The organism is bacterium (assembly GCA_030685015.1).
Taxonomy (GTDB): domain Bacteria; phylum CAIWAD01; class CAIWAD01; order CAIWAD01; family CAIWAD01; genus CAIWAD01.
The window spans coordinates 1-56,992 of the sequence record JAUXWS010000019.1 but is presented as its reverse complement, the minus strand read 5'-3'; the positions used below and the strand labels follow the sequence as shown (position 1 = coordinate 56,992).

General features: G+C 69.7%; 50 protein-coding genes and 1 other RNA gene (1 of these 51 cut by a window edge). 37 read left to right on the top strand and 14 right to left on the bottom strand.

Annotated elements, in window-relative coordinates; all coding sequences use genetic code 11:
- The 4 genes from Q8O14_02050 to Q8O14_02035 all read right to left on the bottom strand — a co-directional run.
- Positions 1-3,016: the 5' portion of a hypothetical protein gene (locus Q8O14_02050; GenBank protein ID MDP2359525.1), read on the bottom strand. It extends 1,076 nt beyond the left edge of the window; the window shows 3,016 of its 4,092 coding nt (coding positions 1-3,016); it begins with the start codon at positions 3,014-3,016; its stop codon lies off the left edge, out of view.
- Positions 3,013-3,513, bottom strand: coding sequence for a hypothetical protein (locus tag Q8O14_02045; protein MDP2359524.1), 501 nt, complete (start codon positions 3,511-3,513; stop codon positions 3,013-3,015). The genes Q8O14_02050 and Q8O14_02045 overlap by 4 nt, the downstream gene beginning before the upstream one ends.
- On the bottom strand, positions 3,510-3,953 hold the full coding sequence (locus Q8O14_02040) for a hypothetical protein (protein MDP2359523.1): 444 nt from the start codon (positions 3,951-3,953) through the stop codon (positions 3,510-3,512). Before Q8O14_02040 ends, Q8O14_02045 begins: the two co-directional genes overlap by 4 nt.
- 252 nt (positions 3,954-4,205) lie before the next feature.
- On the bottom strand, positions 4,206-4,484 hold the full coding sequence (locus tag Q8O14_02035; GenBank protein ID MDP2359522.1) for a hypothetical protein: 279 nt from the start codon (positions 4,482-4,484) through the stop codon (positions 4,206-4,208).
- A gap of 195 nt (positions 4,485-4,679) precedes the next feature.
- Between Q8O14_02035 and Q8O14_02030 the strand changes: the two genes are divergently transcribed.
- Genes Q8O14_02030 through dnaG form a run of 3 tightly spaced genes read left to right on the top strand, consistent with a single transcriptional unit; the run spans position 4,680 to position 9,371 of the window.
- Positions 4,680-5,126 carry a hypothetical protein gene (locus tag Q8O14_02030; protein ID MDP2359521.1) on the top strand — a complete coding sequence of 149 codons (447 nt, stop codon included), beginning with the start codon at positions 4,680-4,682 and terminating at the stop codon, positions 5,124-5,126.
- A complete protein-coding gene (locus Q8O14_02025; protein ID MDP2359520.1) occupies positions 5,123-7,609 on the top strand; it encodes a Smr/MutS family protein in 2,487 nt (828 codons plus the stop codon). Before Q8O14_02030 ends, Q8O14_02025 begins: the two co-directional genes overlap by 4 nt.
- Positions 7,610-7,616: 7 nt before the next feature.
- On the top strand, positions 7,617-9,371 hold the full coding sequence (gene dnaG, locus Q8O14_02020) for a DNA primase (GenBank protein ID MDP2359519.1): 1,755 nt from the start codon (positions 7,617-7,619) through the stop codon (positions 9,369-9,371).
- A gap of 20 nt (positions 9,372-9,391) precedes the next feature.
- Here the strand turns inward: dnaG and Q8O14_02015 are convergent, their stop codons facing one another.
- The 6 genes from Q8O14_02015 to Q8O14_01990 form a co-directional block, all read right to left on the bottom strand.
- Positions 9,392-11,269 (bottom strand): response regulator, encoded by a 1,878-nt coding sequence (locus tag Q8O14_02015; GenBank protein ID MDP2359518.1) that lies wholly within the window; start codon positions 11,267-11,269, stop codon positions 9,392-9,394.
- Positions 11,270-11,285: 16 nt separating this feature from the next.
- On the bottom strand, positions 11,286-12,359 hold the full coding sequence (locus Q8O14_02010; GenBank protein ID MDP2359517.1) for an LptF/LptG family permease: 1,074 nt from the start codon (positions 12,357-12,359) through the stop codon (positions 11,286-11,288).
- On the bottom strand, positions 12,356-13,618 hold the full coding sequence (locus tag Q8O14_02005) for an LptF/LptG family permease (protein MDP2359516.1): 1,263 nt from the start codon (positions 13,616-13,618) through the stop codon (positions 12,356-12,358). Before Q8O14_02005 ends, Q8O14_02010 begins: the two co-directional genes overlap by 4 nt.
- A 67-nt stretch (positions 13,619-13,685) precedes the next feature.
- Positions 13,686-14,366 (bottom strand): Bax inhibitor-1 family protein, encoded by a 681-nt coding sequence (locus Q8O14_02000; GenBank protein MDP2359515.1) that lies wholly within the window; start codon positions 14,364-14,366, stop codon positions 13,686-13,688.
- 30 nt (positions 14,367-14,396) lie between these two features.
- Entirely contained in the window at positions 14,397-15,101 is a 705-nt protein-coding gene (locus tag Q8O14_01995) for an SDR family oxidoreductase (protein ID MDP2359514.1), read from the bottom strand.
- Positions 15,102-15,115: 14 nt separating this feature from the next.
- Positions 15,116-15,529, bottom strand: coding sequence for a 6-carboxytetrahydropterin synthase (locus Q8O14_01990; protein MDP2359513.1), 414 nt, complete (start codon positions 15,527-15,529; stop codon positions 15,116-15,118).
- Between the two features lie 215 nt (positions 15,530-15,744).
- On the opposite strand from Q8O14_01990, the gene Q8O14_01985 reads away from it, so the two are divergent.
- The 19 genes from Q8O14_01985 to nadB all read left to right on the top strand — a co-directional run bounded on the left by Q8O14_01985 (position 15,745) and on the right by nadB (position 35,491).
- Positions 15,745-16,641: an inositol monophosphatase family protein gene (locus Q8O14_01985; GenBank protein MDP2359512.1), complete on the top strand. Its 897-nt coding sequence runs from the start codon at positions 15,745-15,747 to the stop codon at positions 16,639-16,641.
- A gap of 244 nt (positions 16,642-16,885) precedes the next feature.
- A complete protein-coding gene (locus tag Q8O14_01980; protein ID MDP2359511.1) occupies positions 16,886-17,602 on the top strand; it encodes a C4-type zinc ribbon domain-containing protein in 717 nt (238 codons plus the stop codon).
- A 39-nt stretch (positions 17,603-17,641) separates the two neighbouring features.
- Positions 17,642-18,091, top strand: an RNA gene (rnpB, locus tag Q8O14_01975) — RNase P RNA component class A.
- Between the two features lie 90 nt (positions 18,092-18,181).
- The gene (recJ, locus tag Q8O14_01970; GenBank protein ID MDP2359510.1) at positions 18,182-19,936 is read left to right on the top strand and encodes a single-stranded-DNA-specific exonuclease RecJ; all 1,755 of its coding nucleotides are present in this window, start codon (positions 18,182-18,184) and stop codon (positions 19,934-19,936) included.
- Positions 19,937-20,004: 68 nt separating this feature from the next.
- Positions 20,005-21,117: an acyl-CoA dehydrogenase family protein gene (locus Q8O14_01965; protein MDP2359509.1), complete on the top strand. Its 1,113-nt coding sequence runs from the start codon at positions 20,005-20,007 to the stop codon at positions 21,115-21,117.
- A complete protein-coding gene (locus Q8O14_01960; protein MDP2359508.1) occupies positions 21,117-22,163 on the top strand; it encodes a PDDEXK nuclease domain-containing protein in 1,047 nt (348 codons plus the stop codon). The genes Q8O14_01965 and Q8O14_01960 overlap by 1 nt, the downstream gene beginning before the upstream one ends.
- 238 nt (positions 22,164-22,401) lie before the next feature.
- Entirely contained in the window at positions 22,402-23,157 is a 756-nt protein-coding gene (locus Q8O14_01955) for an HNH endonuclease (protein MDP2359507.1), read from the top strand.
- A 117-nt stretch (positions 23,158-23,274) separates the two neighbouring features.
- Complete coding sequence (locus Q8O14_01950) at positions 23,275-24,462, top strand: AAA family ATPase (protein MDP2359506.1); 1,188 nt, start codon at positions 23,275-23,277, stop codon at positions 24,460-24,462.
- Positions 24,463-24,827: 365 nt separating this feature from the next.
- Positions 24,828-25,130 (top strand): RNA-binding protein, encoded by a 303-nt coding sequence (locus tag Q8O14_01945; GenBank protein MDP2359505.1) that lies wholly within the window; start codon positions 24,828-24,830, stop codon positions 25,128-25,130.
- Between the two features lie 443 nt (positions 25,131-25,573).
- Complete coding sequence (locus Q8O14_01940; GenBank protein ID MDP2359504.1) at positions 25,574-25,858, top strand: RNA-binding protein; 285 nt, start codon at positions 25,574-25,576, stop codon at positions 25,856-25,858.
- A 328-nt stretch (positions 25,859-26,186) separates the two neighbouring features.
- Positions 26,187-27,020: an MBL fold metallo-hydrolase gene (locus Q8O14_01935; protein ID MDP2359503.1), complete on the top strand. Its 834-nt coding sequence runs from the start codon at positions 26,187-26,189 to the stop codon at positions 27,018-27,020.
- Positions 27,021-27,040: 20 nt separating this feature from the next.
- The gene (locus tag Q8O14_01930) at positions 27,041-28,234 is read left to right on the top strand and encodes an acetyl-CoA C-acyltransferase (GenBank protein ID MDP2359502.1); all 1,194 of its coding nucleotides are present in this window, start codon (positions 27,041-27,043) and stop codon (positions 28,232-28,234) included.
- Position 28,235: 1 nt separating this feature from the next.
- Positions 28,236-29,084 (top strand): 3-hydroxybutyryl-CoA dehydrogenase, encoded by an 849-nt coding sequence (locus Q8O14_01925; GenBank protein ID MDP2359501.1) that lies wholly within the window; start codon positions 28,236-28,238, stop codon positions 29,082-29,084.
- Between the two features lie 109 nt (positions 29,085-29,193).
- Positions 29,194-30,336 carry an acyl-CoA dehydrogenase family protein gene (locus Q8O14_01920; GenBank protein MDP2359500.1) on the top strand — a complete coding sequence of 381 codons (1,143 nt, stop codon included), beginning with the start codon at positions 29,194-29,196 and terminating at the stop codon, positions 30,334-30,336.
- A 106-nt stretch (positions 30,337-30,442) separates the two neighbouring features.
- Complete coding sequence (gene nusB / locus Q8O14_01915) at positions 30,443-30,931, top strand: transcription antitermination factor NusB (GenBank protein MDP2359499.1); 489 nt, start codon at positions 30,443-30,445, stop codon at positions 30,929-30,931.
- Positions 30,928-32,088 carry a lipid-A-disaccharide synthase gene (gene lpxB, locus Q8O14_01910; GenBank protein MDP2359498.1) on the top strand — a complete coding sequence of 387 codons (1,161 nt, stop codon included), beginning with the start codon at positions 30,928-30,930 and terminating at the stop codon, positions 32,086-32,088. Before nusB ends, lpxB begins: the two co-directional genes overlap by 4 nt.
- Positions 32,082-32,771, top strand: a complete 690-nt coding sequence (locus Q8O14_01905) for a lysophospholipid acyltransferase family protein (protein ID MDP2359497.1) — start codon at positions 32,082-32,084, stop codon at positions 32,769-32,771. Before lpxB ends, Q8O14_01905 begins: the two co-directional genes overlap by 7 nt.
- Positions 32,764-33,819, top strand: coding sequence for a tetraacyldisaccharide 4'-kinase (lpxK, locus tag Q8O14_01900; GenBank protein ID MDP2359496.1), 1,056 nt, complete (start codon positions 32,764-32,766; stop codon positions 33,817-33,819). The genes Q8O14_01905 and lpxK overlap by 8 nt, the downstream gene beginning before the upstream one ends.
- On the top strand, positions 33,812-35,491 hold the full coding sequence (gene nadB / locus Q8O14_01895; GenBank protein ID MDP2359495.1) for an L-aspartate oxidase: 1,680 nt from the start codon (positions 33,812-33,814) through the stop codon (positions 35,489-35,491). The genes lpxK and nadB overlap by 8 nt, the downstream gene beginning before the upstream one ends.
- 55 nt (positions 35,492-35,546) lie before the next feature.
- Here the strand turns inward: nadB and Q8O14_01890 are convergent, their stop codons facing one another.
- From Q8O14_01890 to Q8O14_01880, 3 genes are all read right to left on the bottom strand, one after another.
- On the bottom strand, positions 35,547-36,209 hold the full coding sequence (locus Q8O14_01890; protein ID MDP2359494.1) for an OmpA family protein: 663 nt from the start codon (positions 36,207-36,209) through the stop codon (positions 35,547-35,549).
- A gap of 157 nt (positions 36,210-36,366) precedes the next feature.
- On the bottom strand, positions 36,367-37,470 hold the full coding sequence (locus Q8O14_01885) for a hypothetical protein (GenBank protein MDP2359493.1): 1,104 nt from the start codon (positions 37,468-37,470) through the stop codon (positions 36,367-36,369).
- A complete protein-coding gene (locus Q8O14_01880) occupies positions 37,467-37,775 on the bottom strand; it encodes a metal-sulfur cluster assembly factor (protein MDP2359492.1) in 309 nt (102 codons plus the stop codon). Before Q8O14_01880 ends, Q8O14_01885 begins: the two co-directional genes overlap by 4 nt.
- Before the next feature lie 501 nt (positions 37,776-38,276).
- Here Q8O14_01880 and Q8O14_01875 point away from each other — a divergent pair.
- The 15 genes from Q8O14_01875 (at position 38,277) to Q8O14_01805 (ending at position 56,336) form a co-directional block, all read left to right on the top strand.
- On the top strand, positions 38,277-40,526 hold the full coding sequence (locus tag Q8O14_01875; protein ID MDP2359491.1) for a xanthine dehydrogenase family protein molybdopterin-binding subunit: 2,250 nt from the start codon (positions 38,277-38,279) through the stop codon (positions 40,524-40,526).
- Positions 40,519-41,013 carry a (2Fe-2S)-binding protein gene (locus Q8O14_01870; GenBank protein MDP2359490.1) on the top strand — a complete coding sequence of 165 codons (495 nt, stop codon included), beginning with the start codon at positions 40,519-40,521 and terminating at the stop codon, positions 41,011-41,013. The genes Q8O14_01875 and Q8O14_01870 overlap by 8 nt, the downstream gene beginning before the upstream one ends.
- Complete coding sequence (locus tag Q8O14_01865; GenBank protein MDP2359489.1) at positions 41,010-41,873, top strand: xanthine dehydrogenase family protein subunit M; 864 nt, start codon at positions 41,010-41,012, stop codon at positions 41,871-41,873. Before Q8O14_01870 ends, Q8O14_01865 begins: the two co-directional genes overlap by 4 nt.
- Complete coding sequence (locus Q8O14_01860; protein MDP2359488.1) at positions 41,873-42,682, top strand: XdhC family protein; 810 nt, start codon at positions 41,873-41,875, stop codon at positions 42,680-42,682. Before Q8O14_01865 ends, Q8O14_01860 begins: the two co-directional genes overlap by 1 nt.
- A complete protein-coding gene (locus Q8O14_01855; protein MDP2359487.1) occupies positions 42,679-43,320 on the top strand; it encodes an NTP transferase domain-containing protein in 642 nt (213 codons plus the stop codon). The genes Q8O14_01860 and Q8O14_01855 overlap by 4 nt, the downstream gene beginning before the upstream one ends.
- Positions 43,317-45,929, top strand: coding sequence for a selenium-dependent xanthine dehydrogenase (gene xdh, locus Q8O14_01850; GenBank protein MDP2359486.1), 2,613 nt, complete (start codon positions 43,317-43,319; stop codon positions 45,927-45,929). The genes Q8O14_01855 and xdh overlap by 4 nt, the downstream gene beginning before the upstream one ends.
- Entirely contained in the window at positions 45,926-47,794 is a 1,869-nt protein-coding gene (locus Q8O14_01845) for a glutamate synthase (GenBank protein MDP2359485.1), read from the top strand. The genes xdh and Q8O14_01845 overlap by 4 nt, the downstream gene beginning before the upstream one ends.
- Positions 47,791-49,182 (top strand): allantoinase AllB, encoded by a 1,392-nt coding sequence (gene allB / locus Q8O14_01840; protein MDP2359484.1) that lies wholly within the window; start codon positions 47,791-47,793, stop codon positions 49,180-49,182. The genes Q8O14_01845 and allB overlap by 4 nt, the downstream gene beginning before the upstream one ends.
- A complete protein-coding gene (locus tag Q8O14_01835; GenBank protein MDP2359483.1) occupies positions 49,175-50,536 on the top strand; it encodes an amidohydrolase family protein in 1,362 nt (453 codons plus the stop codon). The genes allB and Q8O14_01835 overlap by 8 nt, the downstream gene beginning before the upstream one ends.
- A gap of 15 nt (positions 50,537-50,551) precedes the next feature.
- The gene (locus tag Q8O14_01830; protein MDP2359482.1) at positions 50,552-52,003 is read left to right on the top strand and encodes a pyridoxal-phosphate dependent enzyme; all 1,452 of its coding nucleotides are present in this window, start codon (positions 50,552-50,554) and stop codon (positions 52,001-52,003) included.
- A gap of 38 nt (positions 52,004-52,041) precedes the next feature.
- Positions 52,042-52,449 (top strand): HI0074 family nucleotidyltransferase substrate-binding subunit, encoded by a 408-nt coding sequence (locus Q8O14_01825; protein ID MDP2359481.1) that lies wholly within the window; start codon positions 52,042-52,044, stop codon positions 52,447-52,449.
- The gene (locus Q8O14_01820; protein MDP2359480.1) at positions 52,446-52,763 is read left to right on the top strand and encodes a nucleotidyltransferase domain-containing protein; all 318 of its coding nucleotides are present in this window, start codon (positions 52,446-52,448) and stop codon (positions 52,761-52,763) included. Before Q8O14_01825 ends, Q8O14_01820 begins: the two co-directional genes overlap by 4 nt.
- Positions 52,764-52,822: 59 nt before the next feature.
- Positions 52,823-54,034, top strand: a complete 1,212-nt coding sequence (locus Q8O14_01815) for a YgeY family selenium metabolism-linked hydrolase (GenBank protein MDP2359479.1) — start codon at positions 52,823-52,825, stop codon at positions 54,032-54,034.
- Between the two features lie 7 nt (positions 54,035-54,041).
- Complete coding sequence (locus Q8O14_01810) at positions 54,042-55,016, top strand: ornithine carbamoyltransferase (protein MDP2359478.1); 975 nt, start codon at positions 54,042-54,044, stop codon at positions 55,014-55,016.
- Positions 55,017-55,118: 102 nt separating this feature from the next.
- Positions 55,119-56,336: a pyridoxal-phosphate dependent enzyme gene (locus tag Q8O14_01805; protein MDP2359477.1), complete on the top strand. Its 1,218-nt coding sequence runs from the start codon at positions 55,119-55,121 to the stop codon at positions 56,334-56,336.
- Between the two features lie 16 nt (positions 56,337-56,352).
- Here the strand turns inward: Q8O14_01805 and Q8O14_01800 are convergent, their stop codons facing one another.
- Positions 56,353-56,517 (bottom strand): hypothetical protein, encoded by a 165-nt coding sequence (locus tag Q8O14_01800; GenBank protein MDP2359476.1) that lies wholly within the window; start codon positions 56,515-56,517, stop codon positions 56,353-56,355.
- Positions 56,518-56,992: the final 475 nt, after the last annotated feature.

Sequence of the window (56,992 nt, the reverse complement as noted above, 5' to 3'; positions counted from 1 at the left end):
TCCAGTAGTCCGGGTTCTGGGGGTTGACGTAGTTGGGCGCCGCCGTCCGGGACTCCTGGACTCCGAAGGTCAGCGGGTGGGGCGCCCAGGCGTACTGCCGATAGTGCCGGTTGTTGGCCTCGCCGTCGGGCAGCTGCTCGGCCACCTCGCTGTTCACGTCCTGGATGGCGCCCAGCTCGTGGCGGCCCCCCTTGACCGCGCCGATGGACCGGTTGGCGACCTCACCCTCGTAGCCGGGGGCCAGGGAGGCGAAGTTTCCGCTGGTGTAGACGGTGACCCCGTCCAGGGTGATGGCCAGGTTGGCCCCGGCTGGCACGCTGCCCAGGCCGATGTTGGCCACGCCGGCGTCGCCCAAGCTTGGACCCTCATTGAGCACGGCGGGCAGCGCGCCCACTGTGCCGCCACTGTTGCGCGCCACCACGGGCGCCGTCCAGCTGGCCCGCGCCACGGTGACGAGGTCGCCGGCGGGGGGGCCCCAGTAGAAGTCGTAAGAGACTTGGTTGGCCAGGTCGCTGCGCAGGTTCTTGCATACGACGATGCCGTGGAAGCCGCTCTCCGCGGGCGTGAAGATGCCCATCTCGCTGGCGCCGGCCCCACCCGCATTCAAGGCCCACAGGGCGCTGTCCCGGCTGAAATAGGTCGTGCCGGGTCCATAGACGAGGACGGCCAGGTCGGCCGCGCCGTCCGTGACCTGGAAGTTCAGCCACACCGGGGAGCCGGCCGTGCAGTTCATCTCGAAGGCGTCGAGGATCTCGCCGGCATCCAGGCTGTAGTTGCCCACCAGAGCCTGGCTTGCCGGGACGGATCCCAGGTAGCTGGAGATGTCGGACTCCACCGTGTAGGAATCGCTGGTGTCGTTGTGATTGACCACCCCGGCATGGATGCCGTCGGAGACCAGGTTGCCGTTGCTGCCCACGAAGTCCGTGGCTGACGAGTGTAACGACGAGCTGACGTGACTGGTCCAGCCCGTGGTGGAGGTGGGCGCCGTGTTGTAAAGGCGCAGGTCGTAATCGCCGGCGGAAGAGGCCGGCATCACGCCGAAGACCCGCCACCACCCCGTGGTGCTCATGCGGTAGCCGTCCAGGGCAAACGAGGAGTATCCCTCGGGATTCTTCTTCGGTCCGCGGGTGAAGGTCTGGGGGCTGTTGATGGCCAGGATGGCGGGATCCCAGCAGTAGGCGAGGACCTCCGTGTTGTTGGTCTCCACGCTCTCGTCGACGGCGCTTAGGGGATCGCAGACCAGTTTCAGGTAATGGAGGCCGCCACGGATGGTCTGGGAAAAATCGTTGGCCGCCGCGCTTGTGAAGGGTCCCAGGTTGGTGGCGGTGGCGGACCCGATGAACACGTCATCCCGATAGAGCCGGGAGAGGGCGGAGGCCACGCTGCCGTAGCGGCTCTGGTTGAGGAAGCAGAGGTCGATGTAGGTGGCGGCCGGAGCCGGGGGCAGGTTGGCGGACACGGTATTTGTGCCCGTCACATTGGAGGGCACGACGCTGGCGCTCCAGTCGACCGGCGTGTAGGGCAGCAGGTCGGGGGCGAGGATGCCCTTCATGTTGGGCTGGACGCTGAGTTCCTTCCAGGTGTCCACCGGTCCCTGGGGCGTGCCGTTGGTTTGCAGGCGGCTGCGCAGGGTCAGGGGCGCGGGGTAGCTGCCGAACTGCGCGTTGTGGATCAGGGCCAGGCTGACGGCCGGCCCTGCCACGATGGGGCTGGCGCTGGAAGTGCCGGCGAAGCCGCTGGCATAGTCCTGCTGGCAGTCGGCCTGGTTGAAGAGGGTGCCGTAGCCGGTGGTGACCACGTTGCTGCCCCAGCCGTAGGCGTCGATGCGGGTGCCGTGGTTGGTCCAGCACTCCGGGTTGTGGACGCTGCCCGAGGTGCCAGCCCCCACGATGATGGCCTGGCTGTCGCGGAAGGAGCGGTTGAAGGCGCCGCTGTAGCCGGCCCAGTCCAGGTCCATGCTGCCGTTGCCCGCCGCCTCCACGCAGTATCGGCCGTTGGCGCTGTTGGCCAGGATGGCGTCGAAGTTGCCCTGCCAGTACTCGATGGCGATGTAGCGGAACTGGGCGCAGTTGCAGACGCAGGTGGTGCCTTGGTCCGGACCCTGGGCATGCAGCTCGATCAGGTAGGTCTCACCCGTCACCAAATCATTGCCGATGGCGATGAGGGCGTCCGCATAGGAGCTGTGGTTGAGGACGGTGCGGGCCGTGAGGCGCACGTCGGGCACCAGGCCGGTGACGCCCTTGCCGTCGTCGCAGGCCCCCACGATCCCCATCACGGCCGTGCCGTGGTTGTAATAGTCGGGGACATCGGAGTCCGGCGGGTTGCGGATGGTGAAGGTGCTGGCGAAATCCTCATGGTCCTCGCACCACCCCACCTCCATGTCCTGGAACCAGTAGCTGCTGATCCCATTGCCGTAGGTGGGGTTGTAGTCCCAGGCGTACTGGATGTCCACGCCCGTGGGCGCCGCGCCGCGGTAGCCCTGGCTGCCCACGTAGTTGGGGGTGGTGGGGGCGGGGTCCGTCCCGCACACAGCAGGCTCGCCCTTCGGCTCGTAGTAGCCGGTCTGCACCAGGTCCAGCTGGAGCAGATCCAGCAGCAGGCCCTTGGCGTCCACACGTCGGTCGTCCACGCGGAAGAGGTACCAGTTGTTGAGATCGGCCACATCGTAGCCGCTCAGTTGTTCACCCCGGGCGATGTAGGCCTCCAGCTCCTCCTCGCCCACGCTGGAGAAGAGGCGCTCGACGGAGAGGTGCGGCCGAGCCTTGAGGAAGGCCTCCAGGGCGTCCGTGCGCCATCCTTCCAGGGAGACAAGGCGGCCGTCGCGCAGACGCACGCGCGTGTCCTCGACGAACTTCACCACCAGCTTGTCCAGGTGGACGTGGTCGGGATCCACCAGGTCCACGTACTGGTCGCGGGGCAGCTCCCCCTGCTGCTTGAGGGAGAGGTCGCGCAGGGCCAGGGCGCTGGTGGCCATCAGACCCAGCGCCAGCAGGGATGTCATCAACAGCTTGTTCATCTCACACCTCCCTCGTCACGGCCGTCCAGGGTGCGGCCCGTGGCCGGATCCCGCGGGACGGCCGGCCCGGCGGGCGGCAGGATCCGCGGTGTCAGCTCCTCCAGCGCCTCGTCCAGGCGTGCGGCCAGGGCCTGGTCCCCACGGGCCAGGGCGTCGGACTTGAGCCACAGCAGCTCCTCGCGCTGCTGGGCCTCCTTCAGCGCCACAAGCTCCCGCTCCATGGCAAGGACCTGCCCGTGGTCGCGCACGGCGTCCGGGCTGGAGATAAGGGCCTCCATCGCGGCGCGGTGCCGCTCGCGCAGCTCGGCCAGCGGACCCGACTCGACCGGGGGCGATCCGCTGGCGGGGGATTCCACCAGTTGGGCGGCGGGCACCAGGGTGGGCTCCGCCGCCTCGCCGAGCGTGTAGATGCCGTCATCCACGCGGCGCTCCTCGGCCATCGCGCCGAGGCCAAGGGTCAGGGCGGCCAGCAGGCCACCCAGGACGATGCGGGTCATGGGGTCACCTCCTGTGGTTGGGCCGCCGGGCGCGGCAGATCCAATTCGGGCTGCGGGCGCCCGGCTTCCTCCAGGGCCACCAGGGCGGCCTCGATCGCGGCGAGGCGATCAAGCTGGCCGCTGGCCGCGTACCAGTCGCGCTTCAGCTCCAGCTCCCGGCGGTGGAAGCCGTCCATGGCGCGGGCATGGAGGCGGGCCGTCTCGACCCGATCACCGCCCCGGTTCCAGTTGAAGGCCTCGACGAAGGCCTGTCGTTCCAGGGCCAGAGCCATCATGGCCTCCTTGTGGGCCAGATCCACGGCGCTGGGCGCCAGGGGCGCGACCACGGCGATCCCGCTGTGGGCGGGGGCGACCGCCCCCGGCGTGTCGGCCGGCTCGGTCGGATCGCTGGATGCGAAGAGCAGGGCCGGCACGAGCGCCAACCAGAGTGCTTTCCTCATGAATCCTCCTGCAGTGGGCACCCCGGCATTGGCCTGCAAAGCTGTCAAGCCCCTGCGCCTGGATGCAGATCTATGGTTGCTGATGGTCATGTCAGGTGTCGCTGGATCGGAGTCAGGCCGATCCTGTGGGATGATAAACAGCTTCATGAATTCATCCAAGGGAATTCTCTGCTTTGCCGAGTACATATTTGGACGATGCGCTGAGACCTTGTGTCACACGAGACACAGGATTTGCCTGCCGATGGCAAGACTTCATGTCGCCCGGTCTTGAGTCAGGTCAGGCCCGGCCTCGTCGTCAGCCGGCGACGTGATGCTCCGCACCGTCGGTGGCGGAGCTTTCTCTTTGTTTTTCAATTCGATTAGCCACGCCAAGTCTTCCCGCTGCTGCTCCAGCCTGGCCATCATGACCTCGAACTCCTGGCGGAGATCGATCCGTCCCGGGTCGGGAGGGAGATCATCCTTTTTCCCCATATCCACCTCCCTGCCCTCCAGGCTGCCGGGTAGCTCCGGCCACGACGTCGTCAGCATCATGCCGCGAGCGGCCCTCTCACCTTTGAACTGAGCTTCAGGATAAGGGTGGATGATTACGATTTGACGGTGCGGCGATTATGAACTCATGCCTTGGTTTGAATTCCGGCTCATTTCCCGCCATTATTGTCACAAAGGGATGTTGTGCGCCGGGCGGTGAGACGGGATGCCTTCGTCGGGCAATGTTATGCTCCTGCCATGAGCCTGATTGATTCCTCCCGAGTGGAGTGGGCCTTTGCCCGATTGGCCGGTTTGGAAGACGGGCGGCGTCCGCGCTGGGGACGGCTGACCGCCCTGGGCATGGTGGAGCACCTGGCCAATTCCCTGGAGATCGCCATGGGCCTGCGCCAGGCCAAACCCCTTGCGCCTCATTTCCTTCAGATCTTGTTGCGGCCAGTGGCACTGCTTCCCTGGCCCATCCCGCCGGGCCTGCCCTCCACCGTGGACTTCCTGGCTGCGCGCGGCGAGCCCTTCCCCGCCGCGCTGGATGGCCTCCGCGGCCTGCTCAGACGCTTTCATCGCGAGGTTCTGGCCGATCCCACCGCCCGCCATGGCCATCCGGTCTTTGGATCCTTGACCCGCCTGCAATGGGCCGCCCTGCAGGATCGCCACCTGCGCCATCACTTCCGGCAGTTCGGGTTGTGAGCCGCGACCCTTCGGCCATGGCCCCGTCCGGCGGGCCCTCCCGACCATCCCACCGACGGGAGGGGCGGCACGGTCGAGGCGGCGAGGACCGGCGCCGACCGCCCTGCGACCTGCTGACAGAAGCCACCCGCCAGGTGCTGGACCTGGATCGCCTGCTGGACTGGGTGGCCGAACGGGCCGTCAGCCGGGCGGCCGCGGCACGCCTGCGCGCGGCCGGACCGATCAAGGACGAGGCGGAGCTGCGCTTGGATCTGGCCCGCCTGGGCGAAATGATGAATGCCCTCGAGCGCGGAGTCGCGCCGGCGCTGGGCGTCCTGGAAACGGGCGAGGCCCCGCTCGATGCCCTCCTGGAAAGCCCCGACTGGCTGGAGGGTCCTGCCCTGCGGGATGTGGCGGCCCTGCTGGAGGTGGGCGGCGGACTGGCCCAAGGCTCGCACGATGCCCAGGCGCCGCGCCTGGGCAAGCTGATGGCGGGACTGGCCTCGTTCGAAGGGGAGACGACGGCCATTCGTCGCGCCATCGGCGAGGATGGCGGTCTGCTCGACTCGGCCTCGCCGGAACTGGGCCGCCTCCGCCGCCTGTACGTCGCGGAGGAGGGCCGTCTGCGCCGCGAACTGGAGAAGGTGGAGACGGAATGGCGCGGGCGCGGCCTGCTGGGCGACACGGGCCTGGGTTGGCGGGAGGGCCGGCCCGTGCTGCCGGTCAATGCCGGGGCCCTGGGTCGCGTCCAGGGGCTGGTGGTGGACCAGAGCCAGAGCGGGCGTACCCTCTTCGTGGAGCCCGCCTCCTGTCTGGAGATCCGCACCCGCCTCAGCCGGGCCGAGGTGGAGATCCGCCGCGAGGAGGCGCGTATCCTGCGCGAGTTGTCCGACCGCTTGCGGGAACGCCTGCCGGAGCTGGCGGAGACGCGCCGCGTGCTGCGCGAACTGGACCATCTCAAGGCCCGCGCCCGCTGGGGCCGCGATCTGGGGGCCTGCGTCCCCGCCCTGGCCGACGGCATGGATCTGGTCATTGTCCAGGGGCGCCACCCCCTGCTGGCCCGCCATCTCGAGGTGGTGCCCCTTGACCTGCGGCTGGGCGGCGGCGGCAACCGCATCCTGCTCATCTCCGGCCCCAACGCCGGCGGCAAGTCCGTGGCGATGAAGACGGTGGGTCTCTTCGCCCTGATGCCGCGGCTGGGCCTCCCCCTGCCCTGTGGCGAGGGCACGCGCATTCCCCTCTTCGACACGGTGCTGACCGACATCGGGGACCAGCAATCCATCGAGAACGACCTCTCCACATATGCCAGCCACCTGGCCCGCATGCGCATCATCCTCGAGCAGGCCCCGCGCCGCGGACTCTTCCTGGTGGACGAACTGGGCAGCGGCACCGACCCCGAGGAGGGCAGCGCCGTGGCCATGGCCTTCCTGGAGCGCATGCTGCTCAGCCCCGGCCTGACCGTGGTCAGCACCCACCTGGGCCAGCTCAAGGCCTTCGCCCATGACCAGCCGGGCCTGCAGAACGCCTCCATGAGCTTCGACGAGCGCAGCATCTCCCCCACTTTCCGCCTGGTGCAGGGCGTGCCCGGCTCCAGCTACGCCCTGGAGATCCTGCAGCGGATGGAGATGCCGCGCGTGCTGCTCGACCGCGCCCGCCACTACCTGGGCAGCGAGCAGAAGAACCTGGCGCGGCTGATCGGCGACCTGCAGGCGCGGGCCGCGGCGGCGGAGCGGGACCGCCAGTCCGCCGAGGCGGCGCGCATCAAGCTGGAGAGCCTGGTCGCCCGCTACGAGGAGAAGCTCAAGGCGGCCCAGAAGGAGGCCCGCCAGCTGAAGCACGAGGCGGTGGCCGAGGCGGCCCGCATCGTCAAGGGCGCGGGTCGCCTGGTGGAGAACACTGTGCGCGAGATCCGCCAGGGCGGCGCCGAGCGGGTGACGGTCCAGGCGGGACGGATGGTGATCGCCGACCACCTCCAGCAGCTTGAGCGGCAGGAGCGGCAACTGGCCCCGCCCGCGCCGCCGGCACGGGTCAGCGGCCCCCTCAAACCGGGGGATCGTGTCCGTCTCAAGGATCTGGAGACACCCGCCCGCGTCGTGCGGGTCGAGAAGGAGGGGGCGCGCCTGCAGGTGGAGGCCGGCATCCTCAAGCTGACGGTTGATCGCGACCGCGTGCTGGAGGTGCTGGCCGAGGAGCGCGGCGGGAAAGCGGGCGGCCGCGACGCCGGGGGGCGGGGCGGCGTCAGCGTGACGACGAGCGATCCCGGCCTGCGCCTCGACCTGCGTGGCCGCAGCGCCGACGAGGCCCTCGCCGACCTGGACGCCTACCTGGACGACTGCCTCGTGAGCGGACTGGGCTTCGCCACCATCCTGCACGGCAAGGGGACGGGCGTCCTGCGCCAGGTGGTGCAGGACCACCTGCGGCGGACGCCCCTCGTGCTCAGCTTCCGCGACGGGCAGCCCGAGGAGGGCGGCGACGGGGTGACGATCATCAAGCTGGATGTGTGACACCGCGATGGGACGTATACCCGAGCAGATCATCCAGCAGGTGCTGGACGCCGTCGACATCGTCGATCTCGTCACCGAGTACCTGACCCTCAAGCGGGCCGGCGCCCACTACAAGGGCCTGTGTCCCTTCCACCAGGAGAAGACGCCCTCCTTCACGGTCAATCCTTCCCTGCGCCTCTACAAGTGTTTCGGTTGCGGCAAGGGCGGCAACGTCATCGGCTTCGTGATGGAGGCGGAGGGGCTGTCCTTCCCGCAGGCGGTGCGGCGGCTGGCCGACCGGGCCGGCATCGCCGTGCCCGACGAGGACAGCCGCGAGCCGGAGACCCGCACGCTGGAGGAGCGTCTGCAAACAGTCAACCAGGCGGCGCTGGACTTCTTCCGGAAAGCGCTGCAGGCCCAGGTCCGCCAACCCGGCCCCCTGGCCGACTATCTGGCCCGTCGCGCCCTGGGCGGCGAGATCCAGGAGCGCTTCCAGCTGGGCTGGTCCGCCGACGACTGGCAGGGGCTGGTCGACTACGCACGCGGCCTGGGCTTGGGCGAGGACCTGCTGGTGCAGGCCGGCGTTTGCCTGCGCAGCGAGAGCGGCCGCGTCTACGACCGCTACCGCGGGCGCCTCATTTTTCCCATCCGCAGCGTGGTGGGGACGGTGATCGGCTTCGGCGGGCGCGTCATCGGCGAGGCGAAGGACCAGCCCAAGTACATCAACAGCCCGGAGACGCCGCTCTATCACAAGGGGCGCAGCCTCTACGGGCTCTTCGAGAACAAGAACGAGATCCGCCGCGAGCGCACGGTCCTGCTCGTCGAGGGCTACATGGATCTCATCGGGTTGTGGGGCGCCGGCATCCGCCACGTGGCGGCCACCCTGGGCACGGCCCTCACGCCGGAGCAGGCGCTCCTGCTCAAGCGCTTCGCCGACCGTGTCATCTTCCTCTATGACGGCGACGCGGCGGGGCAGAAGGCCATGGCGCGCGGCGCCGCCAGCCTGATCGGGGCCGGCCTGGACTTGCGCGTCTGCCGGCTGCCGGAAGGACAGGACCCCGACGACGTGGTGCGGAACAGCGGGGCGGACGAGATGCGGCGCCTGCTCGACGAGTCGGCGGACTATTTCCGCTACCGCATCGCCGAGTTCCGCCAACGTCAGGACCAGGCCACCCCGGCCGAGTTCCGCGACTTCGTGCAGAACCTGGCCGGCGCCGCGGGCCTGGTCGAGGACCTGCTGCACCGCACGCAGCTGGTGCAGCGCATCGCGGCGGCCAGCGGCATCCCGGTCCACGAGGTGGACAAGCTCTCCCGCGAACAACTGCGCCGTGCCGATCATGCCGCGCCCGCCACCGCGCGGGACGATGTCCTGCCCCGGCTGGACCGTCGCGCCCTGGGCCGGGAGGAGCGGCGCGAGCTCTCCCTCTTCGAGATCTTCCTGCGCAACGCCGAGGCGCGCGACGAGATCGCCGAGAGCCTGGACCTGGACGAGCTGGGCCACCCCCTCCTGCGCGAGGCGATGCGGCAGGCAATGGAGGCTCATGGCGGCGAGGATGAAAGCGTGGAGAGCTGGGCCCACTCCTGCACCAACACCCACATCCGCGAGCTGGCCCTGGCCGCCCTGGTCGAGGCGCCCCGACCGGGCGATGCCGAGGAGGCGCGGGACTTGCTGCGTCATCTGGAGCGGGCCCGCGATCTGAAGCGCATGCGCGAGATCCAGGGCAAGGACGAGCATCGGCAGGAGTTCGCGGAGTTGCTCAGGCGGCTGGCGGGAACCGATTGATCAACCCGCCGCGGGGTTGCTCAACCCGCGCCGTGGCCCTGGCGCTCGGCCTGGATGATGGCCAGCGCACTCATGACATGGGTGTGCAGCTCCTCCAGCTCGAAGGGCTTCTTCAACACCCCCAGCACGACTTTGGGATCCACCTGCTGCGAGAGCAGGTCGTCGGCCCAGGCCGTCATGATGAGGGCGCGCAGGCGTGGATCGCGGCGACGCAGCTCGCCCAGCAGCTCCCAGCCGTTCATGTGGGGCATGCGCAGGTCGAGCAGGGCCAGGTCGAGGTGCGGCCGCTGGGCATCGAACCAGGCCAGGGTCTCCACGGCGCTGGAGAAGGAGCTGACCTGCCAACCCAGGGCGCGCAGGATGCTCTGCACCACGCCGCGCACCACCTCGTCGTCGTCCACCACCAGCACATGTCCGCCCGGGTTCTCGCTGTCCGCCGCCGGCGCCGTGTTCTCCCGGTGCAGAGGCAGGAGGATGCGGATCTGCGTGCCGTTGCCCAGCGTGCTGTCGGCGTCGAGGTTGCCCTTGTGGCCGCGGACGATGCTCCAGGCGCTGCTCAGGCCCAGGCCGGCCCCGCCCTCCCGCTTGCGCGTGGTGAAGAAGGGATCGAAGATCCGCTCCAGCGTCTCCTCGCTCATGCCGATGCCCGTGTCGCGGACGCTGACCTGGATGTGCGTGTCGGGCAACCGATCCGACTCGGGGGGGCCGCCCTCCGGCCGCAGGTTGCGCGACTGCAGCACGAGCAGGCCGCCCCGCGGCATGGCTTCGCAGGCGTTGCGGCAGATGTTGTGCAGGGCGTCCTCCAGCCGGCCGGCATCGCCCCAGATGCGGCACTCGGCGGCGTCCAGCCGCAGGCGCATCTGGATGAGCGGGTGTTCCGGCCGCATGCGCTCCGCCACTTGGCGGAGCAGGGCGTGCAGGTCGAGCGGTCCGAACTGGCCGCCCCGCCCGCGGGTGAAGCTGATGAGGCGCCGTGTGTGCTGGCTGACCCCCTCGGCCGCCTTGCGGATCGACTGGGTCCATTGCGCGGCGCCCGCGTCGTCGGCCAGGTGGTCGCGCAGCATGTCGGAGTAGCCCATGATCACCAGCAGCTGGTTGCTGATGTCGTGGGCCAGGTGACTGGCCAGCTCGTTGAGCGAGTCCATTTTCTGGGCCAGCAGGCGGCGGTTCTCCATGCGGCGACGACGGCGCTCCTCGATGAGGCGTGGACCTTTCTCCATGGCCAGGCAGACCGCCCGTCCGTTGCGCGAGCACCAATGGACGTCATAGAGCAAGCCGCCCAGCTCCTGCTCGCGGCGGATGCACTCCATGCTCCCGAAAATGGCGGCGGGCGGGGTCCAGTCGCCGGCGCCGCCCGCTTCGGGCAGCCGTCCGCCCGCCTGCAGTCCACAGCGCCGGGCCGCCTCGTTGCAGGCCAGGACGAGACCCTCGGGCGAGGCGGCCACCAGCAGGCCGGGGGCGATGTCCAGCAGCAGGTCGCGGTGGCGCGTCCGCGCCTCCCGCTCGCGGCGGGCCTGGTCCAACTGGCCCTGGCTGTCGGCCCGGGCCAGCAGCTGCTCCATCTCTTCCACCAGGCCATGCTCCCAAGCGCCAGCGATGGGCAGGTAGTCCAGGGCCCCGCGCCGGATCCAGGCCAGCGCGCCGCGCACGTCGCCGTCCGGTCCGACCACGGCCCAGGGCGGACGACGCTCCAGCCGCTCGATGCGCTGGACCAGCTCCGCCGCGCTCATGTCCTCGGGGTCGGGATGAAGCAGGAGCAGAGTGGCGCTCTCGCGTTGGAGGCGCTCCAGCAGCTCGGCGCCGCTGAGGAGGCACTCCACGCGGCACCCGGCCAGCATCAAGCTCCCCGCCTGCTTGAGGACGGCCGGATCGCGGCTGACGATCATCACGCGACGCATGGCAACCACTCCGCCTTCATCGATCCACCCGCCAGTAGAGCAGCACGGCGGCCGCGGCGAAGGCCGCGTTGGGCAGCCAGGCCGCCAGGGGGGGGCTGAGCAGCGCCTTGTAGCCCAGGTTCTGGCAGACCACCTGCAGGCCGTAATAGGCGAAGGCCGCGAGCAGGCTGAGGCCGAAGCCCAGCATCAGGCCGGCCCGGTGGCGCCGCAGGGCCAGGGGCACGCCGAAAAGCACGATGACAAGGTTGGCCACCGGCGAGGCCATCTTGCCGTGGGCGTTCACCTCCCAGCGCCGGGTGTAGGCCCCCGCCTGCTTCTGCCGATCGATGAAGGCCTCCAGCTCGCGCAGGTTCATCTCCTCGGGCACGGCCTGCAAGGTCTCGATGTCGCCCGGGTCCAGCTTCAACTCGTCCAGCATGCGCAGCGTGAAGCGGCGGCTGGCGTGGCTGGGCCAGAGGCGGCGCTCCTCGCCGGACAACAACAACCAGCCCTGGTCCGTGTGCCGCAGGGTGTCGGCGTCCAGGCGCCACATGACACGGTCGTTCTCGATGTGCAGATAGGTGGCGCGCCGACCCCACCCCGTGTCGATGCTGTAGTTCTCAAGGGTGAGAAAACTGCGCTCGTCGTTCTGGAAGTAGATGCGGCCGCTGTTCTCCGTCAAGGTGGCGGGCATGCGCTTGACCGTCGTGCGATAGATCTCCATGCGCTCGCGGGCCGTGTCCGTCACCAGCGTCTCCCCCACCAGGAAGGAGAGGCCGGAGGCGACCAGCGCCCAGAGGGCCATCAGGCGCATCAAGCGGCCGGGGCTGACGCCGCCCGCCTTCATCGCCGTCACCTCCATCCGCTTGACGAGGCCGCCCAGCGTGAAGACGGTGGTGAGGAGGAGGATGACCGGAAAGATGAGGGTGAGGATCTGCGGCGTATAGAGGATGTAGTAGCGCAGGATGACCGAGCCCGGCGTCTGGGTGTCGATGAATTTGTCCAGGTGCTCCATCAGGTCGACGGTGATGAAGACCAGCAGGCTGGCCAGCGCCGTGAAGAGGGCGATGCCGAGGAAGCGGCGCAGCAGGTAGCGGGTGAGGATGCTCATGGCCGCGGTCCGCCCTGCTCTTCCTGGATCTCGCGGGCCAGCGCGGCCATGCGCTGCTCCTCGCGCTGATCCTGCTCGTCGGCCTCGGTCTTCCGGCGCAGGCGGCGCGCCAGCCAGGCCGGCAACTGCACCGGCGTCCCCTCGCGCACGGCGCCGCGCATCAGCCACACGCCCAGGAGGAGCATGAGGAGGTTGGGCGCCCACATGGCCACCGCGGGAGAGAGGAATCCGCGGTCCGCCAGGTCCTCGCCGCCGATCAGGAAGATCCAGTAAGCCAGGAAGAAGACGACGGAGAGCGAGCCGGAGACGCCGATGCCGCCGCGCCCGGAGCGCACGCCCAGAGGGACGCCCACCAGCACGAAAGTGAGGATGGCGGCGGGCAGGGCGAACTTCTTGTGGATCTCCACCAGGTAGGTGCGGATCTTCCGCGCGTTGCGCTCCGGGTCCAGCTCCCGCCAGCGCTTGACGCGCTCCAGCATCTGGGCCGTGGTCTGCTCGCGGTCGTTGCGGTACTTTGTCTCCTGCCGTTGCAGGAGCATGTTGCGCGCATCGATGCGCAGCTCGCTGTCACGGTAGGCCAGGCGGCTGTAGCGGACGGGGTCCCGCCAGTCGCGGCGGTGGATCTCCCCCCGGTGCAGCTCCAGCAGGAACTCGCCCGCCTCCTCGTCCAGGCGCAGGTCGGCGCTGTCGGCCAGGATGGTGGTGTGGACGCCACGCTCGCTCTCGTCGAAGATGGTCACCTCGTGCATCCGCCGCGTGGCATGGTCGATGCGTCGGCTGTGGACGACCAGGTTGGGGACATCGAAGACGAAGAGCCCGTCCTCCATCTGCAGGGTCGGCGCCTTGCGGAAGATGGTGCGGCGCAGGAGGTTGGACTTGTAGTTGAACTCGGGCAGCACCCAGTTGTTGTAGGCCATGAGCAAGCCGGCCAGGACGAGGCCCACCGCCAGGAGGGGCCTCGTGAGGCGCCACAGGCTGATGCCGCCCGCTTTCATGGCGGTGATCTCCTGGTCGCCGGCCAGGCGTCCGAATGCCATCAGGGTGGCGATGAGAGCGGCCATGGGCACGGCCATGGCCAGGATCCAGGCGATGTTGTAGACGAAGAACTCCAGGATGAGCCGGGTGGGCAAACCCTTGCCCAGGATCTTGCCCAGCATCTGGAAGGCGAAGTTGAGCACGAAGAGGAAGATGATGAGCACCAGGCTGTAGAAGAAAGGCGCCAGGTGCTCGCGCAGGACGTAGCGGGCCAGGCGGCTCATGCCGTCCGCCCCCGGCCGCCCGCCGGCGGTCGGGAAGGAGCCAAGCTCGACTGGCCGCTGGTCATCATCAGTTGCGGTCCAGGATGCGGAGGTAGGCCAGGAAGAGATTGAAGATGTCCAGGAAGAGGGCGAGGGCCGCCGCCGTGGGCGGGATGCGCTCCGCGCTGTGCAGGATGCGGCTCAGGTCGTAGAGGATGAAGCCGTTGAAGAGCAGCACGAGGATGCCGGGAATGACCAGCCCCAGCAAGGGAGAGTGCAGCCAGTAGGCGTTGAGCAGAATCGCCGCGATCATGGTGACGAGGCCCACCATGAGGAAGCCGCCCAGGAAGCTGAAGGAGCGCTTGCTGATCCAGGCGTAGGCGGCCAGGACCAGCGTGTTGACGACGGTGAGCAGGCCGGCCTGGGCGAGGGTCTGCAGCCCGTTCACCTTCATCAAGGTGACGGCCGCCACGGGCGCCATGATGAGGCCCATGCCGAAGGTGAAGACATAGAAGGCCAGCGCGGCGCGGGGGCCGTGGGCGGCGCGCGAGGCCCAGATGACGAGTCCGATCATGGCGGCCAGCCCGATGAAGGGATGGCGGGCGACGATGGCGAGGACAGGCGGCTGCAACCCGACGATGGCGCCGCCGAAGGTGGTCAGCAAGCCGAGCAGCAGGTAGGAGAGCACCTGGCGCAGATAGATGACCTGCGCGGGGTTGTCCGCAATGGTCAGGGGGACGGCCTGGAATTGGAAAGCGGGGCGTGCCATGGGCATGTCCTTTCTTGGGCGGCCTGTCGTCTACAAGTCTCCGCCCGCCGGGCGCAGAATCAGCTCTTCAACCAGGGCGCGGTCGGAGGCGTCGGCGCAGGCCAGCACAGCGGCCGCCACCGCGTCCGCATCCATCATGAGGCGGTAGTCCATCTCCCGCCCGCCCCAGATGGGGGTCTCGGTGGCGCCGGGATAAACGTTGCTGATGCCGACGCCCTTGTGTCTGAGTTCGGCGCGGGCGGTATCCATCAGCGAGGCGAGGGCGGCCTTGGTGGCTCCGTAGAAACCGCAGGCCTGGTAGGCCTTCAGGGCGGTCACGCTGATGATGTTGATCACACGCAGGGGCCGCTCGCCCCGCAGGGCCGGATCGGCGCAGACCTTGAGCAGGCGCCAGGGCCCCAGCACCTGCGTTTCCCACAGCCGGGCGGCCTGCTCCTCCGTCGTCTTGAGCACGGTGGCCGCCGTGAAGAGGCCGGCGTTGTTGACCAGCACGTCCACCGGGCCTTCGTCGGTTCCCAGCCAGCGGCCCAGGGACTCGATCTCGGCGGCGCGGCTGACGTCGCAGACGCGGGCCGCCACCTGGCCGGGATGGGCGGCGGCCAGTTCGCGATGGGCGGCCTCCAGGCGCTCCCGGCCCCTTCCACAGAGCAGCACGCGTCCGCCGCCGGCCAGGAAGCGCCGGGCGCAGGCCAGGCCAATGCCGCTGCTGCCACCAGTGATGAGGACTCGACGCATGACTTCTCCTTCTCCTATTCCCGCCGCAGGGAGACGATGTTGCGCCCCGTCTCCTCCAGGCGCAGCTCCCACAGCTCGCCCACCGGCAGGCGCGACTCCAGGCGTTCCCAGAAGGCGCGGCAGAGGTTCTCCGCGGTGGGAATGACGCCGGCGAGGAAGTCCACGTCGATGTTGAGGTTGAGGTGGTCCACGCGCTCGGTCACCTCTTCACGGATCAGGGCGGCCAGCTGGTTCAGCTCGATGAGCATGCCGGTGCGGGGGTCCACCTCGCCGCGGATGGTGACGACCAGCCGGTAGTTGTGCCCATGTCCGTTGGGATTGTTGCACTTGCCGTAGAGGGCGCGGTTCTCCTCGTCGTCCAGGTGGGGGCTGTGCAGCCGGTGGGAGGCGCAGAAATCCTCCACCCGCGTGAGGTAGGTGATGGGCATGGCGGATCCGGTCCTTTCCCTGAATCGTGAACGGCCAAAGGTAGCGCTCTGGCGCTGTCATCCGGCCGGCCGGCCGGCGTGGCGCCCGTCCCCGCGGATCTCCGCCCCCTGGGGCTGGTCCAGCCGGCGCGAGGCGCCGCCAACGGACCGAATTCACGATGATGGGGCGGGCGTCGGCCTGAGCCTGCCCCCGCAACAGCTTTTTGGAGAATGCCGTGCCCCACTCCGCCCCCCTCAGCGCCGCCCTGCGGGCCGCCCGCGCCGCCGCCGCGATGCTGCGCAAGGCTTTGGCGGACCACGAACCGCTCCGGGTGGACCACAAGGGTCGCCACGACTACGTCACCCAGGTGGATCGTCGCTCGGAGGAGTTGATCGTCTCCCTGCTGCGGGCGGATTGTCCGGAGATCGGCCTGCTGGGGGAGGAGGGGGCCGGCCTGGATCTGGAGGCCGATCGGATCTGGGCAGTGGATCCGCTGGACGGCACCAGCAACTTCATCCACGGCTACCCGGCCTTCGCCGTGTCCATCGGGCTGCTGGAACGCGTGGTGGAGCCGGAGGAGACGCCGGGGACAGCCCAGAGGACCGGGAGCAGCCCGGCACGATTTCCCCAGGTCCGCGGGCGGCAGCCGGTCCTGGGCGTCATCGCCGATGTCTGCCAGCGACGCCTCTACCATGCCTGGCAAGGGGGCGGCGCCTGGGTGGCCGACCTCCCCGACGACCCCGCGCTGCCATTGGGCTTGGCGACGCGCTTGCGCGTGGGCCAGGCCCCCGTGCTGGAGGAGGCTTTCCTGGCCACGGGCTTCCCCATCCGCCACAAGGATCTGGCCCGCCTTTACCTCGGAGTATTCGACGCCCTGATGCCGCCCAGCGCCGGCATTCGCCGGGGCGGCAGCGCCGCCCTTGACCTGGCTTACACGGCGGCGGGGGTCTTTGACGGTTTTGTGGAGCTGCAACTCGCCCCCTGGGACACGGCCGCCGGGCTATGCCTGATCACGGAGGCGGGCGGCTGCTATGCCGGCCTGGGCGGCGACCCCCTGGTCGATGGCCATCTGGCGGCGGGCAACCCCGCGCTGGTGGCGGAGCTCCTGGGCCGATTGACGGGACGTCTTTGACCAAACCGGTGCAGCGCCGGCAAATGACCACGGCATGGCGCGCCCCTTTCCCTCATCCTGGCCCGCGAGTTGCATGACCGGGGTGTCATCCCTAGATTGACGGGTCGTAAATGCAAGGGGGTGACGTGCGACAGCGCCTCACGCGACCCATTCCACCTAAAAGCTGCGACGCAGAACTCTGAGATGTCCGGATGCACCTTTCGAGGTGCATCTTTTGTTTTGACCGGGAGGCCTGATCTTGAAGATGGAACTGATGCTCCTGATTGAGCTTCAAAAGATCGACAACCAGTTCCGCGACGTGGAGATCTCCAAGGGGACGCTGCCACAGGAACTGGAGCGTCTTCAGCAGGAGGAGCGCGACTTGTCCGTCATGCGCGAGCAGTCCCAGGTCCGGCTCAAGGAGCTGGAACTGGATCTGCGCAAAAGGGAGAGGCGCCATGACGAGTTGAAACTGAAGGTGGCGGAGCTGCAGAAGAGGCTCTTCTCCACGCAGACCAACCAGGAGTACGAAGCTGTCACGCGCGAGATCGAGTTCCATCAGGACGCCCTGATGGAGAACGAGCAGGCCATGCAGACGGCCATGGAGCAGCAGGAAGAGCTGGAGTCCAAGCTGGGCGAGAGCGCGGAGCGCGCCATCCGCCTGACCGAGTCGCTGGGGAGGATGCGCGGCCAGTTTGCCGAGCACACCACGGCCTCCGCCACCCGCATCGGGGAATTGGATGCCCACCGCGCGGAGCTGTGCACCAGGATCCCCAAGCCGCTGCTCAGTCATTACGACCGCATCCGCAAGGCCAAGGACGGGCGCGGGGTGGTCTCGGTCTACCGCAGTTCCAGTTGCGGAGGCTGCTTCCAGGCCCTTCCCCCGCAGAAGATCAACAAGGTGCGCCAGATGGACGACCTGGTTCTCTGCGAGATCTGCGGTCGCATCTTGATCAGCGACACCCTGGACGCCAAGCTTTGACATCGATCGCCGCGCACTGGCACGGCGCGGCGCAGGGCCGGAGCAGGCCCGATGGTCGCCGTCCGGGTCCCGCAAGGGAGGACGGGCGGAGGAAAGTCCGGACTTCACAGGGCAGGATGCCCTACGGGGGCACCGCGAGGTGACGGAAAGTGCCACAGAAAACATACCGCCCCGCGCCTAATTTTTTCTGATTGCGTGCAGTTTTGGCAATCAGTCCCTGGGCCTTCAGAAAAAATTAGGTGCGGGGTAAGGGTGAAATGGTGCGGCCTGGGATCAACCGGGCTTAATGTAAGAGCGCACCGCGCGGCGGGCGACCGTCGCGGCAGGGCAAACCCCATCCGAAGCAAGGCCAAGCAGGTTCCAGGGGTGGCCCGCCCGTTGTCCGGGATTCCGGTCCCGGGCCACAGGAACCGGGTAGGCCGCGCAGATCAATGACCATCCCCCGCACTTGGTGCGGGGACAGAATCCGGCTTAAGACCTGCTCCGGCCCCGCGCCGCGCCACCGGGCGCGGCCGGGGGTCATGCGCCAGTGGCGCCACAAATCGAGTACGAGACGATGAAATATGTGATGGAGCTGACATGGATCTTCTGTGGGAACACCCGGGAGATCTGCAGCAGGACCAAAGGGTTGCCCATGTCGCCAAGACGCTGAGCCTGCCCCCCGCCATTGCCGCCGTGCTGGTCGGCAACGGCGTGGGATCGCCCGATGCGGCGGAAGCCTTCTTCAACCCCGGCCGGGACCAGCTGATTGATCCAAACCGGTTCAGGGACATGGAGAAAGCGCTGGATTGCTTGACGGACGCCCTCATGCGCCGGCGCCGCATCGCCGTTTACGGCGACTACGATGTGGACGGGGTGACCTCGGTCGCGCTGCTTTATCTCTTTCTCAAGGATGTGGGCGGTGACGTTTTCACCCACATCCCGGTCCGCAACAGCGAGGGCTACGGCCTTTCCATCGAGGGGGTGGAAAGCATCCGGGCCAGGGGCGCCTCTGTCCTGGTCACGGTGGACACGGGCATCACGGCCCTGGAGGAGATCGCCCACGCCCGCGATGCCGGACTGGAGGTGGTGATCTGCGACCACCATCAGCCGGCCGCCATGTTGCCCGCCGCCACCGCCATCCTCAACCCCAAGCTGCCCGACGAGCCCTACCCCTTCAAGGAACTGGCCGCCGTGGGCGTGACCTACAAGCTCTGCCAGGCCCTGGTGGAGCGGCTGGGGATCGACGAGAGCGTGCTGGAAGCCTACACGGACCTGGTGGCCATCGGCTCGGCGGCGGACATTGTGCCGCTGGTGGGCGAGAACCGCGTGTTGGTCAGCCGCGGCCTGGCCAAGATCAACCGGGAGCCGATGGTGGGCGTGGCGGCCCTGCTGCAGGTGGCCGGCCTCATGCGGCGCGAGGTGGATGTGGCCAGCATCGTGTTCGGGCTGGCGCCGCGCATCAACGCGGTGGGCCGCCTGGGCAGCGCCGACCGCGCCGTGCGCCTGCTCTGCACCAGGAACCGGGAAACGGCCGCCACCATCGCCCAGGTGCTGGAAAGCGAGAACTGCCAGCGCAAGACGATCGACCACGACACCCTGGACGAGGCCATGGCCGAGGTGCCCCGCGTCTGCGACCTGGAGCGCGACCGCATCATCGTGCTGGCCCGCGAGGGCTGGCACAGCGGCGTGATCGGCATCGTGGCCAGCCGCATCATCGAGCGCTACCACCGCCCCACCGTCATGATCACCATCGACGAGGACGGCATGGGCAAGGGCAGCGCGCGCAGCATCCACGGCTTCGACATCTACGAGGCCCTTCACCACGCCAGCGATCTGCTCATCCAATTCGGCGGGCACAAGTACGCCGCCGGCCTCACCATCCGCGGCGAGAAGGTGCCGGAGCTGCGCGAGCGGCTGCGCCTGTGGACCTCCACCAGACTGGGCCAGGAGGACCTTAAACCGCGGCTGCGCATCGACGCCGAGATTCCCTTGCGCGCCGTCAACCGCGGGTTTCTGGAACACGTCCAGCGTTTCGCCCCCTTCGGTCCCAGGAATCAGATGCCGCATTTCCTGTCACGGGACCTGCGCGTGCTGGGCAGCCCCCGCGTGGTGGGCAACGGCCACCTCATGCTGCGCGTGGAACAGGACGGCATCGAGTATGACGCCATCGGCTACGGCCTGGGCCACCTGGCCGACTCCCTCTCCGAGCCGGATCGCGGGGTGGACATGGTCTACTCGGTGATGGAGAACAACTGGCGCGGCAGCTGTTGCATCCAGCTCCAGATCAAGGACACGTGCCTCGCCGGACGTCGGCGCATCGTGCCCAGGGAGCGGGGCCGGGAGGACGATTGAGGGGCCGGCCATGTCTGTTCAATGTCCCGGCTCCTGATTAGTTTGGATCCACACGGACAGGAGACACCATGGACCTCAGCACCACCCAGCAGGCCTTCCACGAGCAGGTGCGCGACTTCGCCCAGCGCGAGGTGAAGCCCCGCGCCGCCGCCATCGACGCCGAGGAGAGTTTCCCCCTGGACCTGGTGGCCCGCATGGCGGAGCTGGGACTGATGGGCATCCCCTACCCGCAGGAGGTGGGCGGCGCCGGCCTGGACACCGTCTGCTACGCCCTGGCGGTGGAGGAGATCAGCCGCGCCTGCGGCAGCACGGGCCTGACCCTGGCCGCCCACACCAGCCTTGGCACCAATCCCATCCATTTCTTCGGCAGCCCGGAGCAGAAGGCGCGCTGGCTGCCCGAGTTGTGCCGTGGCCGTACCCTGGGCGCCTTCGGTCTAACCGAGCCGAGCGCCGGCAGCGACGCCGGCGGCACCCGCACCTTCGCCGCCCACGACGCGGAGGGCTGGCTGGTCAATGGCGCCAAGATGTGGATCACCAACGCCGCCTATGCCGACGTGCTCATCATCACCGCCCTCACCGACCGCGAACGGCGGGAGATCAGCTGTTTCCTGGTGGAGAAGGGGACACCTGGCTACGTCATCGGCCCCGCCGAGAAGAAGCTGGGCCTGCGCGGCAGTGACACCCACGCCCTCACCTTCGAGCAGCTGCGCCTACCGGAGGAGGCCCTCCTCGGCCAACCCGGCAAGGGTTTCCAACAGATGTTGCAGACCTTGGACGGCGGCCGCATCTCCATTGGAGCCATGGCCTTGGGCCTGGCCCAGGGCGCCCTGGACGAGATCCTGGAGATCTTCCGCGGCGTCAATCTGCGCCAGAGCCACGCCTTCTTCGTGGCCGACATGGCGACCCGGATCCAGGCGGCCCGCCACCTGGTCTACGACGCCGCCCGCTCCAAGGACGCCGGCCGCGACTACGCCGTGGCCGCCAGCATGGCCAAGCTCTTCGCCAGCGAGGCCGCCAGCTGGTGCGCCGACCGCGCCATCCAGATCATGGGGGCCGAGGGCTACACGCGCGCCCGCGCCAGCGAGCGCATCTGGCGCGACGCCAAGCTCTGCGAGATCGGCGAGGGCACCAGCGAGATCCAGCGCCTGGTGATCAGCCGGAGGCTGCTGGAGGTGAGGTGATGCTGTCCGGAAGGGACATCATGGACCATCAGCCATCCGCTGGCTATGCGGAATTCCTAAAAGAACTGAAGGCGCAGATCCGCCGGCGCCAGTTGCAGGCCTTGCGGGTGGTCAACCGCGAGCTGGTTGGCTTGTACTGGGACTTGGGCGAGGCCATCCATCTCAAGCAGTTGGAAGCGGGTTGGGGCAAGGCGGTGGTGGAGACCCTGGCCCGCGACCTGCAAGCCGAGTTCCCCGGCCGCAATGGGTTCTCCTCGCAGAATCTCTGGCTGATGCGGCAATTCTACTGCGAATACTCCCAGCTGCCAAAACTCCAACCGCTGGTTAGAGAAGTCAGCTGGGCCAAGAACCTCGTCATCCTGGGGCGCTGCAAGGATCCCTTGGAGCGGGAGTTCTATCTGCGCGCCACCGCCCGCTTCGGCTGGACCAAAAACGTGCTGCGGCTCCAGGTGGATGGCAAGAGCTACGAGAGCTACCTCTTGAATCAGACCAGCTTCGACGACACACTGTCCCCCGAGCTGCGCGACCAGGCCGCCCTGGCCGTGAAGGACCATTACACTTTCGATTTCCTCGGTCTGGAGGTAGAGCACAGCGAGCACGAGTTGGAACAGGCGCTGGTGCGGCATGTGCGCAGCTTTCTGGCGGAACTGGGCGGAGCCTTCACCTTCATCGGGAACCAGCACCGCCTGGAAGTGGGCGGACAGGAGTACTTCATCGATCTGCTGCTCTTCCACCGCCGGCTGCGTTGCCTGGTGGCCGTGGAGTTGAAGATCGGCGACTTCCAGCCGGAGCACAAAGGGAAGATGGAGTTCTACCTGGAAGTCCTTGACGCGCAGGAGCGGGTGGAGGGGGAGAACCCGCCCGTCGGCATCATCATCTGCCGCGACAAGAATCGCACGGTTGTCGAGTACGCTCTGCGCAGCGCCGCTCGGCCACTGGGGGTGGCGACCTATGATGTGGTGCGGCAGTTGCCGGCCTCGCTGCAGGGCGAACTCCCCAGTCCGGAGCAGATCGCAGCCCGGCTGGAGAGCTGGGAGAGCGAGTGAGCGGCCGCGGCGAGGGCACCAGCGAGATCCAGCGCTTGGTGATCAGCCGGAGGCTGCTGGAAAGCAGATAGGGGCGCAGATGGATGATGTCCGCGTCCGCTTGGCGGCATTCCAATGGTTGCAGGATCAGATCCGCCTTCATGGCGATGAGATGAGGGCGGAAACCCTGCGCATAGGCTTCCAGCTTGACGGTGAGCGGGTGCCGCTCATGGGGCCGTCGGGCATTTGGAAGCCGAAAGTGATTGAGGCACTTCCGCTTTCCATTACCACCACCTGGGACAACCCCTACCAGGATCGAGTGGGCGTCGACGATGTCTTCATCTACAGCTTCCGCAGGGGCGAGCATGCCCAGAACGATTACCTGATCCGGGCCGCCCGTCAACACACCCCCCTGATCTACTTCCATGCCGTTGGCAAGGCCCTATACAACGCGTTGTTTCCCGTCTTCATCGTTCACGTGGATGTCCATGCACGGGAGATCCGCGTGCAGGTGGGGGATGCCCTCCAACCCTATGCTTACGGGCGCACGGCGGGTCTGGCCGCTTCCACCGGCATGGCGGACAGGGGACCGGATCCAGTCCGATCCTACTTGACCGTGCAGGCGAAAGTGCGCCTGCATCAACGAGTTTTTCGCGAACGCGTCTTGGCAGCCTACTCACGTCGCTGCACCTGCTGCGGCTTCCGCCACGAGGAGATGCTGGATGCCGCCCACATCATTCCGGATGCCCATCAGCAGGGAAGACCGATCGTTCCCAATGGGCTTTCCCTCTGCACGCTCCACCACCGGGCCTACGATCACGCCTTGATCGGCATCACGCCCGACTACAAGATCCGCGTGCGGCCCAGTCTGTTGGAGGAAGAGGATGGTCCCACCCTCAGCGGGATCCAGGGGCTCAATGATCAATCCTTGCGAGTTCCTCGAAGAGCAGGAGATCGCCCCGACCGCGATGCGCTTGACTACCGCTACCAGCAGCTCCTCACTGCCTGCGGCTGACCTGTGTCTCCGCTGCTCGCTTGGCGGTGTTCGCGGGCATGCCACCATTTTCCAGGGCGATTGCCTTTTCGCGGGGCGTTGCGTAAAATTACGCAGTCAATTGAGTAAATGGATATGATGATTGATCGTCAAGGGCTTCAGGTTCTCGCTCGGCGTCTGCAGGAAGCCCGTCGCTTCATCCAAGTGGTGGCGGGTCCGCGTCAAGTGGGCAAGACCACTCTGGCGCTGCAGGCGGCCAAGGCCTGCGGCATGCCCTGGCGCTACGCCAGCGCCGACGAACCCACCCTGCGCGGGCCGGAATGGATCGCCCAGCAGTGGGAGGCGTCTCGTCAGGAATGCGGCCGGGGCGATGCGGTGCTGGTGCTGGACGAGGTGCAGAAGGCGCCCGCCTGGTCGGAGGCGGTCAAGCGCCTCTGGGACGAGGATACGCGCGAGGGGCGTGGCTTGCGTGTGGTCCTGTTGGGTTCGGCCCCACTGTTGGTGCAGCGCGGGCTGACGGAAAGTCTGGCCGGCCGCTTCGAGCTGCTGCGCCTTGCCCACTGGTCGGCGGCGGAGATGCGGCAGGCCTTCGGCTGGAGCGTTGAGCAGTGTGTCTGCTTCGGCGGGTACCCAGGTTCCGCGCCGTTGGTGGGTGACGTCGAGCGCTGGTCGCGCTATGTGCTGGACTCCCTGGTGGAGACCACCATTTCCCGCGATGTGCTTTTGCTTTCCCGAGTGGACAAGCCGGCCCTGCTGCGCCGCCTCCTCGAGCTGGGCTGCCAGTTCTCGGGACAGGTGCTGGCCTTCAACAAGATGTTGGGCCACCTTCAGGACGCGGGAAACACATCCACCTTGGCCCATTACCTAGAGTTGCTGGATGGCGCCGGACTCCTCACCGGACTGCCCAAGTTCGCCGGTGCGGCCCACCGTCGCCGGGCGTCCAGCCCAAAGCTCCAAGTGTTCAACACCGCGTTGCTGACCGCCCCCTTCGGCCGCGGGGTAGAGGAATGGAAGGCGGATCGCGTCGCATGGGGCCGGCTGGTGGAGTCCGCCGTGGGCGCGCATCTGGCCAATGCCGCCGCGGGCGGCATGTGCGAGCTGTCCTACTGGCGGGAGCGCAACCGTGAGGTGGACTTCGTCGTCAAGGCCCGCGGCTGCGTGACGGCCATCGAAGTGAAGGGCGCCCGCGTGAGGGATCACCTGCCGGGCATGGCGGCCTTCGCTGCCGCCTTCAATCCCGATCGCCTGCTGCTGGTGGGCGACGACGGGATACCGTTGGACGACTTCCTCCTTTCGCCCGTGGAGCGATGGGTGATGCCTGAGTAGCCGGCTGCCCGCTCGGTTGGGCGCTTGCGCGTCAGTGCCCGAAGCAAGCCGGAGGCTAATGGAAATCACGCTGGACCGCGGTTGACGACATCCATGTAAAAAATCCACGCACATGCTGCAGATTTGGATTTGATGTTGTACACTTGCCGCCGGACTGCCTGAGGACCCAGCGACGCGCGCCTGCCGATTCGGCCTGATGCCTGCCCTGGAGCGCCCCGACGGCGCTTCCCGATTTTCCGGGATCGTCACTCGTGTAGGAGTCCGTCGCGGTCATTGACGCGGCTTGACTTGCGTTCTGCGGATGAGGCATGGGGGCCAGCGTAGGTCCCCGGGTCGTCCGTTTTGTGTTTGGATTGGAGTGAGAAATGAAGATCTACGTGGGCAACATGGCCTTCTCGACGACGGAGCAGCAGCTTCGCGCGGCGTTCGAGGCCTTTGGCACCGTTGACGAAGTGGCTGTCATCAACGATCGCGACACGGGTCGCCCCAAGGGCTTCGCCTTTGTCACCATGCCCAATGCCCAGGAAGCCAACGCGGCCATCAACGCCCTCAACGAGCAGGACATGGGCGGCCGCAATCTGCGCGTCAACGAGGCCCGCCCCAAGGCCGAGGGTGGTGGCGGCGGCGGTGGTTACGGCGGTGGCGGCGGTGGCCGCAACCGTTGGTAGCATGAAGATCGACCGCCACACCACGTAATTGGTGGGCGGTGCAGGAATGAAGGGCCGTCGCGGGCAACCGCGGCGGCCTTTTCCGTGGGGCGCTTGCGGCCGGACGCAACCGGGTGGACGGCTCTTACAATGAACTGAAGCTACACAAAGGAGAATTTTTGGAAAATAAGCCGAATGCTTGTGCATAACAGGAATTATTGTCCCATACTCGTCCCGCGACTGCTTGACATGCCTGTGCAATGCCGCCGTTGACTCGTCGACGGCCCGCCCTGGAGCGCCCCTGGCGCCTCCATCTGCTCCCGGCACCGTCATCCTTCGTCAATCCCGCCAGCGGGCGGGATCCGGCGCCTTCCTGGCGCACTTGTTCTGTGTCTTCCGGGCGTCTGTCGGGAACCAATCGGGGTCCCGAGCCGCCCATCACTGTTATTGGATTGGAGTACGCAATGAAGTTGTATGTGGGCAACATGGCCTTCTCGGTGACGGATTCGCAGCTGCGCGCCGCCTTTGAGGCCTACGGCACGGTCGAAGACGTGGCGGTCATCAACGATCGCGACACGGGGCGCCCGAAGGGTTTCGCCTTCGTCACCATGCCCAACGCCCAGGAGGCCAACGCGGCCATCAACGGCTTGAACGAAAAGGACATGGACGGCCGCAACCTGAAGGTCAATGAGGCCAAGCCCAAGACCGAAGGCGGCGGCGGGGGCGGAGGCGGCAGCCGCCGCTGGTAGCCCGCGACCATCCGGCCAGGTTCTCCACGGAGTGCCGGCCGGACCAGTGAACCAAGCCGCCGCGTCTCCGGATGCGGCGGCTTTCTTTTTGGCGCCCGCGTCCAACGGGTTCCCTCGCCAGCGGCTCATTGCCATCTTGAGGGCGACAGCCGTCCGCCGCTGCTGCGGACGCGAGGGTTCCCGGTCTCATATGGGCAGGGCATGAGAGGCGCACAGCCATCGCCAGCATCCGCGGAGTCGCCGGGGGAGGGCGCTTGAGCCGGGCGCAGGCCCTGCCAGGGATGAGGTCTCGTCGCACCGGGCGGCGCCGATCGTGGTGATGGTCGCCATGCCAATGTCCTTTCCGCTCTTTGCGGCCCACGAGATCGACTTTGGCCGCCTGCTCATCCAGCGCGCGGCGGGGGGACGCCTGCTCCTGCCCGTGGCTCCCTGCCTGCTGCGCATGACGGAGCGCGTGGTGCTGGTGGACGCCGGCTTCGATCCGGGCTTGGCCCAGCGCCTCGCTGGTGTGGATTGGCAGCCACCGTCCTTCGCGCTGGACCGTCAGCTGGAGGTCCTGGGCCTGACCCGGGACGACGTCTCCGACGTCATTCTGACACACCTGCACGACGACCACGCCGGCGGTGTCTTTGATCGCGAACGGGGAGCCCCCGTCTTCCCCAACGCCCGCCTCCACCTCCAGGAACTGGCCCTGTGGCGTGGACTGGACCGCGTGGCGCGGGGCGGCGAGCGTTTCATTTCCGCCGAGCTGCTGGAGTGGCTGGGTGACTGGCCGCTGGCGGTGCGCCACCACGGGGATTGGGAACTGGGCGGGGAGATCCAGGTCCGCCACACGGGCGGCCACACACCCGGGCACCAGGTGGTCCTGGCGGGCGAGGGGCGCCTGCGGCGTGGCGGGGAGGGCGACCTGGCCTGGGAGCGGACCGGCGACGGGGGCGGGGACCTGCTGCTGGGCGGCGACCTGCTCTCGCTCAAGGCCGCCTTCAACCCCGCCTTCCGCACCAGCAGCGATCTGGAGCCGGAGGTGGCGCGGACCCGGCGCCGCGAACTGGCGACGGCGGCGGACAGCGGCCTCGCCTGCTATTTGTACCACGGCGTGGTGGGCAAGCGCTTTCGGCGGCCCGACCCGAACGAGGGACGGGGCCGCAGCTCAGCGGATTGAATGAAAACATGCACCAAGGGATGGGAGGGATCGTGAAGCAAGTCGTCATCGTGGCCGCGGCCCGCACACCAATCGGCTCCTTCAACGGAGCCCTCGCCTCGGTCGCGGCCCCGCGGCTGGGAGCTGTCGTCGTGGCCGAGGTGTTGCGCCGCGCCGGCGTCCAGCCGGAACTGGTGGACGAGGTGATCATGGGCAACGTGCTGCCCGCCGGCACCGGACAGGCGCCCGCCCGCCAGGCAGCCCTGTTCGCCGGGCTGCCCGAGCAGGTGGCCTGCACCACCGTCAACAAGGTCTGCGGCAGCGGCCTCAAGGCGGTGATGTTGGCGGCCCAGGCCATCGCCTGCGGGGACGCCGAGGTGGTGGTGGCGGGCGGCATGGAGAACATGAGCCAAGTGCCCCACTATCTGCCCGAGGCGCGCAACGGCCTGCGCCTGGGCCACGGACGGGTGGTGGACGGCATGATCCACGACGGCCTGTGGGACGTCTACAACAACTTCCACATGGGCAACGCGGCGGAGATCTGCGCCAGGGACATGGCGATCAGCCGCGCCGACCAGGACGCCTTCGCCGCCGAGAGCTACCGCCGCAGCACGGCGGCCATCGCGGCGGGCGCCTTCCAGCGGGAGATCGTGCCCGTGCCGGTGCCGCAGCGCAAGGGCGACCCCGTGCTGGTGGACACCGACGAGGAACCGGGCAAGGGGCGGCCCGACAAGCTGGCCTCGCTGAATCCGGCCTTCGACAAGGCGGGCACGGTGACGGCGGGCAACGCCAGCAGCATCAACGACGGGGCCGCGGCCCTTCTTCTCATGAGCGCCGACAAGGCCCGGGAGCTGGGCCTGAAACCCATGGCGCGCGTCGTCGCCGCCGCCGGCGTCGCCCAGAAGCCGGAGTGGTTCACCACCGCCCCGGCGGCCAGCATCAACAAGGCTCTGGCCAAGGCGGGCCTCAGGTTGGATGAGATCGACCTCTTCGAGATCAACGAGGCCTTCAGCGTGGTCAGCCTGGCCAACGAGCGCCTGCTCAAGGTCGACCCGGCCAAGGTCAACCCGCGCGGCGGGGCGGTCAGCTTGGGGCATCCCATCGGCGCCAGCGGGGCGCGCGTGCTGGTGACCCTGCTGCACGAGCTGGAGGATCTGGGCAAGCGGCGCGGACTGGCCAGCCTCTGCATCGGCGGCGGCGAGGCGGTGGCCCTCATCGTGGAACGGGAGGTTTGAGATGAAGCAGGATTGCATCGCGGTGATCGGCGCGGGCACCATGGGCAACGGCATCGCCCACGTCTGCGCCAAGAGCGGCTATCAAGTGCGCCTGGTGGATTTGGGCGAGGAGCTGGTGAAGAAGGCCCTGGCCACCATTGGCGGCAACCTGGGCCGCGAGGTGAAGAAGGAGAAGATCAGCCAGGCCGAGGCCGATGCCGCCCTGGCCCGCATCCAGCCCGGCACCGACCTGAACGCCGCCGCCGAGGCCTTCCTCGTGGTGGAGGCGGCCACAGAGAACAAGGCCGTCAAGCTGGAGCTTTTCCGCAAACTGGCGGCGATCTGCGCGCCGGAGGCGGTGCTGGCCAGCAACACGAGCAGCATCTCCATCACCGCCATCGCCTCCGCCACCGGTCGCCCCCAGCAGGTGATCGGCATGCACTTCATGAATCCCGTGCCCGTCATGCAGCTGGTGGAGGTGATCCGCGGCCACGACACGAGCGCGGCCACCCTGGACCTGGTGCTGGGTGTCTGCGGCAAGCTGGGCAAGACGCCCCTGGCCAGCGAGGACTACCCTGGCTTCGTCGCCAACCGCATTCTCATGCCCATGATCAACGAGGCGGTCCAGGCCCTGATGGAGGGCGTCGCCACGCGGGAGGCGATCGACGGCATCATGAAGCTGGGAATGGCCCACCCCATGGGTCCGCTCACCCTGGCCGACTTCATCGGCCTGGACGTCTGCCTGGCCATCCTCGAGGTGCTGCACGAGGGCCTGGGCGATCCCAAGTACCGGCCCTGCCCGCTCCTGCGCAAAATGGTGGCGGCCGGCCATCTGGGGCGCAAGACGGGGCGCGGCTTCTACGAATACTGATCCGTGCTGGCCGGTCCGCAGCGGCATGGGGCGACGATGAACGCGCCGCGAGGTGGTGACTCGATGACAGCGGTGATCGTGGGTGGGATCGGGAAGCAACGAGGTTGACATGGATTTCCTCTTGAGTGACGATCAGCAGGCCGTGCGCGAGATGGCGCGGCGCTATGCCAATGAACGACTGCTGCCGGGCATCCGTGAGCGCGAGGAGACGATCGCCGCGGGAGGACCCTGGCCCGACCTCGGCCGCGAGCGGGCCGGCCTTTTCGAGCTGGGCTTCGCCGGCATGCTGCTGCCCGAGGACGAGGGCGGGATGGGTCTGGACCACCTCAGCTTCCACCTGGCGGTGGAGGAGTTGTCCCGGGTGGATCCCTCCATGGGCCAGCTCATCTCCAACCACAACGCCCTGGGCGTGGGCTGGATGCGCCACGCCGAACCGCGCCTGCGGCAGGCCTGGCTGCCCCGCCTGGCCGCCGGCCAGGCCCTCGCCGCCTGGACGCGCATGGACGACATCCGCCAGCCGCTCAAGGCGGAGGAGACGCCCCGCGGCCTGCGCCTGAACGGCGCCAAACGCATGGTGACGGCGGGCGCCATCGGCGACCTGCTGCTGGTGAGCGCCACGCTGGCGGGGCGCCGCATCGTTCTGGGCATGCCCGCCCACATGCCGGGCGTGACCCAGGAGCGGGAGCCGCTCAGCCTGGGCCTGCGCGGCGCCGGCATCGGCCGTGTCAGCTTCACCGATGTGGAGGTGGACGAGGACCATCGCCTGGACACGCGCATCAGCGGCAAGGGGCTCATGCTCGTGCGCGCCACGGCCAGCCTGGGCTGGGCCAGCGTGGCCCTGGGCATCATGGAGGGCGCGGCGGACCTGGCGCAGCAGTACGCCGCCCAGCGCGAGCAGTTCGGGCGCCGCATCGACTCCTTTGAGGCCATCCGCTTCAAACTGGCCGACATGCAGTGGAAGATGGAGGCTACCCGCGGCCTGGCCCTGCGCGCCGCCATCGCGGCCGACGCCGGACAGCCCACCGAGTTTGCCCGCTTGGCCGACCTGGCGCGCCTGGCGGGGGCGGAGGGCGCTTCCTTCTGCGGTCGCGAGGTGGTGCAGATCCATGGCGGCTATGGCTATTCCCGCGAGTACCACGCCGAGCGCTTCATGCGGGACGCCCGCGGCATGGAGATGGTGGGCGGCGGGGTGGAGGGCCTGCGCGAGCAGATCGCGGAGCGATGGATCGGCGAATCGGCGGCGACTGCCTGAGCAGGCCACCGCTGTTGAACACCCTTTGCCATGGATGACAGCGCCTGCCGCGCGGATGTGATAAGTTCAGGCCCATCATTGGACAGCTGATCCGCGGAGGTGCTCTGTGATATCCCGGCGCGCGGCTCGAGAGACGGCGGTGCTCATCCTGTACGCCCAACAGTCCAGTGGCCTGCCGCTGAGCGAAGTGCTGGACCGCGTGCGCATCCTGCAACGCAAGCTCGAGCTGGACCTGGAGGTGGGGGACGCCCTGCCCGCCAACGAGCTGGACCGGGATTCCATCTACGCCGTCTTCCTGCACGATCTGGTGCTGAAGACGATCCGCGACACGGAAGTGATCGACGCCATCATCACGGCGCGGGCCCACAAATGGGACCTGGACCGCATCGCCCGCCTGGACCGCATCATCCTGCGCATCGGCATCGCCGAGATGCTGCACTTCCCCGACATCCCCGAGAAGGTCTCCATCAACGAGGCGATCGAGATCGCCAAGAAGTACTCCACGGAGAACAGTGGCAAGTTCGTCAACGGCATCCTCGACTCCGTCAAGGGAGACATCGCCGAGCTGCGCCTCCAGTACGCCGACGAGTCATGAAGGAGATCGACCCCACGCCGCCCCGCCTGATGGTGGTGGCCGGGGAGTCAAGCGGCGACCAGATCGCCGCCCTGGCCCTGGCGCGATTGCGCGAGAGCCTGCCCCGCCTCGAATGCTTCGGCGTGGGCGGGCCGGCCCTGGCGGCGGCGGGCATGCGGATCGTGGCGCCCCTTGAGCGGCTGGCCGTGATGGGCCTGCTGGACGTGGTCCGCCGCCTGCCCGCCATCTGGCTGACCTGGCGCCGTGTCCTGCGGGAGCTGCGCGCCCGGCGGCCCCATGTCCTGCTGCTGGTGGACGCCCCTGGCTTCAACCTTCCCCTCGCCCGCGCCGCCCGCCGCCACGTGCCGCGGCAGGTCTATTACATCAGTCCCAAGTACTGGGCCTGGAAAGCGGGGAGATTGTCCCGGGTGGCTCGCCTGACCGACCGCCAGGCCCTCATTTTTCCCTTCGAGGAGGAGGACTACCGCCGGGTGGGGGGCCAGCCTGTCTTCGTCGGGCATCCCGTGCTGGACCTCGTCGCCGGCGCCTCCGGCCGCATCGCGGCACGGGCGGCCCTGGGCCTGGATCCCGACGAGCTGGTCCTCGCCCTCCTGCCCGGCAGCCGCGGCGGGGAGCTGCGCCACCATCTGCCGCTGCTGCGCGACGCGGTGGCGATGCTGGCCGACCAGCCCCTCCTGCCGCTGCTGCAGGTGCCCGATCGCGCCGAGGCGCGGGAGCTGGCGCGGGCGGCCGGACTGCCAGGCCGCGTCAAAGTGGTGGCGGGACGCTTCCACGAGGTGCTGCGCGCCGCCGACCTGGGCCTGGTGGCCAGCGGCACGGCCAGTCTGGAGGCCGCCGCCCTGGGACTGCCCCATCTCGTCTACTACAAGCTGGACGGGCCGGCCGCCTGGCTGGCCCGCCGGCTGGTCAAGGCGCGCTGGGCCTCGCCGGTCAACCTGGCCGCCGGCCGGGAGCTGGTGCCCGAGCTGCTCAACGAGGAAGCGCGCGGCGTCCTCATGGCGGACTGGGTGCTGCAGCGCCTGCGCGGTGGCGCCCTGCGCGAGGAGGGCGCCGCGCTGGCGGCCTCCGTCGAACGGACCTTGGGTGGTCCCGGCGCCTCGCAGCGGGTGGCGGATCTGCTCCGGGAGGAACTGCGGGCGGGAGGAGCCGCGTGCTGAGCTGGCGCAGCCTGAAGCGCCGGGCCGTGGCCTGGCTGGTGGTGGAGCTGGGCTGGTTGCTGCTCAAGCTCCTCCATGCCCTGGTGCGCGTGGAGCCGGTGGGGCGCGAGGGCCTCGAGACGGCCCGCGCGGCGGGGCGCAGCGTGCTCATCGCCCTCTGGCACGGACGCATCCTGCTCCCCATCATGGAGCACTGCGGCGAGGGGATTGTGCCCATGGTCTCCCTCTCCCGCGACGGGGAGATGATCGCCCGCACCGTCGAGAAACTGGGTTATCGCACCGTGCGCGGCTCCAGCAGCCGCGGCGGCCGCGAGGCGCTGCGCGAGCTGGTGGCCGTGCTCTCGGTGCCCGGCACGGTGGGCGCCATCATGCCGGACGGCCCCAAGGGACCGCGCCACCGCCTCAAGGCGGGCGTGGTGCAGATCGCCCGCGAGAGCCGCGCCCTGGTCCTGCCCATGAGCTGGGGCGCCCGCCGGCCCATCCGCTTCCGATCCTGGGATCGCTTCCAGCTGTGGCGGCCCTTCAGCCGGGCCGTGGTCCTCTATGGCGAGCCCGTTGAATGCCCGCCCGAGGGGGATCTGCGCGCCCAGTGCGAAAGCCTGGAACGGGCCCTGGTGGAGTTGGAGCGGCGCGCCGATGCCTGGTACGACGCACCCGGCCAGAAGTGGGGCGGCGATGCCTAAGCCGGTGACACGCCTGCTCTCCGCGCCCTGGGGCGGTCTCATGGCCCTGCGGCGGCGCCTTTACCATCAGGGCCTGTTGCCCGCCGCCGAGGCGGGCCTGCCCGTGGTGTCGGTGGGAAACATCAGCCTGGGGGGCACGGGCAAGAGTCCGCTCATCCGCCACCTGGCCCGGTCCATTCTGCAGGGCGCCCCCCACGAGCTGGCGGCGCACCTGCCGGAGCTGCCGCCGCCCGTCGCCATCCTCTCCCGCGGCTACGGACGGCGCAGCCGCGGTTGGCGGCTGGTCAGCCAGGGGGAAGGTCCGCTGCCGGGGATGGATGTGGACGAGGCGGGAGACGAGCCCCTCATGCTGGCCCGCCAGGTGCCGACCGCCTGGGTGGCCGTCTGCGAGGATCGCCGGGCCGGGGCGCGCCGCCTGCGGGAGCTGGGCGCGGGCTGCCTTCTGCTCGACGACGGATTCCAGCACCTGGCCTTGCGGCGGGATCGCGACCTGTTGCTCTGGGACTGCGCGGTGGATCCCGCCCGCGAGGCCGTGCTGCCCTTCGGCCGCCTGCGCGAATCCCCCGCCGCCGCTCTGGACGCCCATCTGCTGCTGCTCGGACGACCCTCCCGGCCGCTGGTCGAGGAGCGCCTCGCCTGGTTCGCGGAACTCTTCCGCCGCGCCGGCCGGCCCCTGCCCCCGCTCTTCGTGATGGAATCCTCCCCGGGCCGCCTCAGCCATCCTGAGAGCGGCGTCGTGGTGCCGGCGGGCGGCGTGGGACGCCATGGCATTTTCTGCGGCATCGCGGCCCCGGAACGCTTCCTGGCCCAGACGGTGCGCCTGCTGGGGCCGCCGGCCTGGAGCCGCTGCCTGGGCGACCACCACCGCTGGTCGGAAGGGGACCTCGCCGGGCTGCGGCGCGCCGTGGCCGATCATCACCTGCGCCATCTGGTCACCACCTGGAAGGACGCCGTGCGCCTGCCCGCCGGGCATGGCCTGCCCGTCCTTGCCGCCGACCTGGACCTGCGCATTCGTGCCGGGCACGACTATCTTGCCCGCCATGACTGAACTGGACGCCACCACTCCGCCCCCGGCGACGGATTTCCTGGTCGTGGGCAGCGGCATCGCCGGGCTCAGCTTCGCCCTCTGCGCGGCGGAGCATGGCGCCGTGCTGCTTCTCACCAAATCCGACCTGCTCGACACCTCCACCAACCGCGCCCAGGGTGGCATCGCCAGTGCGTTGGGCGGGGAGGATTCCTTCGCCCAGCACGAGCAGGACACCCTGGCCGCCGGCGACGGCCTCTGCCACGAGGCCGCCGTGCGGCAGATCGTGCGCGAGGGTCCGGCCAGCATCCGCTGGCTGGTGGAGCAGGGCACGCGCTTCACCCAGGATGATCAGGGCCGGCTGCATCTGGGCCGCGAGGGCGGCCACGCCCACCACCGCATCGTCCACGCCCGCGACCTGACGGGCGCCGAGATCGAGCGCGCGCTGCTCGAGGCGGCGCGCCGCCATCCGCGCATCACCCTCCTGCCGCACTGGATGGTGGTGGATCTCATCACGCGCCACCACTTCCAGGACGAAGGTCGCGCCGACGGCGGACCCTGCCACGGCGCCTATGTCATGCCCGTCACCGATCCCGGCGAGACCTTCCCCATCCACCGGGTGCTGGCCCGCGCCACGGTGCTGGCCTCGGGCGGCAGCGGCCAGATCTACCGCCACACGACCAATCCGGAAGTGGCCACCGGGGACGGCACGGCGCTGGCCTGGCGGGCCGGCGCGCGGTTGGCCAACCTGGAGTTCTTCCAGTTCCATCCCACCAGCCTGGCCCTGCCCGAGGCCCGCAACTGGCTCATCTCCGAGGCCCTGCGCGGCCATGGAGCGGTGCTGGTGGACGCCCGCGGCCGCCGCATCCTCGAGGGGGTCCATCCCATGCGGGAGCTGGCGCCGCGGGATGTCGTGGCGCGCGGCATCGATCAGCACATGAAGGCGGAGGGGGTGGACCACGTCCTGCTTGACGCCACGCATCTGCCCGCCGCCGAGCTGCGCGAGCAGTTCCCCACCATCCACCGCCACTGTCTGGAACTGGGGCTGGACATCACGCGGGAGCCCATCCCCGTGGTGCCCGCCGCCCACTACCAGTGCGGCGGCGTGTGGACGGACCTGGACGGCCGCACCAGTCTGCCCGGCCTCTACGCGGTGGGCGAGGCGGCCTGCACGGGTGTCCACGGCGCCAACCGCCTCGCCTCCAACAGCCTGCTCGAGGCTGTCGTCTACGCCCGCCGGGCCGCCGCCGCCGTGGCGCTCGATCCGCTGCCGGAGCCGCCTGCGGCGCGCATCGCGCCCTGGGACAAGTCCGGCACCTACGACCCCGAGGAGTGGGTGGTGGTGGAGCACGATCGCGAGGAGATCCGCGGCCTGATGTGGGATTACGTGGGAATCGTCCGCTCGCGGTCACGCCTGGAGCGCGCCCGCAGCCGGCTGGCGCTGATCGGCGGGCAGATCGAGGATTACTACCGCCGCACCAGCCTGCGCCCCGGACTGGTCGAATTGCGCAACATGGCCGCCGCCGCCCGCCTCTCCGTCGAATGTGCCCTCTTCCGGGAGGAGTCGCGCGGCCTCCACGCCCGCCTGGACCACCCCCGCCGCGACGACGCCCGCTGGCGGCACGACACCTGGCTGGAGCGCGATGGCGAGCGGCAGGCGCGTCTGTGGCTGCCGGATGCGGATGGACAGCCATGAAAAGGAAACGGGTCCTGGTGGGGACCCGTTCCGTCATGGTCTGTGCCGTGGCCACTTAGTTGGATTGCGACTCGGCGCTCTTCTTCAGCTCCTCATTGGCCATGATCGCCACTTCCACGCGGCGGTTGGCCTGCTTCCCCGCCACCGTCGAGTTGTCGGCCACGGGCTGGCTCTCGCCATAGCCCACCGTGCCGATGCGCGTGGCGGCCACCGCGTTCCGGACCAGGTAGTGGTAGACAGCCTGGGCGCGGCGCTCGGAGAGCTGCTGGTTGTGGCTCTCGGAACCGTCTGAATCCGTGTGTCCGGCGATGAGGATGTTTGTGTCGGGGTACCTGTTCAGCACCTCGGCGAAGCTGCGGAGGCTCTCCTGCGCGGCCGGCCGCAGATCCGACTTGTTCACGTCGAAGAGGATGCCCGAGGCGAGGGTGACCTGGATGCCTTCGCCCACGCGCTCGACGTCAGCCCCCTCCATTTCCGCCGCCAGCTCTTCCGCCTGCTTGTCCATGTAGTTGCCGATGACGGCTCCCGCCGCCCCGCCCACCGCCGCGCCGATGATGGCGCCGGTGGCCGTGTTGCCCGTCTGCTTGCCGATCATGCCGCCCACCGCCGCCCCGCCTGCGCCACCGAAAATGGCGCCCTTCTGGGCGCGGGTCATGGTGCAGGACATGCTGCCGGCCACCATCATCACGGCCAAAGCCATGAGCATGAACCGTTTCATGGTTGATTCCTCCATTTGGTTATTCTGATCATGATGTGTTTGGCTCCTGCACCAAAATGGCAATTCCGTTGCTGTCAGACTCGTTTTCTTTGATCCACAGCGCGCCTGGCACCGCCATGCTGCTCCGAGCGAGGATACCGGGCAGCTCGTCGTCAACTCATGCCGCCGATGTGCCGGATCTGCGCAGGGAGGCGAACAGCACCACCAAGAAGAGGAGAATGGCCGCCACCCCCGTCTCGCCGCCGTGGACGCGCAGGCCGCTCCAGCCACCCAGGTCGCCCACTATCCGAGCCGTCAGACCGGCGTGAAGCAGGAGCAGCGCGACGTGGAAGCCACGGTTCAGCTTCACGGCCAGGCCGGTCAGGGCGGGCACGATGATGGGCGCGTGGCCGAAGATCATGGCGAAGACAAAACCCAGGAAGAGGGCGTGGAGGGAGGCGTCGCGCCAGGGACCGGCCACTTGGCAGGGGCCGACCAGGGCGAGGAGGCCCGCCGCGGCCAGCCAGCAGTAGCCCGAGAGCAGGCAAAAAGCGGCGTAGCGTGGCGGACCGGGCAGGCGGATGGTGCGCCGGGCGATATCGTTGACGCCAAGCCAGATGGCCAGCAGCAGGTGTCCGGCGCCCTGCAGGCGGAGGCCCAGCTCCAGGGACCAGCCTGTGGCGGCCAGGGCGGCCAGTTGAAGCAGCAGGATCGCTTTGAAGGCCGTCTCCGCCCGTGGCGAGGGCTTCATCAAGCGGTTCAGTTCCAAGCGCTCGCCGGCGATGGTCAGCACGAGAAAGGCCGCCCACCAGGGCGTGGCGGCCACGGCGGAACCGCGCAGCCAGAGCTGCATATGGGCCGCCAGCAGGGCCAGGGCGCCCAGGGCCATCACTGTGTTGAAGAAAGTGCGCTGGCGCCGCAGGATGGGCACGAAGAGCAGGACGAGGCCGGCCGCTCCCGCCGTCATGAGCAGGGCAGCCGTCCGCACCGCCGTCATCGGACCCGGCAGGGCCGGACCGGCGATCATGGCCAGTCCGCCCATACCGTGCAGGAGCGCGGGCAGCCAAAGCAGGGGGCGGCCCCCCAAGGCGGCGGCCCGCTCGGCGCAGATCACCGTGCCCAGGAAGGCGCCGGCCATGAGCGGGCCATGCAGGGCGGCGAGCAGGCCATGGAGGGCGGGGAGGGGGGTGGGCAGGCGGAGCAGCCCAGCCCAGAGACCGGCCAGCAGGGAGAGCGCGCCCAGCAGCAGGAAGGGCGGCGCCGGCAGCGGGCGGGGCGTCACGAGTCCCAACCCAGGATGGCGCGGGCTTCGGGAGCCATCATGGCCGGCGTCCAGACCGGTTCCCAGACCAGCTCCACCTCCACCTCCCTGAGGGTGGGCACGTTGACCCGCACCACGGAGGCGGCCTGCTGGGTGATCATGCTGTGCATGGGGCAGCCCGCCGAGGTCATGGTCAGGCGGATGCGGGCCCGGTCGCCCTCTTGCTCAATCCCATAAACGAGACCCAGATCGACGATGTTGATCCCCACCTCCGGGTCCATGACCAGGCGCAGGGCATGGCGGATCTCAGCTTCCAGTTCCAACATGGCTTGCTCCCTGTCCATAGCGGGGTCCGGCTTTGCCTGGCATTTCCAGGCCACCGGCGTTGTCCACACATCCGAAGGGCGGCGACTCCGCCTCACAAGCAGGCAGTTCGCATCGCGATTTGATTGGCCGGCCAAGCGGCATCACGCGTCTGACATGATTGTGGTCGGAATTGATCAGGCTGTCATGAAAATGCCACTGATGGGTGGAATTTCAACCCGGCACCGGCCTGGCACCGGCCTGGCACCGACCTGGCACCGACCTGGCACTGACCTGGCACCGACCTGGCACCTTATCCACACCCCCACCGCCTTTGTCCTTTCGCATGGACAGATTTGACCACTAGGCCGGAAAGCACGTCTTGCCCGGTGGACACTGACAGCCCGGGAGTCATAAAGTGGCTGATCAAGCGTTCAGCGATGGTTGCGCAATTAACGGGAATGCGACTGATTGATCCTCCCGCCGCGTCTGCCGTGGCGGACTCCGTGGAGGACAGGACGAGCATGCCGCTGCGCATCGGAGACTCCAGCCCCCGGCCCGACGCCCCTGCCAAACTGACCGGCGAGGCCCGCTATGTGGACGATCTGCGCCCTGACGGCCTGCTGCACGGCATCACCATCCGCAGCCACCTGCCCCGTGCCCGCCTGAAGTCCATTCGGCTTGACCCCGCCTACGACTGGTCCGGCTTCACGGTGGCCGGTCCCGCCGACATCCCCGGCCGCAACTGCATTCCCGTGCTGGACGAGGACCAGCCGGCCCTGGCCGAGGACGCGGTCAACCATGCCGAGGAGCCCCTCCTCCTTCTCGCCCATGAGGATCCGGCCCGCCTGGAGCGTGCCCGCCGCGCCGTCACGGTCGAGCTGGAGCCCCTGCCCGCGCTGCTGGATCTGCGGGCGGCCCTGGCCGCGGCCGCGGACGGTCCACGCATCCATGTCCGCGGACCAGTCCTCAAGGAGATCCGCATCGCCAAAGGGGATCCCGCCGGGATCTGGGAACAGGCCGACCTGCTGCTCGAGGACGAGGCGGAAACCGGCGCCCAGGAGCAGCTCTACATCGAGCCCCAGGGCATGATCGCCTGGGCGGATGGCGGGTCGGTGACGGTCGTCGGCTCCCTGCAGTGCCCCTACTACGTGCAGCACGGGTTGTGCGCCGTCTTCGGGCTGCCGCCGGAGCAGGTGCGCGTCATCCAGGCCGTCACCGGCGGCGGATTCGGCGGCAAGGAGGAGTACCCCACCCTCCTGGCCGCCCATGCCGCCCTGCTGGCCCGCAAGGCGGGGCGCCCCGTCAAGATGGTCTACGACCGCGCCGAGGACATGGCGGCCACCACCAAGCGCCACCCCTCCCTCACGCGCAGCCGCGCCGCCTTCTCCTCCGCCGGCCGCCTGCTGGCCCTTGCCATCGACTTCAACCTGGATGCCGGCGCCTACACGACCCTCAGCCCCGTGGTGCTCTCGCGCGGGGCCCTGCATGCCGCCGGTCCCTACCGCTGCGACCATGTGCGCATCCTGGCCCGCGCCTGGGCCACCAACACGCCGCCGCACGGGGCATTCCGCGGTTTCGGCGCGCCCCAGAGCTGCTTCGCCATCGAACGGCTGATGGATCTGGCCGCCGCCCGCCTGGGGCTCGACCCCGCCGAGTTGCGCCGTCGCAACCTGTTGCGGAAGGGCGACACCACGGCCACGGGCCAGGTGATGCGGGAGGAGATCGGGCTGGAGGGCCTGCTCGACCTGGCCCTGGGCGAATCCGACTACCATCGGCGCCGGACCGCCTGCGCGGCGGCCAACCGCCGGGCTGGGCCGGAGGATCCGCGGCGGGGCGTGGGCCTCTCGCTCTTCATGCATGGGGCGGGATTCACGGGCAGCGGGGAAAAGCGCCTGGCCTCCCGGGCCGCCTTCGAACTGGGCCGCGATGGCGTGGTGCGCGTGCTGGCGGCCTCCACGGAGATCGGACAGGGGGCGATCACCGTCTTCCGCCAGATTGTGGGCGAAAGCCTGGGCGCGGACGAGGCCTCGATCGAGGTGGAGGCGCCCGACACGGCCCGCGTGCCCGACAGCGGTCCCACCGTGGCCAGCCGCACGACGATGGTGGTGGGTCATCTGCTCCAGGGCGCCGCGCGCGCCCTGCGCGCCGCCCTGGAGGCGGACGGCCTGGCGGCGGAGGCCGGGACCGACGCCGTGGCGGAGGCTTTGCGGAAGCGGGGCGCCCGCCTGGGCCCGGAGCGCTGGACGGAGAGCTACTCCCATCCGGACTGGGTGGTCTGGGACGAGGAGCGCTATGTGGGCGACGCCTATCCGACCTTCGCCTGGGCGGCCTACGTGGCCCAGGTGGCGGTGGATCCGCTGACGGGAGAGGCCCAGGTGGAGGACTTCACCGCGGTGCAGGACATCGGCCGCGTGGTCAACCCGGCCCTGGCCGAGGGACAGGTGGAGGGCGGCGTGGCCCAGGGCATCGGCTACGCCCTGTTCGAGGAGGTGGTCTGGCGCGAGGGGCGCATGGCCAACAACCGCCTCAGCACCTACATCATCCCCACCGCCCTGGATCTGCCCGCCATCCGCGTCCGCTTCCGCGAGACGCCGGGCGGCTACGGACCGCAGGGCGCCAAGGGCCTGGGCGAGCTGCCCCTGGACGGCACGGCGCCCGCCGTGCTGGCCGCCCTCGACCAGGCGACGGGCGGCCGCTTCACCCGCCTGCCTGTCCTGCCCGAAGAGATTCTGCCCAGCCTCGAGGCCGGGGGGGAGACGCCCCGTGCCTGAGCCCATTCGTCTCGCCTTCACCCTCAATGGAGATCCCTGCAAGGTTGACTGCCTGCCAGGGACGCGCCTGCTCGATCTCCTGCGCGGGCTGGGCCGCACCGGCGTCAAGGAGGGGTGCGGCGAAGGGGAGTGCGGGGCCTGCGCCGTGCTGATGAACGGACGGCTTGTCAACAGCTGCCTTGTGCCGGCCGCCCAGGCGGAGGGCGCCGTGCTCCTCACCATCGAGGGCGCCGCCGCCGACCGCGAGCTGGCCGCCCTGCAACGCGGCTTCCTGGAGCAGGCGGGCGCCCAGTGCGGCATCTGCACGCCGGGCATGGTGCTGGCCGCCGGCGCCTTGCTGAAACGGCGGGCCGACCCTTCGCTGGAAGAGATCCGCGAGGCCCTCGCGGGCAACCTCTGCCGCTGCACGGGCTACGTCAAGATCGTGGCCGGCGTGCGGGCGGCGGCGGCTTTGCTGCGCGGGGAGGACGGGGGAGGCCCGGCATGAGGGGCGCGGCCGTCGATCTGGAGATCCGCCGACCGTTCTCGCTGGCCCAGGCGCTGGATCTGCTGGCGGACGAGGCGGCGGGGTGGACGCTCCTCTGTGGCGGCACCGACGTGATGGTGCTGCATGAGGCCGGGCTATTGGGGCCACGCCGCTTGCTGGATCTGTGGGGCCTGCCCGGACTGTGCGGCATCGCGGTGGAGCCGGAGTCCGTTGTCATCGGCGCCGCCACGCCCTTCGCCGAGATCCGCGACCACGGGCGGATCCGCGCCGAGTTCCCCCTGCTGGCGGAAGCGGCGCGGAACATCGGGGCGCGGGCCATCCAGGAGCGGGGCAGCCTGGGCGGCAACCTGGGCAACGCCTCGCCGGCGGCGGACAGCGTGCCGGCCCTCATCGCCCACGGGGCGGAGCTGGAGCTGGCCTCGCGCCGGGGACGCCGCCGCCTGGCGGTGGAGGACTTCTTCCTTGATTACCGGCGCACGGCCCTGGCGCCGGGAGAGGTGATCCATTCCATCCACCTGCCGCGGCCGGGGGCGCCGGTGGCCTGGTTCCGCAAGGTGGGCGCGCGCCGCGCCCAGGCCATCTCCAAGGTGGTGCTGGCGGCGGCCGGCGCCTGGCGGGAGGGTCGTCTCCACTGCCGCATCGGGCTGGGCAGCGTGGCGCCCATCCCCCTGCGCTGCCGCGAGACGGAGAACTACCTGGCCTTCCACGCCGGCGAGACGGGCTGGCAGGATGAGGCGGTGGCCCGCCTGCAGGACGAGATCCGCCCCATCGACGACATCCGCTCCACGGCGGCCTATCGCCGCCGGGTGGCGGGCAATCTGCTGCTCGCTTTCCTGCGGCGGGCCGGGGAGACGGGCTGATGTGGAACTGGACGGAAGCGCTGGCCGAGCTGGCCCGGGCCGGGACTCCCTGCGTGCTGGCGACCCTGACGGGCGGTGGCGGCTCCACCCCGGCCCCGGTGGGCGCCAAGCTGATCCTCGCCGCCGATGGCCGCCAGTGGGGCACGGTGGGGGGCGGCGCCCTGGAGGCCGCCGTGCTGGAGCGGGCGCAGGCCGTGATGGGCGGGACGCTGGAATCCCTGCGCTTGCCCCTGGCCGCCCAGGGCCAATGCTGCGGCGGCATGGTCGAGCTGCTGCTGGAACCCCTCTTCGCCGGGCCGCGCCTCCACGTGCTGGGCGCCGGCCACGTGGCCCGCGAACTGGCGTTTGTCCTGGCGGGTACGCGCCTGCGCCTCGAGTTGGTCGATGCCCGGCCGGAGTGGATCCAGCGCGAGGGCCTGCCCGCCACCGTCCACCGCCACGAGCAGGATCCCCTGGCCTATGTGCGCCAACTGCAGCCCGACCCGCGACGTGATCTTGTGCTCATCCTCACCCACTCGCACGAGCTGGATCTGGCCCTGCTGCGGGACTTGCTCACGATGCCCATCGCCTGGTTGGGCTTGATCGGCAGCCGCCACAAGTGGAGTTCCTTCCGCGCCACCCTGCTGCGGGAAGGCCTGCCGGCCGATGCGCTGGAACGGGTCTGCTGCCCCGTGGGCGACTCCCGGGCCGGCAAAGCGCCGCGGGAGGTGGCCATCGCCATGGCCCAGCACCTGCTGGTGGCGGAGGCCTTGCTCGCACGCACCGGGACCTGGCCCTCCACCGACGCGGCCGCCGGGGAGGCGTCGTGAGCACGGCCGACATTCCGCTCCTGCTGGGGGCGGGCGGCCGCTCGCGCCGGATGGGGCGGCCCAAGCACCTGTTGCCCTACCGCGGCGCGCCCTGGATTCTCTGGCAGTTGCGGCGCTTCGCCGCCAGCGGCGGTTGGCGCGTGCTGGTCGTGCTGCCCGAGGCGCTGGACGAGTCACGCGACCTGGAGTGGCTGGGCGAGGCGGGCGCCCTGGGCCTGCGACTCAAGACGCTGGTGCAGCCCGACACGGCGGCGCCCATGTCCAGCAGCCTGCGCCTGGCGGCGCAGTGGGCCGTGCTGGAGGGGGCGGGCGGCGCCTTCTGGCTGCCGGTGGACGTGCCGGCGCCCGGGCCGGAGCTGTGGCGGGATCTGGCCGCGGCGGCCACGACGCGGGGCTGCGAGGCGGCGGTGCCGGAGGGGGGCGGCCACCCGGTCTGGCTGGGGCGCTACGTGCTGCAGCGCCTGGCCGACGCGCCGGGGGAGGGGCAGCGGCTGGACCTGCTGCTGCGCGAGCTGGACTTTGACGGCAGCTTGGCGCGGGGAGCGGCGGAGGACCCCTGCTGCCGCATCAACCTCAACACGCCGGAGGAGTGGGTCGCCTGGACACGCGCCAATGCGGCCGAGGAGGGCAGTGCATGAGTGGCCCCATTTCCTTCACCTTGAACGGGCGGCCGGTGGAGGCGGTGCCCGAGGAAGGGCAGACGCTGCTCGACCTGCTGCGCGAGGGCCTGGGCCTGCGCTCCCTCAAGGACGGTTGCGCGCCGCAAGGTGTCTGCGGCTGCTGCATGATCCTGCTCGACGACCGCCCCGTCCTGGCCTGCCTCAAGTCTCCGGAGCAAGTGGCGGGGCGCCACGCGCGCACCCTGGAGGGCCTGCCCGTGCGTGAGAGGCGGCTGCTGGCGCGGGCCTTCACCGAGGAGCACGCCGTCCAGTGCGGCTTCTGCACGCCGGGCATCGCCCTTCGCCTCCACGCGCTGCTCGAGCGCAATCCGGACCCGTCCTTGCCCGAGGTGCGGCGCGCCCTGGCCGGCCACCTGTGCCGCTGCACGGGCTACAAGAGCATCGAACGGGCGGCCTCCCGCCTGGCCGGGTTGCGGCGGGAGGGGGAGGCTTCCTGCTGCGGGGATCCCGCCCAGGGCATCGGCGGCGACCAGCCACGCTATCAGGGCGCGGCCCTGACGCTGGGCGAGCGTCCCTTCGTGGCGGACCTGGAACGGCCGGGCCTGCTCCACGCCGCCCTCGCCTTCGCCGCCCATCCCCGCGCCCTCCTGCGCCGGCTGGACTGCGCGGCGGCGGCCGCCGCCCCCGGCGTGCGGCGCGTCCTCACCTGGCGGGACATCCCGGGAAGCCGTCACACCGGCCTCATCGTGGCCGACTGGCCGCTGCTGGTGGCCCAGGGTGAGTGCAGCCGCTGCGTTGGGGACGTGGTGGCGGTCGTGGTGGCGGAGAGCCGCCAGGCGGCGCGCCGGGCGGCGGGCCTGGTGCAGTGCGAGTGGGAGGAACTGACCCCGCTGACGGATCCGGAGGAGGCCCTGGCGCCGGAGGCGCCGGCCCTTCATCCCGGCGGCAACCTGCTTGAGACCTGCGCTTTCGCCCGCGGCGACGTGGCGGGGGGGCTGGCCGGATCGGCCGTCGTGGTGCGCCTGGACTTCGAGACCCAGCGCATCGAGCACGCCTTCCTCGAGCCGGAGGGCTGCCTGGCCGAGCCGGAGGGCGAGGGCCTGCGCGTCTTCAGCCCCGGCCAGGGCGTCCACGACGACCAGCGCCAGATCGCCGCCCTGCTCGGCCTTCCCCTCGCCCAGGTGATGGTCGAGCTGGTGCCCAACGGCGGCGCGTTCGGCGGCAAGGAGGATCTCTCCGTCCAGGGCCATGCCGCCCTGGCCGCCTGGCTGCTGCGGAGACCAGTCAAGCTGGTGCTGAGCCGCGAAGAGTCGCTGCGCCTCCATCCCAAGCGTCACCCGCTACGTCTTCGCTACGAGGTGGGCGCCGACCGCGACGGGCGCTTGCGGGCGGCGCGCGTCCGCATCGTGGGCGACACGGGCGCCTACGCCTCGGTGGGGGGCAAGGTGCTGGAGCGGGCCGCCGGCCACAGCTGCGGCCCCTACCGCGTGCCCGCCGTGGACGTGGAGGCCCGGGCCGTCTACACCAACAACCCGCCCTGCGGCGCCATGCGGGGCTTTGGCGCCAACCAGGCGGCCTTCGCCATCGAGGGCGTGCTGGACGAGCTGGCGGCGCGGCTGGGGATCGACCGCTGGGAGATGCGCCGCCGCAACATCCTCCACCCCGGCGACCGCTTCGCCACGGGCCAGCTCATGACCGGCAGCGTGAAGGGGCTGGCCCGCTGCCTGGAGGCGGTGCGCCCCGTCTTCCAGGGCGCCGCCTGCGCCGGACTGGCCCTGGGCATCAAGAACACGGGCATCGGCAACGGCCTGGTGGACACGGGCCGCGTGCGCCTGCGCGTCCTGCCCGGCGGCCGCCTGCAGCTGCACACCGGCTTCACCGAGATGGGCCAGGGTTTGTTCACCATCCTGCGCCAGATCGTTCACGAGGAGACCGGGATTCCCGTTGAGCGCATGGAGGTGGCGACGCTGAGCGAGCTGGCCCTGCTCTGCGGCATGACCACCGCCTCCCGCGCCACCGCGCTGGCCGGCGCGGCGGCGGGGCGGGCGGGCCGGGAGCTGGCCCTCGCCTTGCGCGAGAGGCCGCTGGAGGAGTTGGCCGGCCGCGAGTTCCTGGGCGAATTCCTCTGCGACATCACCACGGCGCCGGGGGCGGACGTGCCCGAGCCGGTCACCCACATGACCTTCTCCTACGCCGCCCAGGTGGTCGAGCTGGAGCCGGACGGGCGCATCCGCCGGATCACGGCCGCCCACGACGTGGGGCGGGCGATCAACCCGGCCAGCTGCCGCGGCCAGATCGAGGGCAGCCTGCACATGGGGTTGGGCTACGCCCTGAGCGAGGACTTCCCCTGCACGGGCGGCCGCCCCCACAGCCTGCGCCTCAAGGATTGCGGCGTGCTGCGCGCCGCGGAGACGCCCGAGCTGGATGTGATCCTGATCGAGGAGCCCGACGAGATCGGCGGCTATGGCGTGAAGGGCGTGGGCGAGGTCGGGCTTGTGCCCACCGCCGCCGCCGTCGCCTCGGCGCTGCGTGCCTGGGACGGCCGCCCCCGCACCCGCCTGCCCATGCGGGAGGACAAGGCCCGCTGCCTGCGTCCTGATCCCGTCGGTGGACGGAGCCGCTCGTGAACGGTCTGCGCCCCTTTCCCTTCGCGGCGCTGCTGCACCGCCTGCGTCATGAGCTGGAGTCCGGCGTCGCCGTCTTCGAACTGCCGCGCCGGGACTGGCACCGCCCGCGGCCCGGCCTCGACCTCTCCTTCCACCATGCCGGCCGGCGGGCGGCCAATCCCTGCGGGCCGGCGGCGGGCCCCCACACCCAGCTTGCCCAGAACATGGTCCAGGGCTGGCTGGCCGGCGCCCGCGTCTTCGAGCTGAAGACGATCCAGGTGCTGGACCGCCTGAACATTCCCCGGCCCTGCATCCACGTTCCCCATTACGGCCTCAACGTGGAATGGAGCCAGGAACTGTCGTTGCCCGTGAGTGTCCGCGAGTACCAGAAGGCGGCCTGGCTGCTGGAGATCCTCCGGCGCGGACGGGCGGGCGGCGCGCTGCCGGAGGGGTCCGACCTGGACACCGTGCTCGACCTCAGCGTGGGCTATTCGCTGGATGGTGTCCGCAGCCCTGCGCTGAGCGCTGCGCTGGAGGCGCTGCGCCGCCCCGCGGAGGGGTGGCGGGATCTGGAGCGGGGGCTGCCCGCCGAGCTGCGCGCCTGGGCCGGGGATCCACCGGCCGGCCCCATCGCCGATTGTGTCACGCTCTCCACCTTCCATGGCTGTCCGCCGGGGGAGATCGAGGCCATCGCCGGCCACTTGCTGGAACAGGGCTGGTCGGTGATCGTCAAGCTCAATCCCACCCTGCTCGGCCTGGCGGAGCTGCGGCACCTCCTTCATGAGCGGCTGGGCTACCATCACCTGGAACTGGACCCTTCCGCCATCGCCGAGGACCTGGATCTGGACGGCGCCGTGCGCCTGCTCGGGCGCTTGCGCCGGCGGGCCGGGGAGCTGGGCCGCCACCTGGGCGCCAAGTTCACCAACACCCTCGTCGTGGCGCGGGACGCCCGGATTTTCCCCCCGGAGGCGGGACCCCGCATGTACCTCTCGGGCACGCCCCTCCACCCCCTTGCCCTGGCGGCGGCGGCGCGGGTGGCGGCCGCCCTCGACCATCCCCTGCCCCTTTCCTTCTCGGCGGGCGTGGACCGCTTGAACGCGGCGGACACGCTGGCCTGCGGCTTCGCGCCGCTCACCCTCTGCACGGATCTGCTGCGCCGGGGCGGGCAGGGACGGCTGGCCCGCGTGCTGGCGGCGGTCGAGGAGCGGCTGGTCGCGGCCGGCTGCTCCAGTCTCGCCGCCTGGCAGGGCGAGAGCGGTGACGAGGCGGCCGTCTGGCGGGAGCGCGTCCGCCGCATGCGGGACGCGGCGGCGCGAGCCGCCGAGCATCCCCGCCACCAGGCCTCCCAGGTGATGAAGCCGCCGTGCAAGGTGGGGAGCGCGCTGGAGCGGCTGGACTGCCTCAGCTGCGACCTCTGCCTGCCGGCCTGCCCCAATCTGGCCCTCTTCTCCTGGGAGACGCCGCCGGGCGGCGGCCTGCGCGAGCGGAGACAGATCGGCGTGCTGGCCGATGCCTGCAACGCCTGCTCAAACTGCGAGACCTGGTGTCCGGAGGAAGGGGCCCCCTGGCGTGTGAAGGAGCGCTGGCATCAGGACCGCGCCAGCCTGGAGGCCGCCTCCCCGGAGCTGGAGGGCTGGTGCTGGGAGGCCGGCGCCCTGGTGGGGCGGGTGGACGGCGGGTGGGTGCGTCTGGCCGCAACTGATGACGGGATCCAGTGGCGGCTGGAGGCGGGCGGCGGGAGCCATCCCGCGTCGGAGGGCGGCGGGGCTTTGCCGGCGGCCCTGCGGCCTCTGCTGGCGAGGGCCCTCCTCGTCTGGCGGGGACTGGCGCGGGACGGATCGAATCCCGCGGGCTTGCTGCGCGAGGCGGGGGAGGGCCGGCCATGACCCAGCTTTTCATCAATGCCCGCATCCCGGCGGGGGTCAACCAGACCAGGCCCACGGACTTCCTGGTGGAGGACGGACGCTTCGCCTGGTTCAGCGCCGCCGGTCGGCGACGGGATGCGCGGCCGGCCCTCGACCTGGGCGGCGCCCTCGTCCTGCCGGGCGTGATCGATGGCCACGTGCATTTCGACGATCCCGGTTACACCTGGCGCGAGGACTTCGCCACCGGCACGAGGGCGGCGGCGGCGGGAGGCGTCACCTGTGTGGCGGACATGCCCTGCACCTCCATCCCGCCGGTCATCAACGGCGCGGCTCTGGAGGCGAAACTGGCCGTGGTGGCGCCCAAGGCCCACGTGGACTTCCTCTTCTGGGGCGGCATCTGCGCCGACCTGATGGCCCATGACAACGCGTGGAAGCGCTACCTGCGCGAGTTGGCCGGCGCCGGGGCGGCCGCCATCAAGTGCTACCTGCATTCCGGCATGGCCGCTTTTCCCGCTCTCACGCCCGCCCAGATGGAGACGGCGGCGGAGGCCTGCCGGGAGCTGGGCCTGCCCCTGGGTGTGCATGCCGAGGACCACGGAATCATCGCGGAGCGTGAGGCGAAGCTGCGACGGGACGGCGCCGATGATTGGCGGGCCTACCTGCTGTCCCGTCCCGCGGAGGCGGAGATCCGCGCTGTGGAGCAGGTCATCGCGGCGGCGCGGCGCACCGGCGCCCACCTCCATGTCGTCCACCTGGGTTCGGGCGACGCCCTGGACCGCCTGGGGGAGGCCGCGCGCGAAGGGGTGCCGGTGACGGCCGAGACCTGTCCGCACTACCTCGCCTTCGCCACCCACCATTTCCCCATCATGGGCAGCGTGCTCAAGACGGCGCCCCCGGTGAAGAAGGAGGAGGACCGGCGACGGCTGTGGTGGGGGCTGGAGACGGGGGAGATCTCCTTCGTGACCACCGACCACGCCGCCGGCCTGTGGCCGCAGGAGAAACAGACGGGCTCCTTCCGGACCGATTACGGCGGCATTCCCGGCACCGAGCTGATGCTGCCCTGGCTCTACAGCGTGGGGGTGCAACAAGGGCGCATCACCCTCGAGCGGCTGGTGGAGTTGCTGAGCGGTGGCCCCGCGCGCTTTTTCGGCGTGGCCGACCGCAAGGGGGCGCTGGCGCCTCGGCATGACGCGGACTTCGTGGTGCTGGACGACGACTGGCCCTGGCAGGTTGAATCCGTCCGGCTGCACAATCGCAACCGCTACACGCCCTTCGAGGGGTGGCCCCTGACCGCCCGCGTGCGGCAGACCTGGGTGCGCGGCCGCCTGGTCTACGACCACGCCACGGACAGTTTCCCGGCCCCCCCTGGCTGGGGTCGCCTCATCCGGCGGGGAGGGCGCGATGGCTGAGACCCATCTGCTGCGTGGCGGCGCGCTGCTGGCCGACTGGTCGGCCGCCTTGACACTGCCCGACGGCGCCGTGGCCTGGCGCGGCGGTCGGATCGTGGCGGCCGGTCCGCGGGAAGAGGTGGAGGCGGCCCACCCCGACGCCGTGTCACACGAGGCCCACGGCGGCTGGATCGCGCCGGGGCTGATCAACGCCCATCACCACCTCTACTCCGCCCTGGCGACGGGCCTGGATCCCGGCTTGCCCATCGACGGATTCGGGCAGCGGCTGGACCGCCTCTGGTGGCGGCTGGATCGCGCCCACGACGAGGCCAGCGTGCGCCACAGCGTGCGGCTGGGCGCCCTGCGCTGCGCGCTGGCCGGTTGCACGACGGTGGTCGACCACCATGCCTCGCCCTCCCTCATCACGGGCGTGCTGGACATGGTGGCCGATGAGCTGGAGCGGGCCGGCCTCTCCGCCGTCCTCTGCTACGAGGCGAGCGACCGCAACGGCGCGGCCGGGGCGGCGGCGGGCCTTGAGGAGAGCCGACGCTTCCGCGAGGAGACGCGCCATCATCCGCGCTTCCGCGGCCTGCTGGGACTCCATGCCGCCTTCACCCTCTCCGATCGCACGCTGGCCCGGGCCGCGGACCTGTGTGAGAGCGGCGACGTGCACGTCCATGTGGCGGAGGACCGCCTGGATGGGGAGGAGTGCCGCCAGCGCCACGGGGAGGAGCCGCTCTCGCGCCTGGAGCGTCATGGCCTGCTGGGACCCGCCTCCTGGATCGTCCACGGCGTCCACCTGGGGGAGACCGACTTCGCACGGCTGGGCGCGCGCGGCGCTCTGCTCGTCCACAACCCGGAGTCCAACGCCAACAACCAGGTGGGACGCCTGGACCTGGCGGCGGCGCGCCGGGCCGGCGCCAGACTGGGCCTGGGCACGGACGGGATGAGTCCCTGCCTGCTCCAGGCGCTGCGCTGCGCATTCCTCTTGCACCGCCAGGGCTCGGGCGACCCGGGGGCCGGCTGGCGGGAGACGGCCGGCCTGCTGGACGGCGCGCGCGCACACCTGGCCTCCCTCTTCGGTCAGCCCGGTTATGGCAGGCTGGAGGCAGGCGCGCCGGCCGACCTGATCGTGGTGGATGACGCGACGGGGGCGACGCCAAAGGCGGAGAACCTGACGGCGCACATCGTCTTCGGCCTGACCCCCTTCCGTGTGCGCCACACGGTGGCGCAGGGATCCTTCCTCGTGCGGGACTTCATCGCGGTCCGCCAGGACGCGGAGCGGACGGCGCGGGAAGCGGAGCCGGTGCGTCGCGCGCTCTGGCGGCGCTTCGCCGGGCTGGCCGCGGGCACACCTTATCTTGGCGGCGACTGAAGAACGGGAGGCCTTGTGAACAAGGACCATCGTGCCATGGTGAGGGAGCGGGCGCTGGCGCGCTGCCGGGAGCGGGGCATCGTCATTCCGACCCTGGCCCAGCAACAGCGGCCGGAGCTGATTCCAGCGGAGGTCCGCGCCGCCCTGGCCAAGGTGGACATGCAGGCGGTGGACCCCCTCAACCTCTTCCGCATCACCTGGAAGAACGATCCGAACGGCGGTTTCGGGTCCGTCAACGCCCTGGAGATCCCGCCCGAGATCAGCGGCGTCAAGGCGCGCATCGTCGGGCTGGCCGGGCACTTCTTTCCCACCGGGGCGCACAAGGTGGGGGCGGCCTTCGGTTGCCTGGTGCCCCGTCTCGTGCGCGGCGATTTCGACCCCACCACCCAGCTCGCCGTCTGGCCCAGCACGGGCAACTACTGCCGTGGCGGCGCCTTCGACAGCGTCCTGCTCGGTTGCCGGCCCCTGGCCATCCTGCCCGAGGAGATGAGCCGCGAGCGCTTCCGCTGGCTGGAGGAGATCGGCGCCGAGATCATGGCCACGCCCGGCTGCGAGAGCAACGTCAAGGAGATTTTCGACGCCTGCTGGCGGATCCGCGCCGAGCGGGGCGACGCCGTCATCTTCAACCAGTTCGAGGAGTTCGGCAACTACCTGTGGCACTACGCGGTGACGGGATCGGCCGCGCTGGAGATCGCCCGCCGGCACGGCTTGGAGGAGGGCCAGGCGCACTGGGTGGGCGCCACCGGTTCGGGCGGCACGCTGGCCGCGGGGGACCGCCTCAAGGACGAGCTGCCCGGCGGGCGCATCGTCGCGGCGGAGGCCCTGCAGTGCCCCACCCTTCTGCAGAACGGCTTCGGCGGACACCGCATCGAGGGGATCGGCGACAAGCACATCCCCTGGATCCACAACGCCCGCACCACGGACGCCGTCTGCGCCATCGACGACGAGGACACGATGCGCCTGCTGCGCCTCTTCAACGAGCCAGCCGGCGGCGAACATCTCAGCTCCATGGGCGTGCGCGACGTGGTGCTGGCCCGCCTGCCCTGGCTGGGCATCTCCAGCATCTGCAACCTGCTTGCCTGCATCAAGACGGCCCGCTGGTTCGAACTGGACGAGTCGCACACCCTCTTCACCTCCTTCACCGACTCGGTGGAACTCTACCGCACCCGCTTGGCGGAGCTGGAGACGGCGCACGGACCCTACCGCGCCGCCGACGCCCGCGCCGACCACGAGCGGCGCCTGCTTGGCCAGCGCGCCGACGCCTTCCGCGAGCTGACCTATCCCGAGCGCAAGGCCCTGCACAACCTCAAGTACTTCACCTGGGTGGAGCAGCAGGGGCGCTCGGTGGAGGAGCTCAATCTGCTGTGGGATCCCGGCTTCTGGGCGGCCCTAAAGGAGGAGCTGCCCGCCTGGGACGAGGAGATCCTCCGCTTCAATCTGGACAGCGGGGCGTCGATCCGGCAGTAGGACGATTGCTTCCGGGGCTGATGATGGAGGGACTTGGCATGAAGGTTGATCTAAGTGCTCTCGAGCGGGCAGTTGAGAAGCTGAGGGCAGGAATCGACCGCGTCGCCGCCTCTCCCGACGATGACCAGATCCGGGATGGCCTTGTGCAGCGCTTCGAGTTCACCTATGAGCTGTCACACAATAGACTGCGACGCTTCCTTGCCTCCCGCTCGGCCAGCGCGGAGGACGTGCGGACCGCGGATTTCGCCACCCTGATCCGCATGGCCGACGAACAAGATCTGCTGCTGGGTGGTTGGGCTTCCTGGAAGCGCTGGAGAGAGTTGCGGAGCAAATCGAGCCACACCTATGATGAGGACGTGGCCATGGAGGTGGTGCAGGAGATTCCCGCGTTCCATGAAGAGGCGCTCCACCTGCTCAGGTCCATGCAGGCTGGATCCGGTCGATGAGTCCCTCGCTTCAGTTGACCGAATCGCAGCTGGGCATTGTGCTGGCCGTGCTTCGGCAGCATGCGCCAGATCGCGAGGTGCGTGTCTTCGGCTCCCGCGCCCGGGGAGATGCGCGTCGCATGTCCGATCTGGATCTGGCCTTGATGGGTGACCATCCCCTGCCACTCGCCGTGCTCGCCGATCTGCGCGAGGCTTTTGCTGAATCGGACTTGTCCTTCCGCGTCGACTTGTTGGATTGGGCCAGGACCAGCGATCATTTCCGCGGCTTGATCAAGGAAGAGGGCATTGTGATTCACGAAGGAAGGCTGCCGTGAGCGCATCCTGCACCTGTGACAGCCGGGCGTCGATCCGCGGTTGAAAGGAGCATGCGGCGATGAGCATGATGGGACCGGAACTGGAGCGGCTGGTTGGAATACGTCACGAGGCGATGGTCCGCTTCCTGCGGGAGATGATCGCCATTCCCGCCGAGAGCTGCCGCGAGGAGGAACGCTGCCGGCGCGTCAAGGCCGAGTACGAGGCGCTGGGCTTCGACGAGGTCCGGTTCGACGGTCTGGGCAGCGTGGTGGCGCGCATGGGGAGCGGGCCGCTCACCCTGCTTTTCGACGGCCACGTCGACTGCGTGGGGGTGGGCGATCCCGCCAGCTGGGAGCACGACCCCTTCCTGGGCAAGCGCGAGGGCGGCAGGGTGTGGGGACGGGGGGCGGTGGACGAGCTGCCCGCCATCGCCTGCATGGCCTACGGCATGGCCGCGCTCAAGGAGTCAGGCTGGCCGCCCGGCCTGACAGCATACCTGGTGGCCAGCGTGATGGAGGAGGACTGCGACGGCCTGCCGCTGCAGCACCTCATCGAGCGGGAGGGCCTGCGGCCCCATGCCGTCATCCTGGGCGAGCCGACCGACCTGGCCATCCATCGCGGACATCGTGGCCGGATGGAGATCAGCGTCACGACGCGGGGCGTCTCGGCCCATGGCGCCCACTGTGAACGCGGCGTCAACGCCATCTACAAAATGGCGCCCATCCTCCAGGACATCGAGGCGCTGAACGCGACCCTGGCGACGGACCCCTTCCTGGGCAAGGGCACGGTGACGGTGTCGCACATCGACTGCAAGACGCCCAGCCTCTGCGCCGTGCCCGACCAAGCGCGCATCTGGATCGACCGTCGCCTGACGGCGGGAGAGACGGTGGAGGGGGCCCTCGAGCAGATCCGCCGCCTGCCCCGCCTGGGGGACGCCGTGGTGGAGCTGCCGGTCTACGAGGCCGTCAGCTGGCGGGGCCTCGCCGTGCGGCAGCCCAAGAGCTTCCCCACCTGGGTGCTGGCCGAGGACCATCCCCTCGTGCGGCTCAGCGCCCGCGCGGCGGAGCAAGTGCTGGGGGCGCCGCCCCTGGTTTCACGCTGGACTTTTTCAACCAACGGCGTGGCGACGATGGGACGGCTGGGCATCCCCACCGTGGGTTTCGCCCCGGGGCGGGAGGAATTGTCCCACTCCACCGGGGAGTGGGTGGCGGAGGAGGACCTGGCGCGGGCCGCCGCCGTCTACGCCCGCATGGCCGTCCTGCTGGCCGGGCACAGTCAAGAATTGATGTGAGGGAGAGATGGAAAGCAAGTACCATGGCCGCGACTTCGTCACGACGCAGGACTGGAGCACGACGGAGATCGAGGAGCTGATCGAGCTGGCGCGTCAGCTCAAGCTGGGGCGCAAGATGGGCGTGGGCAACCGCGTTCTGGACGGCAAGACCCTTTACATGATCTTCTTCGACAACAGCACGAGGACGCGCAACTCCTTCGAGACGGGCATGACGCAGCTGGGCGGGCACGCCGTCTTCCTCTCGCCGGACAAGATGCAGATCAGCCACGGCGAGAACGCCAAGGACACGGCCAACGTGTTGTCGCGCTACGGCGAGGCGATCGCCATCCGCCACTGCGCCTTCCGCGAGGGGAACCCCTACCTGCGCGAGGTGGCGGCGCATGCCACCGTGCCGGTGATCAACATGCAGTGCGACGTCTACCACCCCTGCCAGATCCTGGCGGATTACATGACCATCCGCGAGCACAAGGGCTACGGACGCAAGCTCAAGCTGGGCGTGGCCTGGACCAGCGCGCCCAACTACGTGCGGCCGCTCTCCGTGCCGCAGAGCCTCATCCTCATGATGCCACGCTTCGGCATCGACGTGACCCTGGCCTACCCGGAGGAGTTCCGCCTGATGCCGGAGATCGAGGAGCAGGCCCGCCGCAATGCGGCGGAAGGGGGGGCGCGTTTCGAGATCAGCCACCGCTTCGAGGATGCCTTCGAGGGGGCGGACATCGTCATCCCCAAGTCGTGGGGGCCGCTCATGCACACGCAGGACAAGGCCAAGGGCCTGGAAGCGATCGCCCGGCATCCGACCTGGTGCTGCGACGCGGAGCGGATGAAGCTGGGGCAGTCGGACCTGATCTACATGCATCCGCTGCCCGCCGATCGCGGGCGCGAGGTGACCGACGAGGTGATCGACGGGGCGCAGTCGGTGGTCTACGACGAGGCGGAGAACCGTCTGCACGTGCAGAAGGCGCTGATGGCCCTCGTGATGTAGACTCCTTCCCCCTGCAAGGGGGAAGGCCGGGATGGGGGTTCGAGGACGACGCATTGACCCATTATGCCCCGGTCCAGTCCGCTGACCCGGGGACGAGGGAGCATGAGCTATCGCCTGTGTTGTGTCGAGTGCGGCGGGGTCCACGAGGAGGACCCCGCCCTGCTCGTCTGCCCCGCCTGCGCCGGGCGCCAGCTTCCCGGCGGACACATCCGCGGCGTGCTGCTGGTGGAGCCGGAGTCGCTTCCGGGCCGATGGCCCGAAAGCCCGCTCGATCTCCCCGCCTGGCTCCCTCTGCCCACCGGCCTGGCGCTGCCCCACCATCCTGTCGGGGCCACGCCCCTGCTGCCCGTGCCCGCCCTGCGCCGCCACCTGGGCATGCCGCGTCTCTGGGTCAAGGACGACACGCGCAACCCCAGCGGCTCCACCAAGGATCGCGCCTCGTGGCTGGTCTGCGCCAAAGCGCTCCAGTACGGGCTCAAGACAGTGGCCACCGCCTCCACGGGCAACGCCGCCACGGCGCTGGCCTCCTGCGCGGCGGCCATGGGCCTGCGCGCCGCGGTCTTCGTGCCGGCCTCGGCCCCGGCCGCCAAGCTGCTCCACATCCGCGCCTGCGGGGCCATGCTGCTGGCGGTGGAGGGCAGCTACGACGACGCCTTCGAGCTGTCCACCGCGGCCTGCCGGAGCAGGGGCTGGTACAACCGCAACACGGCGCTCAACCCCTACACCATCGAGGGCAAGAAGACGGCGGCGCTGGAACTGATGACCCAGGCGCCGGACCACGCCCTTGACGTCGTGCTCACCGGCGCGGGCGACGGCGTCATCCTGGGCGGGCTGGGCAAGGGACTGGCCGACCTGGCACGGGCCGGGCTCCTCATGAGTCCCCCGCGCCTGCTGGCCGTCCAGGCCGGCGGCTCCGACGCCTTGGCGCGCGGCTGGGAGGCGGGCAGGGCCGAGGCGGCCCGCGTGCCGAGCGCGAACAGCGTGGCGGACAGCCTGAATGTGGAGGCACCGCGCAACGCCATCCACGCCCTGCAGACGCTGCGTGGGACGAAGGGCGGCTGCGTCCGCGTCAGCGACGACGAGGTGCGCGCCGCGGTGGCGCTGCTGGGGGCCGCCACCGGCATCTTCGCCGAACCCGCCGGCGCCGCCGCGCTGGCCGGCCTGATCCGCGCCCTGGAGCTGGGTCTGGTGGATCGCGGGGAGCGCGTCGCCCTCCTCGTCACGGGCCAGGGCCTCAAGGATCCCGCCGCCGCCGCCGCGTACTTTCCCACGGCCCGCCACATCGGACCGCGCGGGGAGGACCTGCCGGAAGAGCTGTGAGCAGGGAGTAACTGAATCACTCGCCGGACGTGATCGCCATCCATGTGATCAGATGAATCTCGTCTTCGGTGATGGGAGGCAAAGGATCCGGTGGCTGGAAGGGCTCCACACCGATGTGCTCCACTACTTCGACCAAGCATTGCGCTTTCTCATCATTGGACGAAGAGGTGCTCTCGAACACGAGACGTAGTTTGGGCTTCCTCTCTTCGCGACCAGGGCGACTCTACTTCTGGCGCGCGTCCTCCTCTTCCATTGCCTCGGTCTCAGCCTTGCGCGCAACGGACTCCAGCTCAGCGACCAGTGCCGCCAGCTTGGGATCGCGGACGGCGATCACCCTCTCGGTCTCGCCTGCTATCTCCCGGAAGATCTCCAGATCGGACCTGACTGCCGCTGTCAGGCGCGGGACGTCATAGGCCGAGGCGTTTTCGATGAATTCACTGGACGCGAGCAGGTCCTCGAAGACCTCCTCGTCCCCCGTGACCAGGTGCCAGGCATGATGCCTGACACCAAAGCCTTACCTCAGCAGCGTCACCGTCCTCGTCTGCGCCCGCCCCGCCGCCTCCAGCGTGACCAGGTAGACGCCGCTGGCCAGGCGGCCGGCCTGGAAGGGCAGGTGGTGCGTGCCCGCCGGCAGGGTGCCTTCCACCAGCACGGCC

What these genes read in the sequence shown, in the direction of transcription:
- Q8O14_01980 (MDP2359511.1), top strand. Translation starts at nt 16,886, where the DNA reads ATGGAACTGATGCTCCTGATTGAGCTTCAAAAGATCGACAACCAGTTC.
- Q8O14_01815 (MDP2359479.1), top strand. Translation starts at nt 52,823, where the DNA reads ATGAGCATGATGGGACCGGAACTGGAGCGGCTGGTTGGAATACGTCAC.
- Q8O14_02000 (MDP2359515.1), bottom strand. Translation starts at nt 14,366, where the DNA reads ATGGCACGCCCCGCTTTCCAATTCCAGGCCGTCCCCCTGACCATTGCG.
- Q8O14_01965 (MDP2359509.1), top strand. Translation starts at nt 20,005, where the DNA reads ATGGACCTCAGCACCACCCAGCAGGCCTTCCACGAGCAGGTGCGCGAC.
- dnaG (MDP2359519.1), top strand. Translation starts at nt 7,617, where the DNA reads ATGGGACGTATACCCGAGCAGATCATCCAGCAGGTGCTGGACGCCGTC.
- Q8O14_01860 (MDP2359488.1), top strand. Translation starts at nt 41,873, where the DNA reads ATGTGGAACTGGACGGAAGCGCTGGCCGAGCTGGCCCGGGCCGGGACT.
- Q8O14_02005 (MDP2359516.1), bottom strand. Translation starts at nt 13,618, where the DNA reads ATGAGCCGCCTGGCCCGCTACGTCCTGCGCGAGCACCTGGCGCCTTTC.
- Q8O14_02035 (MDP2359522.1), bottom strand. Translation starts at nt 4,484, where the DNA reads ATGATGCTGACGACGTCGTGGCCGGAGCTACCCGGCAGCCTGGAGGGC.
- Q8O14_01960 (MDP2359508.1), top strand. Translation starts at nt 21,117, where the DNA reads ATGCTGTCCGGAAGGGACATCATGGACCATCAGCCATCCGCTGGCTAT.
- recJ (MDP2359510.1), top strand. Translation starts at nt 18,182, where the DNA reads ATGGATCTTCTGTGGGAACACCCGGGAGATCTGCAGCAGGACCAAAGG.
- Q8O14_01880 (MDP2359492.1), bottom strand. Translation starts at nt 37,775, where the DNA reads ATGTTGGAACTGGAAGCTGAGATCCGCCATGCCCTGCGCCTGGTCATG.
- lpxB (MDP2359498.1), top strand. Translation starts at nt 30,928, where the DNA reads ATGAAGGAGATCGACCCCACGCCGCCCCGCCTGATGGTGGTGGCCGGG.
- Q8O14_02045 (MDP2359524.1), bottom strand. Translation starts at nt 3,513, where the DNA reads ATGACCCGCATCGTCCTGGGTGGCCTGCTGGCCGCCCTGACCCTTGGC.
- Q8O14_01890 (MDP2359494.1), bottom strand. Translation starts at nt 36,209, where the DNA reads ATGAAACGGTTCATGCTCATGGCTTTGGCCGTGATGATGGTGGCCGGC.
- Q8O14_01920 (MDP2359500.1), top strand. Translation starts at nt 29,194, where the DNA reads ATGGATTTCCTCTTGAGTGACGATCAGCAGGCCGTGCGCGAGATGGCG.
- Q8O14_01835 (MDP2359483.1), top strand. Translation starts at nt 49,175, where the DNA reads ATGGCTGAGACCCATCTGCTGCGTGGCGGCGCGCTGCTGGCCGACTGG.
- lpxK (MDP2359496.1), top strand. Translation starts at nt 32,764, where the DNA reads ATGCCTAAGCCGGTGACACGCCTGCTCTCCGCGCCCTGGGGCGGTCTC.
- Q8O14_02040 (MDP2359523.1), bottom strand. Translation starts at nt 3,953, where the DNA reads ATGAGGAAAGCACTCTGGTTGGCGCTCGTGCCGGCCCTGCTCTTCGCA.
- Q8O14_02030 (MDP2359521.1), top strand. Translation starts at nt 4,680, where the DNA reads ATGAGCCTGATTGATTCCTCCCGAGTGGAGTGGGCCTTTGCCCGATTG.
- Q8O14_01820 (MDP2359480.1), top strand. Translation starts at nt 52,446, where the DNA reads ATGAGTCCCTCGCTTCAGTTGACCGAATCGCAGCTGGGCATTGTGCTG.
- Q8O14_01825 (MDP2359481.1), top strand. Translation starts at nt 52,042, where the DNA reads ATGAAGGTTGATCTAAGTGCTCTCGAGCGGGCAGTTGAGAAGCTGAGG.
- Q8O14_01865 (MDP2359489.1), top strand. Translation starts at nt 41,010, where the DNA reads ATGAGGGGCGCGGCCGTCGATCTGGAGATCCGCCGACCGTTCTCGCTG.
- Q8O14_01935 (MDP2359503.1), top strand. Translation starts at nt 26,187, where the DNA reads ATGCCAATGTCCTTTCCGCTCTTTGCGGCCCACGAGATCGACTTTGGC.
- Q8O14_01940 (MDP2359504.1), top strand. Translation starts at nt 25,574, where the DNA reads ATGAAGTTGTATGTGGGCAACATGGCCTTCTCGGTGACGGATTCGCAG.
- Q8O14_01925 (MDP2359501.1), top strand. Translation starts at nt 28,236, where the DNA reads ATGAAGCAGGATTGCATCGCGGTGATCGGCGCGGGCACCATGGGCAAC.
- Q8O14_01805 (MDP2359477.1), top strand. Translation starts at nt 55,119, where the DNA reads ATGAGCTATCGCCTGTGTTGTGTCGAGTGCGGCGGGGTCCACGAGGAG.
- Q8O14_01875 (MDP2359491.1), top strand. Translation starts at nt 38,277, where the DNA reads ATGCCGCTGCGCATCGGAGACTCCAGCCCCCGGCCCGACGCCCCTGCC.
- Q8O14_01950 (MDP2359506.1), top strand. Translation starts at nt 23,275, where the DNA reads ATGATTGATCGTCAAGGGCTTCAGGTTCTCGCTCGGCGTCTGCAGGAA.
- Q8O14_01995 (MDP2359514.1), bottom strand. Translation starts at nt 15,101, where the DNA reads ATGCGTCGAGTCCTCATCACTGGTGGCAGCAGCGGCATTGGCCTGGCC.
- Q8O14_01810 (MDP2359478.1), top strand. Translation starts at nt 54,042, where the DNA reads ATGGAAAGCAAGTACCATGGCCGCGACTTCGTCACGACGCAGGACTGG.
- allB (MDP2359484.1), top strand. Translation starts at nt 47,791, where the DNA reads ATGACCCAGCTTTTCATCAATGCCCGCATCCCGGCGGGGGTCAACCAG.
- Q8O14_02010 (MDP2359517.1), bottom strand. Translation starts at nt 12,359, where the DNA reads ATGAGCATCCTCACCCGCTACCTGCTGCGCCGCTTCCTCGGCATCGCC.
- Q8O14_01945 (MDP2359505.1), top strand. Translation starts at nt 24,828, where the DNA reads ATGAAGATCTACGTGGGCAACATGGCCTTCTCGACGACGGAGCAGCAG.
- nadB (MDP2359495.1), top strand. Translation starts at nt 33,812, where the DNA reads ATGACTGAACTGGACGCCACCACTCCGCCCCCGGCGACGGATTTCCTG.
- Q8O14_01930 (MDP2359502.1), top strand. Translation starts at nt 27,041, where the DNA reads ATGGGAGGGATCGTGAAGCAAGTCGTCATCGTGGCCGCGGCCCGCACA.
- xdh (MDP2359486.1), top strand. Translation starts at nt 43,317, where the DNA reads ATGAGTGGCCCCATTTCCTTCACCTTGAACGGGCGGCCGGTGGAGGCG.
- Q8O14_02015 (MDP2359518.1), bottom strand. Translation starts at nt 11,269, where the DNA reads ATGCGTCGCGTGATGATCGTCAGCCGCGATCCGGCCGTCCTCAAGCAG.
- Q8O14_01990 (MDP2359513.1), bottom strand. Translation starts at nt 15,529, where the DNA reads ATGCCCATCACCTACCTCACGCGGGTGGAGGATTTCTGCGCCTCCCAC.